The 56553-nt window shown below is 69.4% G+C and carries 53 protein-coding genes (2 of these 53 running past the window's edge); 26 read left to right on the top strand and 27 right to left on the bottom strand.

The features are described 5' to 3' along the window. A protein-coding gene (locus ACFV2O_RS29395; protein WP_379254651.1) for a RecQ family ATP-dependent DNA helicase crosses the window boundary here: on the top strand, positions 1–1580 show its 3' portion. Its footprint begins 535 nt before the window's first position; 1580 of the gene's 2115 nt are visible here — the last part of the coding sequence; its start codon lies beyond the left edge, outside the window; its stop codon occupies positions 1578–1580. A 145-nt stretch (positions 1581–1725) separates the two neighbouring features. Here the strand turns inward: ACFV2O_RS29395 and ACFV2O_RS29390 are convergent, their stop codons facing one another. From ACFV2O_RS29390 to ACFV2O_RS29380, 3 genes are all read right to left on the bottom strand, one after another. Further along, positions 1726–2463: a contact-dependent growth inhibition system immunity protein gene (locus tag ACFV2O_RS29390; protein WP_379254649.1), complete on the bottom strand. Its 738-nt coding sequence runs from the start codon at positions 2461–2463 to the stop codon at positions 1726–1728. Between the two features lie 67 nt (positions 2464–2530). Beyond that, positions 2531–2839 (bottom strand): hypothetical protein, encoded by a 309-nt coding sequence (locus ACFV2O_RS29385; protein ID WP_355072321.1) that lies wholly within the window; start codon positions 2837–2839, stop codon positions 2531–2533. After that, complete coding sequence (locus ACFV2O_RS29380) at positions 2836–3078, bottom strand: hypothetical protein (protein WP_356966471.1); 243 nt, start codon at positions 3076–3078, stop codon at positions 2836–2838. The genes ACFV2O_RS29385 and ACFV2O_RS29380 overlap by 4 nt, the downstream gene beginning before the upstream one ends. 111 nt (positions 3079–3189) lie before the next feature. On the opposite strand from ACFV2O_RS29380, the gene ligD reads away from it, so the two are divergent. Beyond that, positions 3190–4158 carry a non-homologous end-joining DNA ligase gene (ligD, locus tag ACFV2O_RS29375; protein ID WP_379254648.1) on the top strand — a complete coding sequence of 323 codons (969 nt, stop codon included), beginning with the start codon at positions 3190–3192 and terminating at the stop codon, positions 4156–4158. A 78-nt stretch (positions 4159–4236) separates the two neighbouring features. Continuing rightward, positions 4237–5187 (top strand): D-isomer specific 2-hydroxyacid dehydrogenase family protein, encoded by a 951-nt coding sequence (locus tag ACFV2O_RS29370; protein ID WP_379254646.1) that lies wholly within the window; start codon positions 4237–4239, stop codon positions 5185–5187. 35 nt (positions 5188–5222) lie between these two features. Here ACFV2O_RS29370 and ACFV2O_RS29365 read toward each other — a convergent pair whose 3' ends face one another. Beyond that, positions 5223–5804, bottom strand: a complete 582-nt coding sequence (locus ACFV2O_RS29365; protein WP_379254644.1) for a GrpB family protein — start codon at positions 5802–5804, stop codon at positions 5223–5225. Positions 5805–5886: 82 nt separating this feature from the next. On the opposite strand from ACFV2O_RS29365, the gene ACFV2O_RS29360 reads away from it, so the two are divergent. The 6 genes from ACFV2O_RS29360 (at position 5887) to ACFV2O_RS29335 (ending at position 12237) form a co-directional block, all read left to right on the top strand. Next, positions 5887–6873 carry an alpha/beta hydrolase gene (locus ACFV2O_RS29360; protein WP_379254643.1) on the top strand — a complete coding sequence of 329 codons (987 nt, stop codon included), beginning with the start codon at positions 5887–5889 and terminating at the stop codon, positions 6871–6873. A 1-nt stretch (position 6874) separates the two neighbouring features. Continuing rightward, the gene (locus ACFV2O_RS29355) at positions 6875–7777 is read left to right on the top strand and encodes an SDR family NAD(P)-dependent oxidoreductase (RefSeq protein ID WP_379254641.1); all 903 of its coding nucleotides are present in this window, start codon (positions 6875–6877) and stop codon (positions 7775–7777) included. A gap of 10 nt (positions 7778–7787) precedes the next feature. Continuing rightward, positions 7788–8708 carry a ferritin-like domain-containing protein gene (locus ACFV2O_RS29350; RefSeq protein WP_379254759.1) on the top strand — a complete coding sequence of 307 codons (921 nt, stop codon included), beginning with the start codon at positions 7788–7790 and terminating at the stop codon, positions 8706–8708. A gap of 11 nt (positions 8709–8719) precedes the next feature. After that, complete coding sequence (locus ACFV2O_RS29345) at positions 8720–10225, top strand: flavin-containing monooxygenase (RefSeq protein ID WP_379254639.1); 1506 nt, start codon at positions 8720–8722, stop codon at positions 10223–10225. A 95-nt stretch (positions 10226–10320) separates the two neighbouring features. Continuing rightward, entirely contained in the window at positions 10321–11103 is a 783-nt protein-coding gene (locus ACFV2O_RS29340; RefSeq protein WP_379254637.1) for a MerR family transcriptional regulator, read from the top strand. A gap of 39 nt (positions 11104–11142) precedes the next feature. Next, the gene (locus ACFV2O_RS29335) at positions 11143–12237 is read left to right on the top strand and encodes a methyltransferase (RefSeq protein ID WP_379254636.1); all 1095 of its coding nucleotides are present in this window, start codon (positions 11143–11145) and stop codon (positions 12235–12237) included. Between the two features lie 40 nt (positions 12238–12277). Here ACFV2O_RS29335 and ACFV2O_RS29330 read toward each other — a convergent pair whose 3' ends face one another. Beyond that, positions 12278–12628: a hypothetical protein gene (locus ACFV2O_RS29330; protein ID WP_379254635.1), complete on the bottom strand. Its 351-nt coding sequence runs from the start codon at positions 12626–12628 to the stop codon at positions 12278–12280. A 241-nt stretch (positions 12629–12869) separates the two neighbouring features. Between ACFV2O_RS29330 and ACFV2O_RS29325 the strand changes: the two genes are divergently transcribed. The 3 genes from ACFV2O_RS29325 (at position 12870) to ACFV2O_RS29315 (ending at position 15238) form a co-directional block, all read left to right on the top strand. Continuing rightward, positions 12870–13574, top strand: coding sequence for an ESX secretion-associated protein EspG (locus tag ACFV2O_RS29325; RefSeq protein ID WP_355072300.1), 705 nt, complete (start codon positions 12870–12872; stop codon positions 13572–13574). 93 nt (positions 13575–13667) lie between these two features. Further along, positions 13668–14042, top strand: a complete 375-nt coding sequence (locus ACFV2O_RS29320) for a hypothetical protein (RefSeq protein WP_355072299.1) — start codon at positions 13668–13670, stop codon at positions 14040–14042. After that, entirely contained in the window at positions 14039–15238 is a 1200-nt protein-coding gene (locus ACFV2O_RS29315; RefSeq protein WP_379254632.1) for a hypothetical protein, read from the top strand. The genes ACFV2O_RS29320 and ACFV2O_RS29315 overlap by 4 nt, the downstream gene beginning before the upstream one ends. Before the next feature lie 555 nt (positions 15239–15793). Here the strand turns inward: ACFV2O_RS29315 and proB are convergent. The 10 genes from proB to ACFV2O_RS29265 all read right to left on the bottom strand — a co-directional run bounded on the left by proB (position 15794) and on the right by ACFV2O_RS29265 (position 29697). Continuing rightward, positions 15794–16936, bottom strand: a complete 1143-nt coding sequence (proB, locus tag ACFV2O_RS29310; RefSeq protein WP_379254630.1) for a glutamate 5-kinase — start codon at positions 16934–16936, stop codon at positions 15794–15796. Between the two features lie 121 nt (positions 16937–17057). Then, positions 17058–18512, bottom strand: coding sequence for a GTPase ObgE (obgE, locus tag ACFV2O_RS29305; RefSeq protein ID WP_379254629.1), 1455 nt, complete (start codon positions 18510–18512; stop codon positions 17058–17060). 122 nt (positions 18513–18634) lie between these two features. After that, positions 18635–18901 carry a 50S ribosomal protein L27 gene (gene rpmA / locus ACFV2O_RS29300; RefSeq protein ID WP_379254628.1) on the bottom strand — a complete coding sequence of 89 codons (267 nt, stop codon included), beginning with the start codon at positions 18899–18901 and terminating at the stop codon, positions 18635–18637. Between the two features lie 22 nt (positions 18902–18923). Beyond that, the gene (gene rplU / locus ACFV2O_RS29295; RefSeq protein ID WP_039796660.1) at positions 18924–19235 is read right to left on the bottom strand and encodes a 50S ribosomal protein L21; all 312 of its coding nucleotides are present in this window, start codon (positions 19233–19235) and stop codon (positions 18924–18926) included. 332 nt (positions 19236–19567) lie between these two features. After that, positions 19568–22789: a translation initiation factor IF-2 N-terminal domain-containing protein gene (locus ACFV2O_RS29290; RefSeq protein ID WP_379254627.1), complete on the bottom strand. Its 3222-nt coding sequence runs from the start codon at positions 22787–22789 to the stop codon at positions 19568–19570. A 469-nt stretch (positions 22790–23258) separates the two neighbouring features. Beyond that, positions 23259–23675 (bottom strand): nucleoside-diphosphate kinase, encoded by a 417-nt coding sequence (gene ndk / locus ACFV2O_RS29285; protein WP_039796656.1) that lies wholly within the window; start codon positions 23673–23675, stop codon positions 23259–23261. A 130-nt stretch (positions 23676–23805) separates the two neighbouring features. Beyond that, positions 23806–24222, bottom strand: a complete 417-nt coding sequence (locus ACFV2O_RS29280; protein WP_379254626.1) for a DUF4233 domain-containing protein — start codon at positions 24220–24222, stop codon at positions 23806–23808. 106 nt (positions 24223–24328) lie between these two features. Continuing rightward, the gene (locus ACFV2O_RS29275) at positions 24329–25699 is read right to left on the bottom strand and encodes a bifunctional folylpolyglutamate synthase/dihydrofolate synthase (protein ID WP_379254757.1); all 1371 of its coding nucleotides are present in this window, start codon (positions 25697–25699) and stop codon (positions 24329–24331) included. Positions 25700–25791: 92 nt separating this feature from the next. Further along, positions 25792–28470, bottom strand: a complete 2679-nt coding sequence (locus ACFV2O_RS29270; protein WP_379254624.1) for a valine--tRNA ligase — start codon at positions 28468–28470, stop codon at positions 25792–25794. A 300-nt stretch (positions 28471–28770) separates the two neighbouring features. Beyond that, the gene (locus ACFV2O_RS29265) at positions 28771–29697 is read right to left on the bottom strand and encodes an NAD(P)/FAD-dependent oxidoreductase (protein WP_379254623.1); all 927 of its coding nucleotides are present in this window, start codon (positions 29695–29697) and stop codon (positions 28771–28773) included. 91 nt (positions 29698–29788) lie between these two features. Between ACFV2O_RS29265 and ACFV2O_RS29260 the strand changes: the two genes are divergently transcribed. Together ACFV2O_RS29260 and ACFV2O_RS29255 are read left to right on the top strand one after the other, a co-directional pair. Next, positions 29789–30382: a helix-turn-helix domain-containing protein gene (locus ACFV2O_RS29260; protein WP_379254622.1), complete on the top strand. Its 594-nt coding sequence runs from the start codon at positions 29789–29791 to the stop codon at positions 30380–30382. 122 nt (positions 30383–30504) lie between these two features. Continuing rightward, positions 30505–31203, top strand: a complete 699-nt coding sequence (locus tag ACFV2O_RS29255; RefSeq protein ID WP_379254621.1) for a hypothetical protein — start codon at positions 30505–30507, stop codon at positions 31201–31203. Positions 31204–31231: 28 nt separating this feature from the next. On the opposite strand, the gene ACFV2O_RS29250 is transcribed toward ACFV2O_RS29255, so the two are convergent. Both ACFV2O_RS29250 and ACFV2O_RS29245 read right to left on the bottom strand, forming a co-directional pair. After that, positions 31232–32176 (bottom strand): diacylglycerol kinase, encoded by a 945-nt coding sequence (locus ACFV2O_RS29250; RefSeq protein WP_379254620.1) that lies wholly within the window; start codon positions 32174–32176, stop codon positions 31232–31234. Next, positions 32173–33750 (bottom strand): FAD-binding oxidoreductase, encoded by a 1578-nt coding sequence (locus ACFV2O_RS29245; RefSeq protein WP_379254755.1) that lies wholly within the window; start codon positions 33748–33750, stop codon positions 32173–32175. The genes ACFV2O_RS29250 and ACFV2O_RS29245 overlap by 4 nt, the downstream gene beginning before the upstream one ends. A 179-nt stretch (positions 33751–33929) precedes the next feature. On the opposite strand from ACFV2O_RS29245, the gene ACFV2O_RS29240 reads away from it, so the two are divergent. Beyond that, on the top strand, positions 33930–34565 hold the full coding sequence (locus ACFV2O_RS29240) for a helix-turn-helix domain-containing protein (protein WP_356966500.1): 636 nt from the start codon (positions 33930–33932) through the stop codon (positions 34563–34565). Positions 34566–34606: 41 nt separating this feature from the next. Then, positions 34607–36148: a glycerol-3-phosphate dehydrogenase/oxidase gene (locus tag ACFV2O_RS29235; protein WP_379254617.1), complete on the top strand. Its 1542-nt coding sequence runs from the start codon at positions 34607–34609 to the stop codon at positions 36146–36148. A gap of 22 nt (positions 36149–36170) precedes the next feature. Here the strand turns inward: ACFV2O_RS29235 and ACFV2O_RS29230 are convergent, their stop codons facing one another. Both ACFV2O_RS29230 and ACFV2O_RS29225 read right to left on the bottom strand, forming a co-directional pair. Beyond that, positions 36171–36689: a GNAT family N-acetyltransferase gene (locus ACFV2O_RS29230; RefSeq protein ID WP_356966503.1), complete on the bottom strand. Its 519-nt coding sequence runs from the start codon at positions 36687–36689 to the stop codon at positions 36171–36173. A 43-nt stretch (positions 36690–36732) separates the two neighbouring features. Then, a complete protein-coding gene (locus ACFV2O_RS29225; protein WP_379254616.1) occupies positions 36733–37404 on the bottom strand; it encodes a TetR/AcrR family transcriptional regulator in 672 nt (223 codons plus the stop codon). A gap of 337 nt (positions 37405–37741) precedes the next feature. Between ACFV2O_RS29225 and ACFV2O_RS29220 the strand changes: the two genes are divergently transcribed. The 4 genes from ACFV2O_RS29220 (at position 37742) to ACFV2O_RS29205 (ending at position 43155) form a co-directional block, all read left to right on the top strand. Further along, positions 37742–38998: an FHA domain-containing protein gene (locus ACFV2O_RS29220; RefSeq protein ID WP_379254614.1), complete on the top strand. Its 1257-nt coding sequence runs from the start codon at positions 37742–37744 to the stop codon at positions 38996–38998. Between the two features lie 350 nt (positions 38999–39348). Further along, complete coding sequence (locus ACFV2O_RS29215; RefSeq protein ID WP_379254613.1) at positions 39349–41646, top strand: FdhF/YdeP family oxidoreductase; 2298 nt, start codon at positions 39349–39351, stop codon at positions 41644–41646. Positions 41647–41695: 49 nt separating this feature from the next. Beyond that, positions 41696–42535: a formate dehydrogenase accessory sulfurtransferase FdhD gene (fdhD, locus tag ACFV2O_RS29210; RefSeq protein WP_379254612.1), complete on the top strand. Its 840-nt coding sequence runs from the start codon at positions 41696–41698 to the stop codon at positions 42533–42535. Between the two features lie 80 nt (positions 42536–42615). Further along, entirely contained in the window at positions 42616–43155 is a 540-nt protein-coding gene (locus ACFV2O_RS29205) for a hypothetical protein (RefSeq protein WP_379254610.1), read from the top strand. A 104-nt stretch (positions 43156–43259) separates the two neighbouring features. Here ACFV2O_RS29205 and mihF read toward each other — a convergent pair whose 3' ends face one another. Further along, positions 43260–43574, bottom strand: a complete 315-nt coding sequence (mihF, locus tag ACFV2O_RS29200; RefSeq protein WP_039796616.1) for an integration host factor, actinobacterial type — start codon at positions 43572–43574, stop codon at positions 43260–43262. Between the two features lie 487 nt (positions 43575–44061). On the opposite strand from mihF, the gene ACFV2O_RS29195 reads away from it, so the two are divergent. From ACFV2O_RS29195 to ACFV2O_RS29180, 4 genes are all read left to right on the top strand, one after another. Then, a complete protein-coding gene (locus ACFV2O_RS29195; RefSeq protein ID WP_379254608.1) occupies positions 44062–44856 on the top strand; it encodes a helix-turn-helix domain-containing protein in 795 nt (264 codons plus the stop codon). A gap of 39 nt (positions 44857–44895) precedes the next feature. After that, positions 44896–45273, top strand: a complete 378-nt coding sequence (locus tag ACFV2O_RS29190; protein ID WP_356966518.1) for a nuclear transport factor 2 family protein — start codon at positions 44896–44898, stop codon at positions 45271–45273. A gap of 106 nt (positions 45274–45379) precedes the next feature. Next, entirely contained in the window at positions 45380–45949 is a 570-nt protein-coding gene (locus ACFV2O_RS29185) for a carboxymuconolactone decarboxylase family protein (protein ID WP_355072251.1), read from the top strand. 218 nt (positions 45950–46167) lie between these two features. Then, entirely contained in the window at positions 46168–47049 is an 882-nt protein-coding gene (locus ACFV2O_RS29180) for a hypothetical protein (RefSeq protein ID WP_355072249.1), read from the top strand. Positions 47050–47148: 99 nt separating this feature from the next. Here ACFV2O_RS29180 and ACFV2O_RS29175 read toward each other — a convergent pair whose 3' ends face one another. The 7 genes from ACFV2O_RS29175 to ACFV2O_RS29145 form a co-directional block, all read right to left on the bottom strand. Beyond that, entirely contained in the window at positions 47149–47415 is a 267-nt protein-coding gene (locus ACFV2O_RS29175; RefSeq protein ID WP_379254606.1) for a ribosomal protein L7/L12, read from the bottom strand. A gap of 27 nt (positions 47416–47442) precedes the next feature. Beyond that, positions 47443–47853, bottom strand: a complete 411-nt coding sequence (locus tag ACFV2O_RS29170; RefSeq protein ID WP_379254605.1) for an STAS domain-containing protein — start codon at positions 47851–47853, stop codon at positions 47443–47445. A gap of 147 nt (positions 47854–48000) precedes the next feature. Continuing rightward, the gene (gene clpX / locus ACFV2O_RS29165) at positions 48001–49281 is read right to left on the bottom strand and encodes an ATP-dependent Clp protease ATP-binding subunit ClpX (protein ID WP_195131826.1); all 1281 of its coding nucleotides are present in this window, start codon (positions 49279–49281) and stop codon (positions 48001–48003) included. Between the two features lie 429 nt (positions 49282–49710). Beyond that, positions 49711–50379: an ATP-dependent Clp protease proteolytic subunit gene (locus tag ACFV2O_RS29160; RefSeq protein ID WP_355072243.1), complete on the bottom strand. Its 669-nt coding sequence runs from the start codon at positions 50377–50379 to the stop codon at positions 49711–49713. 70 nt (positions 50380–50449) lie between these two features. Then, positions 50450–51037 (bottom strand): ATP-dependent Clp protease proteolytic subunit, encoded by a 588-nt coding sequence (locus ACFV2O_RS29155; protein WP_355072241.1) that lies wholly within the window; start codon positions 51035–51037, stop codon positions 50450–50452. Positions 51038–51272: 235 nt separating this feature from the next. Further along, positions 51273–52649, bottom strand: a complete 1377-nt coding sequence (gene tig / locus ACFV2O_RS29150) for a trigger factor (protein ID WP_355072239.1) — start codon at positions 52647–52649, stop codon at positions 51273–51275. A gap of 263 nt (positions 52650–52912) precedes the next feature. Next, positions 52913–53488, bottom strand: a complete 576-nt coding sequence (locus ACFV2O_RS29145; RefSeq protein WP_379254602.1) for an FKBP-type peptidyl-prolyl cis-trans isomerase — start codon at positions 53486–53488, stop codon at positions 52913–52915. A gap of 208 nt (positions 53489–53696) precedes the next feature. On the opposite strand from ACFV2O_RS29145, the gene ACFV2O_RS29140 reads away from it, so the two are divergent. Next, positions 53697–56165, top strand: coding sequence for a phosphoketolase (locus tag ACFV2O_RS29140; protein WP_379254601.1), 2469 nt, complete (start codon positions 53697–53699; stop codon positions 56163–56165). A 39-nt stretch (positions 56166–56204) separates the two neighbouring features. Then, positions 56205–56553, top strand: the 5' portion of a protein-coding gene (locus ACFV2O_RS29135; RefSeq protein ID WP_379254599.1) for a TetR/AcrR family transcriptional regulator. It continues 272 nt past the right edge of the window; 349 of the gene's 621 nt are visible here — the first part of the coding sequence; the start codon lies at positions 56205–56207; its stop codon lies off the right edge, out of view.

Genomic DNA, 56553 nt, shown 5'->3' with positions numbered 1-56553 from the left:
GGCGCATCCGGACGCTGATCGCCGACCTGGGCTCGGACGTCCCGGTGCTCGCCACCACCGCGACGGCCAACGACCGGGTGGTCACCGATGTCGCCACCCAGATCGGCACCGACACCCTGGTGCTGCGCGGCACGCTGGATCGCGAGTCGCTGCACCTGTCGGTGGTTCGCTTCGACGATGCCGTGGAGCGCACCGCCTGGCTCGGCGGGCACCTCGACCGGCTGCCCGGCTCCGGCATCGTCTACACGCTCACCGTCGCCGCCGCGCACGATCTGGCCGACGTGCTGAACTCACACGGCCACACCGTCGCCGCCTATACGGGCCAGACCGACCCGGCCGAACGCGAGGCGCTCGAAGCGGCGCTGCTGAACAACGAGGTGAAGGCGCTCATAGCCACCTCCGCGCTCGGCATGGGCTTCGACAAGCCCGATCTGGGATTCGTGGTGCACATCGGTGCGCCGTCCTCGCCCATCGCCTACTACCAGCAAGTGGGACGCGCGGGGCGCGGCACCGACCGGGCCGAGGTGATCCTGCTTCCCGGCCCCGAGGACGCGCGGATCTGGAGCTACTTCGCCTCCGTCGCCTTTCCCCGCGAGCACATCGTGCGTGCCGTTCTCGATGCGCTGGACTCCGACCGGGCGTTGTCCACCGCGGCGTTGGAACCGCTGGTGGAGTTGAACCGCTCCCGGCTGGAGATGGTGTTGAAGGTGCTCGACGTGGACGGCGCGGTGCGCCGCGTGCGCGGCGGCTGGATCGCCACGGGCCGGCCGTGGACCTATGACACCGAACGGTACGAGCGCCTGTCCATCGCCCGCGAGGCCGAGCAGCAGGCCATGATCGACTATCAATCGACCGCCGGTTGCCGCATGGAATTCCTGCGCCGCCAGCTCGACGACCCGGGTTTGTCCACGGATTCGCCCGGCTGCGGCCGCTGCGACAACTGCACCGGCCACCGCCCCGACCGCACTGTCGCCGCCGACGCGGTGGCCGCGACCAAGGCCCGGCTCGATCGTCCCGGCCTCGACCTCGCGCCGCGCAAGCAGTGGCCCACCGGTATGGCCAAGCTGGGAATCCCTTTGTCCGGCAAGATCTCCGGCGGAGCCGAGACCGGTCGCGTCCTCGGCAGGCTGACCGACCTCGGCTGGGGGCAGCGACTGCGCGCGCTGCTCGACGGCCCCGACGACCCGGTTCCCGACGCGGTCTTCGACGCCTGCGTCGCCGTTCTGCGCGAGTGGGATTGGGCCGCCCGCCCGACCTCGGTGCTCGCCCTGGAATCACCACGCCACCCCGTGCTCACCGCCACCCTCGCCGCCCGCCTCGCCGAAGTCGGCCGCCTGCACGACCTCGGCACGCTGCGCACCCGCCCGGACCGACCGCCCGTCTCGGCGGCGAACTCCGCGCATCGCGTCGCCGGACTCTTCGATTCCTGGGAGATCCCCGACCTGACCCGAGTACCGGGCCCGATCTTGCTGGTGGACGCCATCACCGACACCGGCTGGACCTTCACCGTCGCCGCCCACTCCCTCCGAGCAGCCGGCGCCGCCGCCATCCTCCCCTTCGCCTTGGCCACACCGACATAACGACGACACCCAGCGAACGCGTTCGGGTCTCCTGACCCACGAAGAAGCCGCACGCCGTCGAACACGCTCCACCGGCATCCATCGGGCACGCCCGCAACGCGGTTCGTAAGCGTCGCCTCGCTGAACGTCCAACGGGCCGTAGCGGCTAGTTGTTGCCGGGCAGATCGATCAGGAAATCTGTGATGCGGTTCCAGACCTCTTCGTGCGGTGCACCGTGTTCGGTCAAATCACCCAGGTCACGGACCTTGTCGATGACGATTCGTATGCGAGTGACCGCGACCGGGTCCCGCCGCCAATGTTCCTGGCCGACTCGCAGCGTCGCGACCAGCAGGTCACCAGGAAAAAGATCGCCTCCGGCCAGCGGATTCCATTGCAACTGGTGTAACACACGCGGCAGTAGGACATCGACGCCTTCGTTCTGCTGCAGAAGACAACGAACTTCCTCGGCGGTCAGACGCCCGATCGGCTTGCGCCGCAACTCATGCGCAGTACGCATCAGACCGCTCGCATCCGCAGGCAAGGTGGGCCACACGTCGTCCTCGAGCTGCTCCAACGACAGATCCTCATCAGCGTCCGCGCATACCGTCCATCTCCCGGTTTCGTACCGGAAAAAGAGAGTAGCGACGTTGTCCGGTGAATGAATGATTCGCGCGAAGGCGACATGTCCGAAGAGGCGGATGCCCGAAACCTCGAAAGTAAGCTCACCGATCGGCTCACCAGTAGGGTCGTCATAGTCGGGATCGGGCACATTGTCCAAGAACTGCTCGGCTTCCTCGGCGCACATCAAGGCGGCCATCTCACGAGGGCTCCCTCGCTCCACCGCCACCCAGAACTCGTTGATCAGCCTCAAGATCAGCGACTCGTCGTCACCCGAAGACCTCATCCCGGCATCCTGCCCGCACCGACGTCTCCGTGCCCACGAAAACGTCGCGACGAAGTCGCGGCCGAAGTCACAGACTCAACGTCGCCCGCAAGCGCGCGTCCAGGGATTCCGTTTCCTCCAAGGAGAGCACGCCGAGGTGTTCGGTGAGCCAGGGCCGGTAGGCGCGGTGCAGTTTCAGGGTGTCGGCCCAGCCGTGCTCGGTGTGGGTGGCCAGCACGTGGCCCGGGTCGGCGTCGCGCAGTGGAACGACTTGCAACCAGCGATAGCGCGAAGTGATCACCGCCGAATCGGACACCAGCACCACTGTCATGCGCCGCGGGAAGGGGGTGCCGTCGCTGAGGGTCGGGGCGTAGCGCCAGACCTCACCGCGTCTCATGCGGCGCCGTCGGCGTCGTCGTCGGCGGCGGCCTGGGTGATCGCCACGTCGTCGTAGGCGGCGGCCAGTTCGGCTTCCTCGTCGATGGTCAGCGCGGTCAGGCTGTCGTGCACGAGCGTGGTGCGCAGCGCGGCGTTGATCACCGCCGACAGGCTGCGGTTCTGGCGATCGGCGGCCGCTCTGGCCCACTCGGCCACCTGTGGATCCAGCGTGACGGTCACGCGCGTCGCCTTGCTCATACCCGTATGCATACCAGAGCGGTGCAGCGCCGCGGACCGGTACGGGACATCCGTCGCGGCGGCGCGCGATCGTGCGCGGATTTCCTTCGGCTCGGCCACTACAGTCGACCCGTGGCCAGCAAATCCACCGGGTCGGCGATCGAGCTAGAGGTCGGCGATCACACGCTCAAAGTCTCCAACCCCGACCGCGTCTACTTCCCGGAGTCCGGCGCGACCAAGCTCGACTTGGTGCGGTACTACCTGAGCGTCGGGGACGGCATCGTCAACGCGTTGCGCGGCAGGCCCTGCATGCTGCACCGGTTCCCCAAAGGACTCGCGGGCGAAAAGGTGCATCAGAAGCGGCTTCCCGCGGGCGCGCCGGAGTGGATTCCGACTGTGCGGGTGTACTTCCCGCGCTATGGACGGCACGCCGACGAGTTGTGCGTCGAGAAGCTCGCCGACGTCATCTGGGCGGTGCAGATGTCGACCGTCGAGTTCCATCCGTGGAATTCCCGCGCCGCCGATACCGAGCGTCCGGACGAGTGGCGCATCGACCTCGACCCGATGCCGGACTGCCCGTGGTCGCGGGTGCAGCGGGTCGCGACGGTGGTGCAAGAGATCCTCGACGAGATCGGCGCCGTCGGATGGCCGAAGACCTCCGGCGGCAAAGGCCTGCACGTGTACGTCCGGATCGCGCCGCACTGGGGTTTCCAGGAGGTGCGCCGGGCGGCGCTGGCGTTCGCCCGCGAGGTCGAGCGCCGCGCACCCGATGACGTGACCACCACGTGGTGGCGGCGCGATCGCGACCCGAAGCTGCTGTTCGTCGACTACAACCAGAACGCGCGCGATCACACCATCGCCGCCGCCTACTCGGTGCGCGGCGTCCCCGCCGCGACGGTCTCCACCCCGGTACGCTGGGACGAGATTCCCGACATCGATCCGCGCGACTTCACCATGTCCTCCGTCCCCGCTCGCTTCGCCGAACTCGGCGATCTGCACGCGGGCATGGATGACGCGGTGTTCCACCTGGATCCTCTCCTGGAGTGGGCCGAGCGGGACAAGGTGGACGTGGAGCTCGACGACGAGCAGAGCGAGGCCTAGCGCCGCGCCCGGCGGTGCTACGGTCGCAAGGTCCACCCGCTCGCGACCACGTCCTACTGCTCCGAAGGAGGTCCAACCATGAACCGGCCTGCAGTAACGATCGCGATCGCCCCCGCCGATCCTCCCCCCACGCTGGTGGAGAAGGCCGTGGTGGAGGCGGGCGCCGCCGTCTCCGATCTCGACGAGGCGCAAGGGTTGATCTGGGTCGGCGGCCCGGACGAGTTCCCGGAGCGACTGCCCGCAGGCGTGGAATGGGTGCAGCTCCCGGCCGCCGGTATCGAGGAATGGTTCACCGCGGGCGTCATCGCCAGGCATCCCGGTGTGCGATTCACCTCAGCCGCAGGCGCTTTCGCGGCGAGTGTGGCCGAGCACGCGCTCATGCTGCTGCTCGCGGGCGTCCGCTACCTGCCCGAGCACTTGCGCGCGGCGGACTGGCGGCAGCAGGACTTCTTTCCGCACGTCGGCACGCTGCGCGGCAAGACCGTCACGATCGTCGGCGCGGGCGGCATCGGCCGCGCGCTGATCCCGATGCTGGTGCCGCTCGGCGCGCACATCATCGCGGTGAACCGCAGCGGACGGCCGGTCACCGGCGCAGGCATCCCGCCGTCGGTCGAGACGATCTCCGCCGAGCATCTCGGCCGGGTCTGGCCGCACACCGATCACGTGGTGGTCGCCGCGCCCGCCACGCCCGCCACCAGGCATCTCATCGGCGCGGACGTACTCGCGCGGCTCAAACCGTCCTCCTGGATCGTCAACGTCGCGCGCGGCAGCCTCGTCGACACCGACGCACTGGTCGACGCGCTGCGCTCCGGCGCGATCGGCGGCGCCGGACTCGACGTCACCGACCCCGAGCCGCTCCCGGCGGGCCATCCGCTCTGGTCGCTGCCGAATGCCATTATCACCCCGCATGATTCGAATCCGCCCCAACTCCGCTTGGCGGCCTTCGCCGACCACGTCCAGGCGAACGTCGAGCGCTTCATCGGACGCCGCCCGCTGCTCGCACCGATCGATCCCGCGCTCGGGTACTGACGGAGGCACTTCGCGCGCAACAACATTCGAGTGTGTCAGCCGAACAACGCTCGACCGAGGATTTCCTCGATGACTCCGCTCTTGGCGTTGGCGTAGTGCTGCACGAACTTCCATTCGCGCTGCGCCAGCTCTCGTTTGGTCCGTTCGTAATACGCACGATCGTCCTCATGCGTGCGCAACCAGTCGCGGAAGGCCAGGATCCGCTTCATCTCGGGCCCTCCCGATTCCGGCGAGAGCACATGCAGATTCACGTTCCACCGCGCACCGCTGTCCACCCGACGAACGAAACAGCGATGCTGGTACCAGTCCGGTTGCCGGATACGCAGCTCATACCCGGCAGCCTCGAGGGCTGATAGATAGGCGACTTCGGCGGCGGCATCCGGAACAAGCAACAGGATGTCGATGACCGCCTTGGCCGCGAGACCGGGAACCGACGTGGACCCCGTGTGCTCTATTCGCAGCGCCACATCGCCGAGCGCCGCACGTATCGCGGCTTCTTCTTCCGCGTACCAGACCGGCCACGCCGGGTTGTACTCCTCGAGCACCACCCCGGCCGCGTAGGGCCGCAAGTCGCCGACCGTCGCCGCCGCTATGTCGTCGTCATCCAACGTCGCCATACGTCACGGTAACCGGCGCACACATCAGCCTTCTAAAAATGTGCCATTGACAACTGGCACATTCATCACTGATTCTTAGCGCATGACAAGGTCGACGAGGACCTCGGTCCCCGGTGTTCCCACCGCGCCCTCCGCACGCGCCACTGTGGCCGCGGCAGCTACCAGGCTCACCCTGCGTCCGCTGAACTGCTCGGTTCCGATGAATCCGCCGGGTGTCTGGTTCGCACGTAAGCTCATCGCCACCCTGATGGCCGTCGGCGGTCCGGTTCCGGCAGGCACTTCCGTCACTCAGGTCCGGTCGGGCGCGGTGCGCGGTGAATGGGTTCGGGCGGCGGGGGTGCCGTTCGGACCGCGGGCCGTCTACTACATCCACGGCAGCGGCTACGTGATCTGCTCGGCTCGCACCCATCGCGGGCTCGCGGCCCGGCTGTCGGCCGAGACGGGACTCCCGGTCTTCCTCTCCGACTACCGCCTGGCGCCCGAACACCGGTTCCCGGCCGCGGCCGACGACGTCGAAGCGGGCTACCGCTGGCTGCTCGGCCGTGGCATCGCCCCGGAAGACCTGGTGATCGCCTGCGACTCCGCGGGTGGGCATCTCGCACTGGACCTGCTGGTCGAGAACGGACGGCACCGACGGCCGCAGCCCGCGGCCGTGGCGATGTTCTCCCCGCTGCTCGACCTCACCCTGAGCCTGGCGGCCGAGCGGGAGCGCGTCCGGACCGATCCGCTGATCTCGGCCGCCGCCGCGAGCAAGCTGCCCGCGGCTTACACCAGCGGCCACGCCGCCGACGCGGCGCGCCTGCGGCTGGCCATCCCGCACGGTCTCGCGCTGCCGCCGATCCTGGTGCAGGTCGGCGGCACGGAGATGCTCGGCGCCGACGCACAGGCGCTGTGCGAAATGGTCCGGCGCGCGGGCGGCAGCTGCGAACTCGAGATCTGGCCGGGACAACTGCATGTCTTCCAGGCCCTTCCCATGGTGGTGCCCGAAGCCGACCAGGCTCTCGCCCGCGCCGCCGACTTCCTGCGCGCGGCGCTGGTCGCTACCTCCGGCACGGAAAAGGTGAGCTGAGATGTTCGGATTGGACAAGTTGATGGCACTGGGCCGCACCCGGCGCACGCACGGCGCGCGAGCCGTGGTCACCGGCGCGGGCAGCGGCATCGGCCGGGCGTTCGCGCTGGAGATCGCGGCCCGCGGCGGACGGGTGATCTGCGCCGACATCGATGAGGCGCGCGCCGACGAGACGGTCGCACTGATCGAACGCGATCACCCGGGCGCCGCGCACGCCTTCCGCTGCGACGTGGCGCAACGGGAAGACGTGGAGTTGCTGGCCCGCTTCGCCGAAACGATTTTCGACCGCCCGGTCAGCCTGGTGATCAACAACGCCGGCGTCGGCATCGGCGGAAAAGCCGTGGGAAACATCGGTTTCGACGACTGGCAGTGGGCCCTGGGCATCAACCTCTGGGGCGTCGTGCACGGCTGTGAAGTGTTCGCTCCGCGTCTGCGCACGGCCGGGCGCGGCGGCATTATCAACGTCGCCTCGGCCGCCGGATTCGCCGCCGCGCCCTCGATGGCCGCCTACAACGTGTCCAAGGCGGGCGTGATGTCGTTATCGGAGACCATGGCCGCCGAGCTGAGCGGCTCCGGAGTCGCGGTCACCGTCCTGTGCCCGACGTTCGTCCGCACGAACGTCGCGCGCGACGGCCGGATCACCAAGGAATCGGCGCAGCTGGCCGACTTCCTCATGCGCTGGACGGGATTCTCCCCCGAGCGCGTCGCGCGCACCGCCCTCGACGCGCACGACCGCGGGCAGCTCTACGTCCTGCCCCAGCTGGACGCGCACGTCGTCTGGCTGCTCAAGCGGTACTTCCCCGCGCAATACACCTTTGCCCTCGGGCTCCTGGAGCGGCTGCTGCCACAAGAGGACTCGACCACCACCGACCGCACGTCGGTCACCGACAAGACAGGAGTCTGACATGGCCGCCATCGCGATGGACTTCGACGACATGCTCCGCAAGATCAAGGACCGCCAGTGGGCACTGGCCGACATCGATTGGGACGCTCCGGGCGCCGAGACGATCACGCCGGAACTGCACGCCAAGCTCAAGCCGTTCATGGCCGATCTGATGTGGATCGAGAACGTCGGCGCGCGCGGCTTCGCGGCGATGACCAAGAAGGCGCCGAACGAGACGCTGCGCGAGATCTACCGCTATTTCCACGCCGAGGAGCAGAAGCACGCCAACGCCGAGCTGGCGCTGATGCGTCGGTGGGGCATGCTCGACGGCGACGAGATCCCGCAGCCGAACGTCAACGTCAAGCTGGTGATCGATTTCCTGGACAAGTACTCCGACGACATGTCGCTGTCGTTCCTCGGCACCGTCATCCCGATGCTCGAGGTCGCGCTCGACGGCGCGCTGATCAAGTTCATCATGGACGAGATCGAGGACCCGGTCTGCCAGGAGGTGTTCAAGAAGATCAACTCCGACGAATCCCGCCATCTGGCGGTCGATTTCGCCGTGATGGACCTGTTGGGTCACGCGGAGATGCGCAAGCTGTTCATCGACCTGGTCGGCGGCTGGGCCAAGCCCTCGCTGATCATCGGCGTGCTGAGCTACGTGCCGCTGCTGAACAAGATGCGCGACAACATCGTCGCGATGGGCGTGGACGAGGAGAAGCTCTACGGCGCGCTCAAGCGGTACGCGAACGTGGGCGAACGCAGTGAATTCGCCCGCAGGCTGCCGATGTACCAGATCGTGAAGACGCACGGCAGCTGGGTGATCGACCGCGGGCACCCGTACCATCTCGTGGCCGACGCGCTGGTGAAGATCACCGGGTTGGTGCCGAAGAAGCTGCTGCGCAACAACCCGACCTGGTCGAAGGAACTGACCTACGAGCCCGCGGCATGACAGGGAATTCGATGAGTACGCATACCCTCGACGTCGCCGTCATCGGCGGCGGATTCGCCGGAATCGGCACGGCCATCCGGCTGAAGCAACGCGGAATCCGTGATTTCGCGATTCTCGAGCGCGGCACCGCGATCGGCGGAACCTGGCGCGACAACACCTATCCCGGTGCGGCGTGCGATATTCCGTCGCGGCTGTACTCCTACAGTTTCGCGCCGAACCCGAACTGGTCGCGCACCTACTCCGGGAGCAACGAGATCCTCGGCTACATCGAGGCGATGGCCGCGGAGTTCCGGCTCGGTCCGCACATCCGGTTCGGCCACAACGTTTCCGGCATGGTGTTCGACGAGCAGGCCGGAGTGTGGGAGATCTCGATCGACGGCCACGCGGACCCGATCCTCGCCCGCACCGTCGTGCTGGCGTCCGGCCCGCTGGCCAATGCCAGTCTTCCGGACATCCGCGGCATCGAGACCTATCGAGGTCACAAGATCCACAGCGCCCGTTGGGATCACGATTACGACTTCACGGGCAAACGGGTCGCGGTCGTCGGCACGGGCGCCAGCGCGGTCCAGATCATCCCGGAACTGGTCGACAAGGCCGCCTCGGTGAAGGTGTTCCAGCGCACGCCCGGCTGGGTGCTGCCGCGGATCAATCGGCAGACCAACGGCTTGACCAAGGAGCTCTACCGTCGGCTGCCCGCCGCCGAGCAACTGGCGCGACGCGCCTGGTTCTACGGCCACGAGTCGGTAGCGCTGGGCGTGGTCTGGAACACGCCGCTGACCAGGGTGGTCGAGCTGGTCGGCAAGGCGCAGCTGCGCAGGCAGGTCAAGGATCCATGGCTGCGCCGCCAGCTCACTCCGGACTTCCGGGCCGGCTGCAAACGCCTGCTGATGACCGACGACTACTACCCCGCCCTGCAGCGGGACAACTGCAAGTTGATCACCTGGCCGATCGCCCGGATCTCCGAGCACGGCATCCGCACCGCGGAAGGCATCGAGCACCAAGCGGATTGCATCGTCTTCGCGACGGGATTCGACGTCTCCAAAACCGGGACGCCCGTTCCGGTGGTCGGACGCGGTGGCCGGGTTCTCGCGGACGAGTGGTCGCGCGGGGCCTACGCCTACAAGAGCGTCGCGGTTTCCGGATATCCCAACCTGTATCTCACGTTCGGCCCCAATTCCGGCCCGGGACACAACTCGGCGCTGGTCTACATGGAAGCCCAGATCGACTACCTCGTCGGCGCGATCGGCGTCATCCTGGACCGGGACCTGCGCATGCTGGACGTGCGGCGCGACCGGCAGGACCGCTACAACGCCGCCATCCAGAGCAGACTGTCGGCCACCACCTGGAACTCGGGATGCCACAGCTGGTATCTCACCGAGGATGGCTTCAACGCGACCATGTATCCGGGCTTCGCCACCCAGTACGTCCATCAATTGCGCAAGGTCGATCTGGACGACTACCTCGTGGTCGAATCGAACGCCGACCAGCGGCGACAGCGAGTGGCACGGGTTTCCTGAGTGCCGGAGGTACCGGCGGCGCGGACGATAGACTCGGTCCGCAGGGAGTTCTACAGCGCGCCGCCGGTCCTTCGGCGCCGTGGGCAGCGAGGGAGGTGAGGTCGACGCCGGAGTACCGGATCGATGACCTCGCGCGCGCCGCGGGCACCACCACCCGCAACGTGCGCGCCTACCAGGAACGCGGGCTGCTGCCGCCGCCGGTCGGCAAGGACGGCCGGGCCAGCATCTACGACGACGCGCACCTCGAGCGGCTGCGCTTGATCGACGCGCTGCTACAGCGCGGCTTCACCACCGCGCACATCGCCGACTTCATCACCAGCTGGGAGACCGGCAAGGACCTGACCGAGGTACTCGGCCTGCAACACGCCGTGACGGCGTCCTGGGCCAAGGACGAGACCTTCGAGGTGCCCCGTGAGCTGATCGGCACCATCCTCGGCGCCGACGCCGACGAGCTGGTCGACCGGCTGCGCGAGATGCGGCTGGTCCGGCTGGAGGGCGACACGGTGGTGTTCACCGAGACCCAGTTGCTCACCTCGTTCGCCGAACTGCACGAGTACGGTCTGGAACTGCGCACGCTCATCGAGATCTACGCCAAGGTGGCCGACCGGATCGATGACATCACGCACATCATGATCACCGCCGCCAAACAGCACATCATCGACGAGCACGGTCCCGGCTGGATGCCCGACACCAGCGGCGAAATCGCCGAGACCACAACGATGCTCAACAAGATGAGGGAGCTGGCGGTCGCCTCGGTGCACGCCACGCTCGCCCGCTCGCTGGACGTCACGCTGCGCCGCGAACTCGGCGACTATCTCGCCTCCGCCGCCGAGCGAGAGAAACAGCGCAGCGAATCCGGACGCGACGTACCCTCCTAGACAAGCGCAGAGTGCCGACCTTCGACGGATGGAGTCGCCGTGGCGTCCGACCGACCGAGAATTCCGCCGCTGCCGCTGGTACGGGCCGTCGAATCGGTGCGCGCCGCCCTGGCCTTCGCGTTCCGCAAGCTGGTGCCCGGGCACCTCGCGCTGATGGAGCTGATCGCCGCCGGATGGATCACGCAGGCCATCCACGCCGCCGCGGCGCTCGGCGTGGCCGACGCACTCGCGGCGGGGCCGCGGTCGGGCGCGGACCTCGCGGCGGCGGTCGGCGCCGACGAGGACGCGCTGCGGCGGTTGCTGCGCCTGCTGATCAGCCACGGCATCTTCACCCAGCGGCGCGACGGACGGTACGCGCTGACGCCGATGGCGCGAGCCCTGTGCCGCGACTCGGACGTGTCGTTGCGCGACGCGGTGCTGTTCTTCGGTTCGCCCGGCCACCGCAACCACTGGTCGCACTTGGTCGACGCCGTGCGCACCGGCGAACCGGTCGGCGTGAAGCTCGACGGGATGCCGTTCTTCGAATACGTCCAGCACGACCGGGAACTCGGCGCACTGTTCGACCGCGCGATGACCAGCATCGGCACCCTGTCGATGGAGCCGCTGTTCGCCGCCTACGATTTCGGCCGCTACGCGACCCTGGTCGACGTCGGCGGCGGCGAAGGGACGATGCTCACCGAGATCCTGCGCCGCGCACCACGATCGCGTGGCATTCTGTTCGACGTGCCCGAAGTGGTGGCCACGGCCCCCGCTCGGCTCGCCGCGCTCGGTCTCGCCGATCGCTGCGCGGTGGAGAGCGGATCCTTCTTCGACAGCGTCCCCAGGGGCGGCGACGCCTACATCCTCAAGCACATCCTGCACGACTGGGCCGAACCGGACGCCGGTCGCATCCTCCGCACCGTGCGCGCGGCCATGGAACCCGACGCCCGGTTGCTGATCGTCGAACTGGTCGTCCCCGAACACACCGCACCGCACCCGAGCAAGTACATCGACTTGGAGATGCTGGTCAACGCGGGCGGACGGGAACGCACCGAGGCCGAGTACCGCGACTTCCTCGGCAGGAACGGATTCACGCTGACCCGGCGCGTACCGACGGCTTCCCCGGACAACGTGCTCGAGGCCAGGCCGAGCTGATGAAAAACCCGCTCGTCGAAAGCGTTGCCGATCGACGGCGCTACGACGTGGCCGGTACGACGAACGCCAGCGTGGCGATCCCCACGGCGCCGTCGGCCACACAGGTGGCCCGCATCGGCTTGCCAACCGGCGTCTGCCGCGACTCGAAGCCGCTGTAGTAGCCGAACACCGGCCCGGAGCGCTCCGACGGCAGGAAGAAACCGAGGCATTCGGCTTCCAGCACCGATGCTCCCTCACCGCTGTGGCACAAGGCGGCCGCGTCCGTGACGCCACGGTCGACATAGCAGCCCGCGGGCTCCGCTCCGGCGGACCCGGCTCCGACCCAGGCGAGGCCACCCGCGAGGAACAACAGAACGGTTCCCGCGCCCACTCGCCGCATCATGGTGTGCACCGCAATACCTCCTCGGCAGATCTCAGCCCTACCCGGTCGCTGCCGTGCTCTTCCACTATTTCAGCAGAATCGAAGGGGACGGTCGAGCACGACACCGCCGCGCGAATACTGTTTCTCCAGGGCGGATACCGAACCCATCCGGCGAGGCCGTGGCGTCTCCCCGCGGGAGTTCCCCCGTCCGGCGTCGAGACCGCTAGGCTACGAACAGCATTGGCTGGTTCGGTGAGGATGTGATTCGGCCGTGGAATGGACCTTCACTCCGGACGAGTTCGCCCATATCTGGCGCGAGACCGACCTGGATCGCCACCCCTACCCGCTGCGCATCCTGGAGACGCCCAGAACCGAGGACGACGCCGAGAAGTTGCGCATCGCCCTCGCCGAACGGCTGCCGCTGGGCTCCGACCCCGACCTTTCGGCCTGCCTGCGCATTCTGGCCAGGCCGCATACCAGGATCGTTGCCATCGGTGGTACACACCAGCCGGGCGGCGAACTGCGGTTGCTGGCCGCCGCCATCTACGATCGCGCCGTGCTCGCGGTGCAGGAACCAGGCGCGATTCCGGATTTCGGTGGTCGCGTGCGCATTTCGATCGGGCACAGCGCCAAACTGGGCCGGCGGATCGCGGCCCTGCTGCCGAAGACCCCCGCGGGCCGCGAACCCGCTCGCGTCGCGTCCGGGGCCGCCGTGCGCGACCGAGAGACCGTGACCGCGCGGCAGCAAGCAGCGCCGCGGATTCGCAAGTTGCTGCTGGAGCCGCATACCGCCGAGGGCCACATCAGGATCGAATCGCGGCTCGATCGACCGACCCAGCCCCCGCCGATCCATTACACCTGGATCGATGTGCGCGACGACGGAAGATACCTGATCAAAGCGGGCGACGAGGTGCGCATCGCGCCCGCCTCCGCCGATCAGATCGCCACCCAATTGCAAAAGCGCATACCGATATAGCCCGCTTTGGTGACCGCTGCCGCCGACTATTGCTGACCCGGCGCTGGGCTTCCGGTTAGTCTGGGGCAGACCGACCGATCTCAGGGGTGAGCGATGACGATCGATACCAGCCGAGCCGATATCGCCCGATTCAAGGAGGCCGCGCAGGCCGGGACCGTCCAGTTCGATCCGGCGGCGGCTCGGCAATGCGCCGAAATGTACGAACGGCAGGCCGATCGGCTGATCCACCTACAGCAGAGTCTCGAATCCGCGGCGGATCTAGGCGGTTTCGGTGGATTCGTCTCCGCCCAGCAGTTGCAGGCGGGATTCAGCCACAAAGCGCGTGACGCGGCGGCGCTGCTCGACCACTACATCGAAGCGGCCTACCGCATGAAGGAAGCGTTCTTGATCAGCGGAGGACTGTTCGAAGAGGCCGACGCCGCGAGCGCCGCCGCCCTGCGCGCGGTCCGGACGAGGTTGCCCCGATGACCGGTTCCGATCCCACCTACATCAACTCGATGGAGCATTTCGAGTCGATGCGGCACGACGAGATCTACGCGAAGGCACAGCAGATCGATCCCGCGCAGGTGCTGCACGCGTCGACCATCTGGCTCGACGCGGCGGGCACGCTCACCACGTCGTTCCCACTCACCCACGGCGGCGTTGATCGCGTGATGGACGCGGCGGACTGGAAAGGCGCCGCCGCTGACGCCGCTCAGGCTTGCGCACGCAGCTTCGCGGCGTCGGCCGACGAGCTGGCGGCGGTGCTCGGTCAAGTGGGCGCCCGCCTCGGCGGGGTCGCCGCGGCCGCCGAGGCGGTGAAACTCGCCGTGGTGCCGCCCGGCGCTTCCGGACCGGTCGGCGCGATCGCGCAGTTGCTGGAGGCGGCACACGTCATCGACGCGCAAATGGCGCAGGAGGCGCTGCGCCAAGAGGCCGTGCTAGCGATGAACATGGTCTACAAACCCGCCTATTCCACGGCGGGATCCGCGGTGCCCGCGCTGCCGGCACCACCACCCGCCGCCACGGCGCCGTCCGCGCCGCAGGCGGTCTCACCCGGCACGCCGCGACACTCGGCGCCCGAGCAGACATCGCCGGACAACCAATGGTCGCCGGGGACAACGCAACCCGCGCCCGCCGCACCGGAATCGCCCGCGCCGTCGCATAATTCGACACCGCCCGCGCCGAAGCCGGATCCGCAGCAGACGCCTTCGGCGCCGCCCACCCAGCAGGCTCCGCCGCCGCAGCAAGCGCCGTCCACGCAGACGCCACAGCCCACGCCGACACCCGAGCCGACACAGCAGGCGCCGTCCACGACCGCGCCGCCGAGTCCCGCTCCGTCGCCACAGACCCCGGCGCCCACGCAACCGCCGAGTTCGTCGGCCCCTCCCCCGCCGACTGCCGAACCGACGCAACCGCCGAATTCATCCGCGCCACCCCCGCCGCCGAGCCCACCACCTCCGGCCCCGGAACCAACGCAGCCGCCGAGTTCGTCCGCGCCGCCACCCGCAACCCCGGCCCCAGCCCCTGTGCTGCCGCCGAGCCCGCCGCAGGCACCGGCGCCGGCTCCCGTTCCAGCCGTACCGATGCCCGACCCGAACGGCCAGCCAGGCGTCACCGGGCCGGTGGACGGCAGCCAGCAGCAGATTCCGACGACCAACCAACCTGGCGTCGTCCCGTCCTGACGGCCCGTCACCGGAGTCTCCGCAACACGAGCCACACCCCGGTACCTCGGAAACCGTCGACAGCGCTCCTTGTGGCGGTCGGGCACCTCGACCGCCACAAGGCACCACGGTTTCTCGTCCGGATCCGCCCGAGCCGCGTCCCGTCGGCGGCTACTCAGAACTGAACCCCGAGCTGCCACTCCCGAGCAGCGTGAGCCCCGACGATGCACCCAGCGGACGCCGAGTCGATACGCGTCCACGCACGACCACACGCACCGATGGCAACGCGCTCGCGCACGATCACGAACGAACCGGGATAACTTCGCAGACGTGACCGAGCTCCTCGCATTCCGCCAAGTCTGCTACGAGGTTGCTCACCGCACCGGCGGCACCGTGATCGAAAGTTCCGTCTGGCAGGGAATACGACCCCGAACTTCCACCAAGGAGTCATCGCCTACCACGACCATCACGTCGCGGTGGTCGCGCTGCGCGATTCCGCGGTGCTGGCGGTCGCCGCCCCCCTGGCTCCCGGGTCAGTCGCTCGGTCGTACCGGTGACCTGTCGAACGGTGCCTGATCAGACCTTTACGAGGTCGTCGGCGTGGATGACGGGACGCTGCATCGTGTCGGGGAGTTCGGCGGTGGAGCGGCCGAGCATGCCCGCCAGTTCGGTGCTGTCGTATTCGACGACGCCCCGGGCGACAACGCGACTGTCCGGAGCCACCAGATCGACCACGTCGCCGCCGTAGAAGCGGCCACGGACGCCCACGATCCCGGCCGCGAGCAGCGACCTGCGGCGGTGCGCCACCGCTTGGACCGCGCCGTCATCGATGAGCAGCGTGCCGCGGCTGTCCGCGGCGTGCCGGACCCAGAACTTGCGGGCGGACAACCGCACCGGCCGCGCGGCGAACGCGGTGCCGACGGTGCCGGTGGACAACGCGGTATCCGCCGAAGAAGCGGCGGCGAGCAGAACCGGTACGCCCGCGTCCGCGGCCAGGCGCGCCGCCGACAACTTGGACGCCATGCCGCCGGTGCCGAGCGCGCCGCCGCTGCCCGCGATGACGCCGTCCAGGTCGGCACTGCTGCGCACCTCGGGAATCAGCGTGGCCGCACCCTTGCGCGGGTCACCGTCGTAGAGGCCCGCCACGTCCGAGAGCAGCACAAGTGCGTCGGCGCCGACGAGGTGGGCGACCAGCGCGGCGAGCCGGTCGTTGTCGCCGAAGCGGATCTCCTCCGTCGCGACCGTGTCGTTCTCGTTCACCACCGCCACCGCCCCCAGCGAGCGCAGGCGATCGAGGGTGCGCTGCGCGTTGCGGTGGTGCTCACGCCGGGAAAAGTCGTCGGCGCTCAGGAGCACCTGCCCGACCGTACGGTCGTAACGGGCGAACGACGTGCCCCAGGCGTGCGCTAGGGCCAGCTGCCCGACGCTCGCCGCGGCCTGCTTGGTCGCCAAGTCACGCGGACGGCTGGTCAAGCCCAGCGGCGCGATGCCGGCGCCGATGGCGCCCGAGGATACGACCACCACATCGGATCCGGCGCGCATCCGCGCCTCCACCGCGTCGGCCAGCCGATCCAGCCGCGCGGTATCAAGGCCGCCTTTCAAGCTGGTCAGCGCGGACGAACCGATCTTCACCACGACCCGGCGCGCCGCCGCGATCGCCAACCGCGCCTCGCTCAGGCCCGAGGAATCCGCCTCGGCGCTGATAGACCTCACCTGCATCCCCACCGAACTCCCTGCACCACAATCGAATCCACGGTAGTCGGGACCCAGCCGCGAACGATCGAGTCCGCCGGACACGGCGCCCACCGAGGGCGCACGGCGACTCGACCGTGGTCCACGTCTACTCCTCGTCTTCCTGTACCAGACCGCGTCGCACCCGGGACGCGTGCTTGCGCTCGGCCGCGCTGACCCGGTCGGTCTGTTCCAGCCGGATGTCGGTGCCGCGCCCGGTGGGCACCATGTCGATGCCCGCCGAGATCTGCGGCTCCCAGTCGAACGTCACGTCGCCGATGGTCACCGGCGCTCCCGGCTCCGCGCCCAGCCGCACCAGTTCGTCTTCCACGCCCAGGCGCGCCAGACGGTCGGCCAGGTAGCCGACGGCCTCGTCGTTGTCGAATTGGGTCTGCCGCACCCAGCGCTCCGGCCGGGTACCGCGCACGATGAAGCCGCCCGGCTCCTCCGGGTCGGCGAGCACGCTGAATCCGGTCTCGTCGACCGCGATCGGGCGGATGACCGGGCGCTTCGGCGCTGCCTGCGGATGCTCCTCGCGGTACCGGCGCACCAGATCCGCGAGGGCGAAGGTCAACGGACGCAGGCCCACGTGGCTCACGGCGGAGATCTCGAACACCGGCCAGCCGCGTTCGGTGAACTCCGCGGTCACCATCTCGGCCAGTTCGGCCGCGTCGGGTACATCGATCTTGTTCAAGATCACCACGCGTGGGCGGTCGGCCAGATCGCCGAGCCCGGCGTCCGCGCTCAGCGCCGGCTGGTAGGCGGCGAGTTCGGCTTCGAGCGCGTCGACATCGGACACGGGGTCGCGGCCCGGCTCCAGCGTGGCGCAGTCCACCACATGGGCGAGCACCGCGCAGCGCTCCAGGTGCCGTAGGAAGTCCAGCCCGAGTCCGCGGCCCTCGCTCGCGCCCGGGATCAGTCCGGGCACATCGGCGATCGTGAAGGTGGTCTCACCGCTGGCGACGACGCCGAGATTGGGTACCAGCGTGGTGAACGGATAGTCGGCGATCTTCGGCTTGGCCGCCGAGAGCACCGAGACCAGCGAGGACTTGCCCGCCGAAGGGAAGCCGACGAGCCCGACGTCGGCGACCGACTTCAGTTCGAGCACCAAGTCGAGTTCTTCGCCGTCCTCGCCGAGCAGCGCGAAACCCGGCGCTTTGCGGGCCTTCGACGCCAGCGAGGCGTTGCCGAGTCCGCCGCGGCCGCCGCGGGCGACGATGAAGCGGTTGCCAGCTCCGACCAGGTCGACGAGCACTTTGCCGTCGTCGTCGAGCACCACGGTGCCGTCGGGCACCTTCAGCACCAAGTCGACGCCCTGCTTGCCGTCGCGGTTGCCGCCTTCGCCCGGCTTGCCGTTGCCCGCCTTCGCGTGCGGGTGGAAGTGGAAGTCCAGCAGGGTGTGCACGTTGGAGTCGACCTCGAGGATGACGTCTCCGCCGTTGCCGCCGTTACCGCCGTCCGGCCCGCCGAGCGGCTTGAACTTCTCGCGGTGCACCGAGGCGCATCCGTGGCCGCCTTTACCCGCACGCACATGCAGTACGACACGGTCGATGAACTTGGACATACGCCGAATCATCCTCCTTCGGGACTGGTCGTACTGAGGGCTGTTCGTTCGCGAACACGAAAAACGGGCCAGGGTTCCGAGACCCTGACCCGCTCGCTGTATATCCGGAGGTGGTTCGGCGGTCAGGCCTGAACCGGCTCCGGGGTCACGATGTTGACGGTCTTGCGTCCACGCTTGCTGCCGAACTCCACCGCGCCCGCCGCCAGGGCGAACAGGGTGTCGTCACCGCCACGGCCGACGTTCACGCCGGGGTGGAAGTGGGTGCCGCGCTGACGCACCAGGATCTCGCCCGCCTTGACCGACTGGCCGCCGAAGCGCTTGACGCCGAGTCGCTGGGCGTTGGAATCGCGTCCGTTCCGGGAGCTGGACGCACCCTTCTTGTGTGCCATAGCTGGTTCTCCTCGGGATGTCTTACTTGATGCCGGTGACCTTCAGGACCGTCAGCGGCTGACGGTGTCCCTGGCGCTTGTGGTAGCCGGTCTTGTTCTTGAACTTGTGGATGCGGATCTTCGGGCCCTTGGTCTGCTCGACCACCTCGGCGGCCACGGAAACCTTGGCCAGCTTGTCGGCGTCGGTGGTCAGCTCGGCGCCATCGACGACGAGAACCGGATCCAGCGCCACGGCGGTACCCGGCGCACCCTCGATCTTCTCGACCTTCACCAGGTCACCGACCGCGACCTTGTACTGCTTTCCGCCGGTCTTGACGATCGCGTACGTTGCCATCGGTCGGCTGCCCTTCTTCCTATAGTGCTCGGCACTCGTTCACGCGGCGACACCTCCGGTCTGAATCCACCGGAAACCGCCACACGACTGGTCTGGTAATCGCCACCGCCTCGGCACCTGGTGGCTCTCGGTATCGAACTGTCGAGAACCGGGCCACGAAGACAAAACATGTTGTCACCGGGCAGCGACTGTCCAAGATTACAGGACGGCTACCGCGACGACCAAACCGGCGTTCACCCGCGCACCGCGGCCCTGCCGCGCGTTCGCTGCCGGAACGCCTGTGGCCCCCGACCGGAAGGACCGGCGGGGGCCACAGTGGTGTCGGCGAGAACTCAGTTCGCGGCGTCCGGCGCGCCTGCCGGGCGGCCGACCGACCGCCTGCGCGGCCGGTTGCGCTGCGGCACCTCGACCGGCTCGGGCTGGGAGTAGTCGACCGCGGGTGCGGGCGCCTGGTCTCCGGTGGGCAGCACGAACACCGCTCCGGAGCTGTCCGCGGCGGGCGCGGCGGCCGAACGGGCAACCCGCCGGCGACGAGCCGGACGGCTCGGGCCCGGCTCGGCGACCCCGTTGGCGGCGGCACCGTTCTCGGTCGTCGCGACGGGCTCGGCAGCCGCGACGGTGTCGGCGACCGGCTGCGGCGCGGCATCCGAGACGGACGCACCGACGGGCTCGGAGACCGGCTCTTCCGCCGGTACCGACTCGACCTTTTCGACTTGCTCGACGACCTCGACCACTTCGGCGGGCTCGGTCTCCGGCTCCTCGGCGGGCACCGCGACCGCGGCCTCGACGGTCTCCGTGCCGACGCGCTCTTCGGCGGCCTCGTCCGTGTCCGCGACCTGCGGCTCGGCGAACGTGTCCGCAGTCGCTTCCGGGCCCTCCTCGGACTGGTGCGCGGCCATCGCCAACGCCACCGGATGCGCCCGTTTGACGGCCGCGTCGTCCTCGGTGGGTTCGGCCACGGGACCGGACCCGTTGGCAGGCTGGGGAGCCGCCGCGGCACCCTTGTCCCGGCCTCGACGCCTGCGCGAACCGCTCTCGCGGGTGCGCGCGGCGGGCTCTTCACCGGAGCCGGGCTCCACCGGGTAGCTGTGCACGAGGATGCCGCGTCCGTGGCAGTGCTCGCAGGTGGTGGAGAACGCCTCGACCAGGCCGGTGCCCAGCTTCTTGCGGGTCATCTGGACCAGGCCCAGCGAGGTGACCTCGGAGACCTGGTGGCGGGTGCGGTCCCGGCCCAGCGCCTCGGTCAGGCGGCGCAGCACCAGATCGCGGTTGGACTCCAGCACCATGTCGATGAAGTCGACGACGATCATGCCGCCGATGTCACGCAGCCGCATCTGGCGCACGATCTCCTCGGCCGCCTCCAGGTTGTTCCTGGTGACCGTCTCCTCCAGGTTGCTGCCGCCCGCGCCGGTGAACTTGCCGGTGTTCACGTCGATCACCGTCATGGCCTCGGTGCGGTCGATCACCAGGGTGCCGCCCGACGGCAGCCACACCTTGCGATCGAGCGCCTTGGACAGCTGTTCGTCGATCCGGTAGGTCTCGAACACGTCGACGCCGTTGTTCTCGTGCCGGGAGACCCTGGCGAGCAGGTCCGGCGCGACGGTGCCGATGTACTTCTCCACCGTGCTCCAGGCCCGGTCACCCTCGATGACCAGCTTGGAGAAGTCCTCGTTGAACAGGTCGCGGATGACCTTGACCAACAGGTCGGGCTCTTCGTAGAGCGTCTTGGGCGCGTTGCCGTCCTTGCCGGTCTGCTCCTGGATGGTGCGCCAGGTCGCCTGCAGCCGCTCCACGTCGCGGGCCAGTTCGGTCTCGCTGACGCCTTCGGAGGCGGTGCGGATGATGACACCGGCGTCGGCGGGCACGATGTCGCGCAGGATCTCCTTGAGGCGCTTGCGCTCGGTGTCCGGCAGCTTGCGGCTGATCCCGGTGGAGGTGCCGCCGGGCACGTACACCAGGAAGCGCCCGGCCAGGCTGATCTGCGTGGTCAGCCGGGCGCCCTTGTGGCCGACCGGGTCCTTGCTCACCTGGACCAGCACCTGGTCGCCCGGCTTGAGCGCCTGCTCGATCTTGCGTTCCTTGCCGCCGAGCCCGGCGGCCTCCCAGTTGACCTCACCGGCGTACAGCACGCCGTTGCGGCCGCGGCCGATGTCGACGAACGCGGCCTCCATGCTGGGCAGCACGTTCTGCACCTTGCCCAGGTAGACGTTGCCCACCATGGACGCGGAACCTGTGCTCGTCACGAAGTGCTCGACCAGGACGTTGTCCTCGAGCACGGCCACCTGCGTCGCGGTGGGGTGATCCGGGAAGGACTTCTCGCGCACGACCATCACGCGGTCCACCGCTTCGCGCCGGGCCAGGAACTCCGACTCGGTCAGGATCGGCGGGCGGCGACGGCCCGCCTCGCGCCCGTCGCGACGGCGCTGCCGTTTGGCTTCCAGCCGGGTGGAGCCGGTGATGCCCTGGACCTCGTCGACCGCGACGCGGCCGCGGCTCTTGTTGCGCGGCTCGCGCTCGTGCACGACCGTGTTCGGCGGATCGTCGTCGGCGGGCTCGTTCTCGCCCGACTCACCGGCCACCTTGCGACGACGGCGGCGACGGCGACGGCGGCTCGAGCCTTCCGGCACGCCGTCCTCGTCCTCACCCTCGCCCTCGGCGGTCTCGGGGGATTCCGCCGCGTCGGTGGCTTCGGCGGACTCGGCGGTTGCGGGAGCCGACTCGTCGTCGGTCTCGGTGTCCTCGCCCTCGCCGTCGCCATCGGACTGCTGCTCGCCCCGGCCGCGACCGCGCCCCCGGCGGCCACGGCGACGGCGCCGCGGCTGGCCCTCGGCGTCGCCGTGCTGATCGGACGACTCGCGCTCGTCCTCGGTGACCTCGGTCTCGTCCTCGACGGGCTCAGGTGCCTGCTCGTCGGTGCGGCGGCCCGCACGCTCGGCGCGGCGCTGCTTGCGCGCCTCCTCGGCGGCCGCGGCGTCCGGCGACAGGAACAGCGGCGCCTGCACGACGGCGGCCGACTCGAACACCGCGGGAGCCACCGGCTCCGGTTCCGGCCGCACCGAGTGCGTGAACAGCTGCGTGTGGTTGGCCGGGGCGGTGAGCGGCGGCTGCGCGGTGGACACCGTGTCCGGCGCGGAGAAGATGACGCCCGCACCGGAGAACGGAACGTCACCGGCGGGTGCCGGTGGTTCCGTGGCAGGCGCGGGTCGTTCGGCCGCGGGCGCCGGCTGTTCCGGCGCCGGTTGCTCGGCCACGGGCGCCCGCGTGGGCGCGCCTTCCTCCGGCTGCGCCGGTACGGGGGCGTCTCCCGGCCCGGCGGCGGGCTGCTCGGCCGCGGCGTCCGCCTCGACCGTCACCAAGGCGTCGCGCACGGACTCCGCGACGGCTCGGTCGACGTTCGACTGGGCGCTGCGCGCGTCCGCCCCCATCTCGGTGAGCTTGGCCAGGATGCGCTTGCTCGTTACCCCCAGCAGCTTGGCGAGTGCGTGAACTCGGATTCGCTCCGGCAATTGTTCGGCATCCTGTGATGTTGTTTCCAGCGGCTCTTGATCGGCCACGAAGTCTCCTCGGGCCCCCGGGCGCGTCCCTCCCGGCGGGAGTGACGCGGCCGACGCGGGGGCGCTGTCCGTTCGACTCGCACCCTGTGGGCGCGAGATCAAGTGGTCTCGCCCCGCGTGCCCGGTTATCTCCTCGGTTGTGCGTCGGTCGGGCTAACTGGTCACGCGGCGCCTGGCTGTATGGCTGAACTCCGCGGCGCGAGCGCTCATCCAGCGTGCCTACACGAACAGCGGACCTGTGACCAGGCCGTTTGTCCATGGCAGCGATGATCGGCATCGAACCGTGGTGTCATCCGGCTGCCCTCGTCACGTTTCGTTCGCGCACCTGCACGAACAGTCGGCGTCGAAAGCAGCCGATGCCAGTATCCCATACCGCGCGCCGGGCGTTCGCCATCGGCGCTCGACTCGGTCCCGCCCGCGGCGCGAACGCGGGTGTCGCGGCGGCGCGGGCACGACGATCGAGACTCGGTCAGGCGGGCAGTTCGGGGAACCAGAGGGCGATCTCCCGCTTGGCCGATTCGGGTGAATCGGAGCCGTGGACCAGGTTCTCCTGGGTCTCCAGAGCGAAGTCTCCGCGAATGCTGCCGGGCACGGCCTTTTCGACCGGGTCGGTGCCGCCCGCGATCTGGCGGAACGCGGCGATGGCGCGCGGGCCCTCCAAGATGGCCGCGACGACCGGGCCCGAGGTGATGAACTCGATCAGGGACCCGAAGAACGGCTTCTCGGCGTGCTCGGCGTAGTGGCCCTTGGCCAGTTCCTCGGACACGTGCTTCAGCTCCAGGGCGGCGATCTTCAGGCCCTTGCGCTCGATCCGTGCCAGCACCTCGCCGACAAGGCCACGGGCCACACCGTCCGGCTTGATGAGTACCAACGTCTGCTCAGTCACGGCGCACAGCCTATCCGGCATACTTCCGGGCACCGCATCAGCGGTCGGGCTGATCGGCTTCCCGTGCACTCGGCAAGGGAGACCTCCGCCGGAAAAAGTGCGACCGGCAGCGTCCTGGGCGGCCCTGCGGCTACGACCGCTGGATGCGCTGGCTCGGCAGCAGCCCTTTCTCCATCCGGCCGCGCACGTCGGCGCGCAGCACCAGGATGAAGCCCCAGACCACGGCGAACACCACACCGATGACGCCGATGGACACATGGATGAACGCGCCGAGCAGCACCAGGACCTGCAACCCGAGGTTGAACGGCAGCGCCCAGGACCGCCGCTGCAACCCGGCCCCGAGGAACATCACCACCGCGAGCGCCACGAGATAGGTGCCGGACAACCAGGTCACGCCGCCGCCGACGTCGGCAACCACCGGCAACGCGAGCAACACCACGATCGCCTCGAGCACCAGCGTGCCCGCCATCACCCCGCGGAAGCCCTTCCACGGGTCGGTCGCGGGCGCGGGCACCGACTGCTCGTCTCGTTCGGCCGGTTCGCTCATGCTGTGCCCTCCTCGGCATCCGCCGGGCTCGTGCGGTGACCGGCGCTAATGCGGTGGTTCCCGGTCCCGCGATGGTCGAGGGGGCCGCGGTGCACGCACCCGGCGCTCACGCCGGGTCCTTTCCGAACAGCGCGCGAGCCGCGCCCGCCGTGACGACCGATCCCGTGATGATCACTCCCGCGCCGGACACCATCTCGCCCGCGTCGCCCACTTCCTCGGCGATCGCGATCGCGGTCTCCAGCGCGTCGGGCAGGGTGGCGGCGGAAACCACGCGCTCGTCGCCGAACCGCTGGACCGCGAGGTCGGCGAGGGTCTCCACGTCCAGCGCGCGGGGCGACCCGTTGCTGGTGACGACGATCTCGTCGAACACCGGCTCCAGCGCGGTGAGGATGCCGTCGGCGTCCTTGTCACCGAGCACCGCGACCACGCCGACCAACTTGCGGAAGTCGAATTCGTCGGTCACCGTCGCGGCCAGCGCCCGCGCGCCCGCCGGATTGTGCGCGGCGTCGATGAAGATGGTGGGCGCGCTGCGCATCCGCTCCATCCGCCCGGGACTGGTGACGCTCGCGAAGCCCGCGCGGACGGCGTCGATGTCGAGCCTGCGCTGCGCGCCGGCACCGAAGAAAGCCTCCACCGCCGCGAGCGCGAGCACCGCGTTGCGCGCTTGATGCTCGCCGTGCAACGGCAGGAAGATCTCGTCGTACACCCCGCCCAGGCCCTGCAACTCGAGTTGCTGCCCGCCCACCGCGATCTGCCGCGCGAGCACGCGGAACTCCGAGCCCTCGCGCGCGACCGCGGCGTCCACCTCGACGGCGCGGCGCAGCAGCACCTCCATCGCCTCGGGTTCCTGCTGCGCGATCACCGCGACGTTGTCGCGCGGCACCAGGCTCTCCGGGGCGCGCTTGATGATCCCCGCCTTCTCCCCCGCGATCGAGGCCAGGTCCGGACCCAGGTAATCGGTGTGGTCCAGGCCGATCGGCGTGATCACCGCCACCTGCCCGTCGATGACGTTGGTGGCGTCCCAGGTGCCGCCCATTCCCGTCTCGACGACCGCGACATCGACCGGCGCCTCGGCGAATGCGGCGTAGGCCATGCCGGTGAGCACCTCGAACTTGCTCATCGCGGGCCCGCCCGCGGCCGCCGACTGCTTGTCGATCATCTCGACGAAGGGCAGCAGTTCGCGATAGATCTCCACATACTTCGCCGGGGTGATCGGCGCGTTGTCGATGCTGATCCGCTCGGTGGCCAGCTGCAGATGCGGACTGGTGATCCGGCCGGTGCGCCGATGCAGTGCGGTGAGCAGCGCGTCGATTATCCTGGTCACCGAGGTCTTGCCGTTGGTGCCCGCGATGTGGATCGCCGGGTAGTTCTGCTGCGGCGAGCCGAGCAGGTCCATCAGCGTGGCGATCCTGGTGAGCGACGGCTCGATCTTGGTCTCCGGCCAGCGCTGGTCGAGTTCCGCCTCGACCAGCGCCATCTCGGCCAGTTCCACCGGCGAGGGACCGGAGCCGAGCCGCGCTCCGCCGCCACGGCCCTCGTCGTCGCCGTATTGCGGTTCCGGCTCGTGGTTCACTTGCCGCTCAACTCCGCCAGTCGGGCCCCGATGCGCGCGACCTCGTCCGCGGCGACCTGCTGCCTGCCGCGGATCTTCTCGACCACGTGGTCGGGCGCCTTGGCCAGGAACGCCTCGTTGCCGAGCTTGGCGGCGGTGCCATGGAGTTCCTTCTGCGCGGCGGCCAGATCCTTCTCCAGCCTGCGGCGCTCGGCGTCCAGGTCGACCGCGCCCGAGGTGTCCAACTCCACGGTGACCGTCCCGGCGCTCAGGCGGACCTCCACCGACGCGGTCGCGGCGAAGCCCGCGTCCGGCTCGGTGAGCCGCGCCAGGTTGGCGACCGACGCCGCCTGCTCGCCGAGCCCCGCCTCGCCGACCCCGATCAGTTTGGCCGCGACCTTCTGCTTGTCCGCCAAGCCCTGGTCGCTGCGGAACCGCCGGATCTCCGTGATCAACCGCTGGGTGTCGGAGATGCGTTGCGCCGCCTCCTGGTCCACGGGCACCCCGGAGGCCTGCGGCCACGCCGCGATCACGATCGACTCGCCGCCGGTCAGCGCCTGCCACAACGCCTCGGTGACGAACGGCACGACCGGGTGCAGCAGGCGCAGCACCGCGTCGAGCACGGTACCGAGCACCAACCGGGTCGCTTCCGCGCGCGCGCCGTCGGCGGCGAACTGCACCTTGGCCAGCTCGAGGTACCAGTCGCACAGCTCGTCCCAGGCGAAGTGGTAGAGCGCTTCACACGCCTTGCCGAACTCGTAGGCGTCGAACGCGGCGTCCGCTTCGGCGCGCACCGCGTCCAGCCGGTCCAGGATCCAGCGATCGGCGTCGGTGAGCTGTGCGCGATCAGGCAGGTCGCCCACCCGCGCGCCGTTCATCAGCGCGAACTTGGTCGCGTTGAACACCTTCGTCACGAAACTGCGCGAGGCGAGCACGTGCGGCTCGCCGACCGAGAGGTCGCCGCCGGGCTGCGCGCCGCGCGCGAGGGTGAAGCGCGTGGCGTCGGCGCCGAAGGCGTTGATCCAGTCCAGCGGGTCGATGCCGTTGCCACGCGACTTGGACATCTTCTTGCCGAACTGGTCGCGGATCAGGCCGTGCAGGAACACGTCCTTGAACGGCACCTGCCGCGCGCCGCCCTTGCCCGTGGTCAGCACGGCGTCCTCGGCGACGTAGGTGCCGAACATCATCATCCGCGCCACCCAGAAGAACAGGATGTCGTAGCCGGTGACGAGCACGCTTGTGGGATAGAACTTCTCGAGTTCGGCGGTGGCGTGCGGCCAGCCCATCGTGGAGAACGGCCACAGGCCGGAGGAGAACCAGGTGTCGAGGACGTCCGGGTCCTGCACCCAGCCCTCGGGCGCCTGCTCGTCGGGCCCGACGCACACCACTTCGCCCTCGGGGCCGTACCAGATCGGGATGCGGTGGCCCCACCACAGCTGACGCGAGATGCACCAGTCGTGCATGTCGTCGACCCAGCCGAACCAGCGCGGTTCCTGGCTCTTGGGGTGGATCACGGTGTCGCCGCTGCGCACGGCGTCGCCTGCGGCCTTGGCCAGCGACTCGACCTTCACCCACCACTGCATGGACAGGCGCGGCTCGATCGGCTCGCCGGTGCGCTCGGAGTGCCCCACGGAGTGCAGGTACGGCCGCTTCTCGGCGACCACGCGGCCTTCTCGCGCGAGCCGCTCGCGCACCTTGACGCGGGCCTCGAAGCGGTCCATGCCGTCGAATTCGGTTCCGGTGCCGGTGATCCGGCCGCGCTCGTCCATGATCGTCGGCATCGGCAACCCGTGCCGCAGACCCATCTCGAAGTCGTTGGGGTCGTGCGCCGGTGTGATCTTCACCGCGCCGGAGCCGAATTCGGGATCGACGTAGTCGTCGGCGATGATCGGGATCTGCCGTCCGGTGATCGGATGCTCCAGGGTCGTGCCGATCAGCGCCCGGTAGCGCGGGTCCTCCGGATGCACGGCCACCGCCGTGTCGCCGAGCATGGTCTCCACCCGGGTGGTGGCGACGACGACGTGCGGTTCGTCGTCGCGGAGCGAGCCGTAGCGCAGCGAGACCAGCTCGCCTTCCACGTCCTCGTACTTGACCTCGATGTCGGAGATCGCGGTGCGCAGTTCGGGCGACCAGTTCACCAGCCGCTCGGCGCGGTAGATCAGGCCCGCGTCGTAGAGCCGCTTGAACATCGTCTGCACGGCGCGCGACAGGCCTTCGTCCATCGTGAAGCGGTCCCGGCTCCAGTCGACGCCGTCACCGAGCGCGCGCATCTGCCACTGGATGGCGCCGCCGGATTCCCGCTTCCAATCCCAGACCTTCTGCACGAACAGTTCGCGGCCGAAGTCTTCCTTCGTCTTGCCGTCCACCGCGAGTTGCTTCTCCACCACGGTCTGGGTGGCGATGCCCGCGTGGTCCATGCCGGGCAGCCAGAGCACCTCGTACCCCTGCATCCGCTTGCGGCGCGACAGCGTGTCCATCAGGGTGTGGTCGAGCGCGTGGCCCATGTGCAGCGTGCCGGTGACGTTCGGCGGCGGCAGCACGATCGAGTAGGGCGGTTTGCCGCTGCCGGTGTCGGCGGTGAAATAGCCAGCGGCTACCCAGCGCTCGTACATCTCGGCCTCCACCTCGCTGGGAGTCCAGCTCTTGGGGAGGGCATCGGCACGATTACGCGTGTTGTCAGGGGCTGCGCTGGTCACCCCGCGATTCTAGAGCGCGTCGCCGCGCCGACTTCGGGTCGGTCGACCCGGCCCGCCGCTACCCGCGGATCCGCCGGGCGGCAGCGCTGTGGAAATCGGGCGGGATATCGGCCCGCGGGCGCTCCGGACGAATCGCGCGGAGCGGTATTTCACGACGGAGACAAAGAAAGGCGGAGTCTTCGGTGGATGAGGGACACCGAACACTCCGCCTATGCCAGTAGCTTACCGGCGATCCGAGGCCGGACTCGGAATCCATAAGCAATTCTCAGCTTCCGGCATTTTCTACCCCGGATATTCCCCTTATCGGGCCGGCACGGTGACGTCGGCCGACACCAAGTCGCCGTTGATCGCGATCGCGGCGGTCGAGCCCGCGCCCGCCGCGGAGATCACCTGCGCAGCCGGATCGCTCACATTACCGGCGGCCCATACGCCCGCCACGCTGGTGCGCCCGGTGGCGTCCGTCACCACCCAGCCGCTGTCGTCGAACGCACAGCCGAGCGCCACCAGTACGTCGTCGTTGGCGCGGAAGGTCGGCGCGACGAACATCGCCGTCCTCGGCACCGCTCGCCCGTCGGCCAGCTCCACACCGCACAGCCGGTCCTGCACCACGAACCGGGCGACCTCGCCGTCGAGCACCCGCACGCCGCGCGCGTCCAAGCGAGCGCGGTCGTCGTCGGACAGGGGCATCGTGTTCGGGAAGAAGATGACGTCGTCCGACCACTGCGGCAGCAGCAGGGCCAAGTGCACCGCCCGCGCCGATGCGCCGGGTTCCCGCCCACCGAGCACGCCGAGCGGCTGGTCACGCACCTCGTAGCCATGGCAATAAGGGCAGTGCAGCACGTCGCGCCCCCATCGTTCGCGCACTCCGGGCAGCCGCGGTAGTTCGTCGCGCAGCCCGGTCGCGACCAGCAGGCGGCGCGCCCGCAGCGTCGCACCGCCGCGCAGCCGCAGCACGAACTCCGACTCACCCACCCGTTCCGCGCCGACGACGACGTCGGAGATCACCTCCGCGCCGTAGCCCGCCGCCTCCTCGGCTCCGGCCGCCAGCAACTGCGCGGGCGGCATCCCGTCGCGGGACAGGAACCCGTGCATGTGCTCGGCGGGCGCGTTGCGCGGCGCGCCGCCGCCGACCACCGCGACCCGCCGCCGCGCCCGGGCCAGGACCAACGCCGCGGACAACCCCGCCGCACCGTCACCCACGATCACCACGTCATATGTCTCGCTCATCCGCGATCACCTCCACCGACACAGTGCCGCCGCTCGGCGCGTATCGGCAACTATTGTTGCCAAATCCGGGACGACGCGGTGCACTGGTGACATGTCCACACCACCGGGCGTCGCCCAAGCCCTCGCCGACATCGGTCCGCGACTCAAAGCGCTGCGGACTCGACGCAACGTCACGCTCACCGCGCTGGCGGAAAGCACCGGGATCTCCAAGAGCACGCTGTCGCGGCTCGAGTCCGGCCAGCGAAAAGCCAGCCTGGAGCTGCTGCTGCCGATCGCGATGGCCCACCAGGTGCCGTTGGACGAACTGGTGGCCGCACCGCGGATCGCCGACCCCCGGGTCCACACGACGGCACGGAAGATGAACGGGCTCAGCATTCTTCCGCTGACCCGGCAGCCGGGGCCGCTGCAAGCGTTCAAGATCATCATCCCGCCCGATCGTGGCGAGCCCGACCCCAAGGTGCACGAGGGTTTCGAGTGGCTCTACGTCCTGTCCGGACGGCTCCGGCTGGTGCTGGGTGAACACGATCTGGTGCTCGGCCCCGGCGAGGCCGCGGAATTCGACACCCGCCAACCGCATTGGTTCGGTAGCGCGGGCCGGGGACCGGTGGAAATTCTCAGCCTTTTCGGGTCCCAGGGTGAACGAATGCATCTTCGCGCGCGGTCGGCGGGCCGGAAACCCACATGAACCGATAATGTCCGAAATGTCCAGTATTGCCGAAAAGGCGAAACCTCGGGACTCTGGGAAGGGTGAACACTCCAGGCGCACCCCACTCGGCGAATCACCAAGAAAAACGGGGGTTTTCCCGGATGCCGAAGCCTTCTCGGCTGCGGACGCTGGGAGAGGTGAACCCCCCGCTGGAAGTCGCGCCTGGGCACGCCCCCGAACCGCGACCGCCGATCCTGGTCCCGGACGCGCTGCACGATCTACGCGGTCGCGTGGTCGCGGAGATTCGATACCCCGCCGCGGCGGCGCTGATCGTCGCGGGCGTCCCCGGCGCGGGTAAGAGCACCGCCTTGCGCAAATTCTTCGACGCCGACGCGGCGGCCACCGCACCATCGCACAGTCCCGCCGGGGTGCTGGTGCTCGACTCGATGCAGGCGCGCAATCGCTGGCGGCCCAAACTCTGGTGGCTGCCCTACCTGCTGTGGCGTCCGGTGGTGCACGTGGCGCACTTCGTCGCTGTTCGCGCCGCGTTGCGTGAGGTCGACGGCCCGGTCGTCATCCACGACTGCGCCACCTTCCGATGGGCGCGCGTTCTGATCGCGCGCTGGGCGGCGGGACGCGAATTGCACCTGCTCCTGCTCGATGTGCCCGCGCCGGTGGCCAGGGCGGGCCAGCACAGCCGCGGACGGCGGATCAATCACCTGGCCTTCCGGCTACACGTGCGCGGCTGGCGGCGATTGATGAGCGTGGTGGCGACGGAACCCACGGCCCGCGGTTCCCGGTCGGTCGTCATCGTCGACCGCGCGGCCGTCGACCGCCTTGGGTGCGTGACCTTCGCCTGACCGGTGAAAACCGCCGCCTCGGTGCGCCTCAGGGCACCAGAACGGTCAGTGCCGCCGGGACGGCCCTGATGGTGAGCGGCAGGGTGCCCGCCGGTTCGCCGTCGGCCGTGGCGGGCGCGCCCGCGGCGGTCAACGTGACGGCCGCGGCGCGGAACTGCTTGACCTCCGGGTGATTCTGGCGTTTCCCCGCCGACAGCGCGGGCAGCAAGCGCAGCATCTCCCGCCGCGACAGCGCGCCGACCACGGTCAAGTCGAGCAGTCCGTCGTCCATGATCGCGTCCGGGCAGATCAACATGCCGCCGCCGTAGGTGCGGGTGTTGCCGACCGCGACCATGACCGCCTCGGTCTCCAGCAGCGAGCCCGTGCCGGGGTTGGTGAGCCCGTCGGTCACCGCGTCCACCAACTCGACGCGGTAGGGAACGGTGAAGCGCCCGGAGATCTCGGCCAGCGCGGCGACGGTATAGCGCAGCCTGCCTTTCGGCCAGCGCATCTCATTGGCGCGCAGCGTGACTCGCGCGTCGAATCCGGTGCCGGTCACCGTGGCGAACCACATCGGCGCGCCGGGCGACTCGATCCGGCCGAGATCGATCGTCCTGGTCCGCCCGCGCAGCACGAGCGCGGCGGCGGCGAGCGGGTCGTCGGTCGGCACACCGAGTTCCCTGGCCAGGTCGTTGCCGGTGCCCGCGGGAACCATGCCGAGCGGGACGCCGGTCTCCGCCACGGCCTGAAGGGTCAGGTTGATCAGGCCGTCGCCGCCGACGCAGACCACGGCGTCGGGCGGCGCGTCGCCCGCGATGACATCTCGCACCTGCCGAACCGTTTCGACGGCCGAGGGCGCGCACACCTCGGCGACCTCGGCGCCGCCCGCGCGGAGACGGGCGACCGCGGCGCTCGCCGCCGCGCCGCTCTTGCCGTGCCCGGACCGCGGGTTGGTCACCACGGTGACCTTGCGTACCGGCGAATATTCGGTCACGGCACCAACTTTCCCGGATTGAGGATGCCGGCCGGATCGAGTTCGGCCTTCACCGCGCGCAGGACGCGCACGCCGAGGTCACCCACTTCGTCCGGCACCCAGGGGCGGTGGTCGATGCCCACCGCGTGGTGGTGGGTGATGGTGCCGCCCGCCGCGACGATGGCGTCGCCCGCGGCGCGTTTGGCGGCCTGCCACTGCGCCAGCGGGTCGTCCAACTGCTTGGCGACGACGGTGAAGTACAGCGACGCACCGGTCGGGTAGGTGTGCGAGATGTGGCACATGACCAGCGGGGGCGTCCCCTGCGCACTGAGCGAATCGGTCAGCGCCCCGGTCACCTTCTCCTTCAGCGCGCTCAGATTCGACCAAGTGGTGGCGGTTTCCAGCGTTTCACAGAGCACCCCGACATCCAGGAGCGCGTCGCGCAGGTACGGCGCGGCGAAACGACCGTGCTCCCATTCCCTGGCCGCTGCCTCGCCCAGGGCCGAGCCGCCCGCCGCGGCCAGCAGCGCACCCGCTTCGGCGCTGCGCGCGGCGACGTGCGCGGCACTGCCCTCGTAGGTGGTGACGGCCAGACATCCGGCCACCGGGTTGCCGCCGATATCGCCGGAGCGGGCGAGGTTGATCCCGGTCTCCGCCTCGTCGGACAGCCGGAGCACGGTCGGCGCCGCACCCTCCTGCACCACCGCGCGCAACGCTGCGGCGCCGGTCGCGAAATCGGGAAACGACCACGCCTGGTAGGCGACGGTTTCCGGGACCGGGTGCACGCGCAAGGTGACCGCGGTGATCACGCCGAGCGTGCCCTCCGATCCGACGAACAGCTCACGCAGATCCGGCCCCGCCGCCGAGGCGGGGGCGCGCCCGAGGACGAGCGTGCCACTGGGCGTCGCGATCTTCAGCCGCTGCACCATGTCGTCGAAACGGCCATAGCCCGCCGAAGCCTGGCCAGAGGATCGCGTCGCCGCGAAGCCGCCGATGGTGGCGAACTCGAAGCTCTGCGGGAAGTGCCCGAGGGACAAGCCGTGCCCGCCGAGCAGTTCCTCCGCGCGCGGGCCGGTGAGTCCCCCGCCCAGTGTGGCGGTGCCGCTGATCGGATCGATCGCGGTGATCGTGTCCAGCCTGCGCAGATCGAGGGCGATCACGGCGTCGAAGCGACCGCGCACGGGTTCGACGCCGCCGACCACGCTGGTGCCGCCGCCGAACGGCACCACCGCGACGGCGTTCGCCGCGCAGTAGGCGAGCACGGCGAGCACCTCGTCGTGGTCGGCGGGGAAGACGACGGCGTCCGGCGCGTCCTGCGGGCCCTCGGCCCGGCGGCGCAGCAGATCGGGTGTGCTCTTCCCCCCTGCGTGCCGCAACCGATCGCGGTGGTCGGCCGACACGTTCCCGGAACCGACCACCTCGACCAACCCGGCTCGCCGCGCGGGCGTCAACGCCGATTCGCGCAGTGGCACGTCGCCCTCATCGCGGCGCGCCACCGGATCGCCGGACACCCCGAACACCTGCGTCAGCAGACCACGGATTCGCTCCGAAAGTGGCTGGTGCCCAGCCGGGATTCCCCAGGCATCCCAGACCATACTCGCCGCCGACCCGCTCACGCCGGTCTTTGCCGCGGAAGCCGAATCGCCCTCGGCGTGCTGCCGTGTCTCCACCATGCGTTACAGTTTGACATAGACTGTCAAGCAGTAACGAAGGTTCGGACCATTCCCCTTGGTCGACGCCGGCCGTCGGCCGATCAACCCCCGGTGGTGACACCTTGACCGCTCCTGACGACTCCGCCGAGCGCCTCTCGGCGACCGACCTGGCGATCCTCGACGCCGCTCGCGCGTGCGTGGAGGAATTCGGCGTGCGCCGCACCACCCTCACCGAAGTGGCGCGGCGAGCGGGCGTCAGCAGGCCGACCGTCTACCGCCGCTGGCCGGACACCGGCGCGCTGGTGGCCGAGCTGCTGGTCCGCGAGCTGCGCGGGATCGTGGCGGCGACCATGCCGTCGGCGGGCAGCGCGCGCGTCAGGCTGGTCGAGGGCGTGGTCGCGGGAGCGGCGACGGTCCGGTCGAATCCTCTGTTCGGCAAGATCTTCCGTACCGACACCGATCTGATGCTCACCTACGTCTTCGGCAGGCTGGGACGCAACCAGCGCGCTCTGATCGAGCTGTTCGCGGCGGGTATCCGCGACGGCCACCGGGACGGCTCCATTCGCGGGGGCGACCCGGAACGGATGGCCACGATGCTGCTACTGATCGCCCAATCCGCGGTGCAGTCGGCGGGCACCGTCGCGCCGCTGCTGGCGGGCGAGCATCTCGACGCCGAACTCCGTCGCGCGATCGACGGGTACCTGGACGACCACGCCCGGGAGACCACTGAGGACACCGACCGGAGACAAGCGCGATGAGCCGTCTTCGACCCCTCTCGCCGTAACCGAAAGGCATTGTGATGAGCACTGATCCGGGGCACACCGGGGACTCCGCGTTGAACGCCGCCCGCCGTGCGGCGGATCTGTCGCGGCTCGGCGACGGCGCCGAGGTCGACGTGCTGGTGATCGGCGGTGGCGTCACCGGCGCGGGCGCGGCGCTGGACGCCGCGGCCCGCGGGCTGCGCACCGTGCTGGTGGAACGCCACGACCTGGCCTTCGGCACCAGCCGCTGGAGTTCCAAGCTGGTGCACGGCGGCCTGCGCTATCTCGCGAGCGGCCGCGTCGGCATCGCCCACGAAAGCGCCTCGGAGCGAGGCATTCTCATGCGCACCACGGCACCACATCTGGTGCGCCCGCTGCCCCAACTGGTCCCGCTGCTGCCGAATATCGGCACGACGCAAGCCGCACTGGTGCGCGCCGGTTTCCTGGCGGGTGATCTGTTGCGGCGTGGTGCGGGCACCCCCGCGGCGCTGCTGCCCCGGTCCAGGCACGTCGCCGCCGCGGAGGCGGTACGGCTCGCACCGACCGTGCGCCGCGCGGACCTGCGCGGCGGCCTGCAGGCATGGGACGGACAGCTGGTCGACGACGCGCGCTTGGTCGTCGCACTGGCGCGCACCGCGGCGGCCAACGGCGCGCGCATTCTGACCCGCGTCGAAGCGCTCGACGTGACCGGGAATTCGGCGACCCTGCGTGACACGCGCACCGGCGAGACCTTGGCGGTGCGGCCGCGCGCCGTGGTGAACGCCACCGGAGTCTGGGCCGATCAGGTGGATCCGAGTATCCGGCTGCGCCCGAGCCGCGGCACCCACCTGGTGTTCTCCGCCGCGTCCTTCGGCGGCCTGTCCGCGGCGCTCACCGTACCGGTGCCCGGCAGCATCGGCCGCTTCGTCTTCGCCTTCCCCGCCGCGCACGGCCGGGTCTACCTGGGGTTGACCGACGAGGACGCGCCGGGCCCGGTTCCCGACGAGCCGAAGGCCACCGACGGCGAGATCGATTTCCTGCTCGACACCATCAATCCCGCCCTGCGCGAGCCGCTGACCCGCGCCGATATTCGCGGCTCTTACGCCGGGTTGCGCCCACTGCTGGAGACCGCCGACGACAGCACCGCCGACATCTCGCGCAAACACGCGGTGCTGCGTTCCCCGAGCGGGATCGTCACCATCGTGGGAGGCAAACTCACCACCTACCGCAAGATGGCCGAGGACGTGATCGACGCCGCCGTCACGCACAACGGTCTCGCCGCGGCACCGTGCCGCACCCGGCGGCTACCACTGGTAGGCGCGGTCTCCGGAGCGGCGCGCGACCGCATCGACGCGCCGCCGGTGCTGATCGAACGTTACGGCGGTGAGGCGGACGCCGTGCTGGCCGCGGCGCGCCGTGATCCTGCCCTCGCCGAGCCGGTCGCGCCCGGAATCGACGTACTCGGAGCCGAATTCGCGTTCGCGGTGTCCCACGAGGGCGCGCTGGAGGCCGACGACCTGCTCGATCGGCGCACGCGCATCGGCCTGATCGCCGAAGATCGGGCCGCCGCGGCGCCCGCGGCCGTACGCGCCCTCGCCTGACGGCACGACGCGTCCGGGCGGCTCAGTCCATCGACCATGCGGACAGTTCCGCGCGCATGCACGCGCGCGGCCAGCGGTCGAGGCCGTGGGCCTGCTCGGCGGCGCGCAGCGCGACCAACCCCGGCGTCTCCTCCCCCGCCGACAGGTACCGGAAGCCGAGCCGCTCGTAATACGGCCCGTTCCACGGCACCTCGGTGAACGTCGTCAGCGTCATCGCGGGTAGGCCCGCGACGGCGGCCCATCGGGCGGCCTGGTCGAGCAAGCGCTTGCCGATCCGGCGCCGGGCATGATCCGGGCGCACCGAGACCTGCTCGATGTGGGCGTTCCCGTCGACCACTGCCGCGACGAGGTAGCCGATCGGCAGGTCGTCGTCGGTCCACACCCAGGCCCGCCCGGCCTGCTGGAACTGTCGCAGAGTCGCCAGCGAGGGCGGTTCGTCGTCGGCCACGGTCGTCATCCCGATTCGCGCGAACGGCTCACCCGCCGCGCGCTCGATGTCCTGGAGCACGGGGAGGTCTCGGGATGTCGCGGGTCGGATCACCGGCCCATTGTCAGTCCGCCCCCACGACATGAGCCAGCGAATTTCACTGCGCCCGCGTGGCGAGGATGCCGTTGAGCAGCACTTGCACGGCCCAGGCCGCGCGCGCCGCACCGCCGCCCGCCAGCAGAGCCTCTCGCATGGCCACGACGGTCGGATAGCGGTCGGCGGGCAGTTCGGCGAAGCGCCGCTCGATCGTGGCGAGGTACTCCTGCTCGCTGCCGCCCCCGACGCGGTGCGCACTCTGTTCGGACGCCGACGCGGTGATGTGCAGGAACAGCAGGTCCACCGCCCACGACGCGGTCAGCTCGTCCAGTCCCGCCTCGGTGAGCGCACCGAGCATCAGCTCCACCAGCCGCAGGGCGTTCGGACTGCTCGGAATCACACCGAGCGCGACGAGCGCCAGCCCTTCGTGCCTGCTCATCGCCGCCACCGTGGCATCGACCAGCTCGGTGAGCCGCTCCCGCCAGCTCGCCCCGGCGGGCTCGGGGACGGAACCGAGGACATGGTCGAGCATGGCGGCCATCAGATCGTCGCGATTGGCGACGTATACGTACAGCGACGCGGCGCCGGTGTCCAAGTCCTGTGCGACCCGGCGCATGGTCAGCGCCGCCGCTCCATCCCGGTCCAGGATGCGCAGGCCGGTCTCGACGATCACCTCGCGGCTCAGCGGAGCTTTGGCCGGGCGGGCCCTGCGGCTGACGGCTGCTGCGCTCATGAGCCGAGCATAACGAGGGACGAACGCCGTTCGGGTGAGCGGCGCAAGTCCATGCTCGTCCGGAGCTGCCGCGAAGAGGCCGATCCGGCGGGACGGAGCAGGCCGCCGAACGCCGCTTGTTGCGGAAAACACCACAACATGCAGCTCACAGCCTTTGCGAAGGTTGGCGGCGACCGCTCACGAGAACCCGCCCGACAGAGCGTGATTCGAGAATCCGATGACACGGCGAGACGTTCGCACTGTCCGCTTCGCGATGCGCGCAGACCCCGGTTCGGTGGTCGCCGACGCTCTATGCTGGCTTCGGTATGCCGGTAGTGCGCCGGGAAGGAGGGCGCGGGTGCGCAGAAAACCGTCCACCGTGGGTGTCGCACCGGGCGACGGACTCGTCGCCCGTTTCGGTGCGGTCGTCGCCTACCTCGGGGCCGAAACGACCTCCACGGACCGAATACTCGGCACCATCGAAGCCGTGGCCGAAGGCGAGCATCCCGGCGCCGCGCTGGCGCAACGCTTGGCCGCGGTGATCTTCGGCAGCACCGTTCAACCGCCGCCGTTCGGTGTGGTCGCCCCCACCGCGGACGGCGTGCTGATCCTGTTGCGCGGACCGGTGATCGCGGAGATCCAAGGCGCGGAGGGCACCCGCCGCCTCGACGGCGGGCGTGCGTTCACTTGGGTGGACGAGATCGTGCGCGAACCGGTGCGCCGCATCACGATCGGCGCGGACACCGGCGAGCCGCCGACCGCCCTGCCCCGCACCGACCTGCGCGCCGGCGTGGTCCCCGGCGGCGGCTTCGTGCTGCACGCCGCGGTACGACGCACCGGAAAAGCCGCCGAACCACGCACGTCCGAGCCTTCCGCGCAGGCCGAGCCCGAGGCGACGGCGGCGGCCGGTTTCGCGGCGATGCCGGAACCGACCGGCGCGTCCGACGCCGTCGCGCAAGCATCGCCCGCTCCGCGACCGACCGGCGCGTCCGACGCCGTCGCACAGGCAACGCCGATCCCTCGGCAGACCAGCGCCGCCGACGCCCTCGCACCAGCGACACCCAGGCCGACCGAGTCGGTCCGCCCCTTCGCCAAACCGCGTCCGCCCCGGCCGGTCCCGGACCGGCCGCCGGCGTGGTCCCAGGTGCAGCCCGCGCGCGAACCGGTCGCCCTGCGCAAAGCGCCCGAGAACGGCGGAACGCGAGCCGTGAGCCCGGCGGCGCTGTCCGGAGACGCCGTCGGTGCGCTGGTCACCGAAGAAGGGGCGGCCTACCCGTTGGACCGCGCCTACGTCATCGGGCGCGGACCGCAGGTGGACGAGGCGGTCCGCACCGCCGCCGCCACGCCGATCGTCATCCAGCGCGATCGGCATGTCTCGCGGGTCCACGCATATGTGTCGGTGGACGGCGGCAAGGTGTACATCCGGGACGCCGCCGCTACCTCCGGCACCTTCATCGCCGGTCCCGGCACCGACCAGTGGACCAGGATCAGCACGTCCCCGACCGAGCTCCCGCCCGGCTGGCGGGTCCGCATCAGCGAGCGGGTCCTCACCTACCGAGGCGACGAGCAGCGCACGGGCACGGCGGATATCGCGGGAGCGCGCCGCCGTTCGTAGCCGCCGAGGGCGCCTGGCAAAGTGGCCGCGGTGACGAGCTCGCCTGCCAGCACCGGCGCCCGCGTACTCGAACAGCGTCCCCGCGCCCGCACACGCCACGGCATCGGGCGCCCGGACCGGCGCCGACCACCGAGCCGCAGTGCGAGGTGGACTCCGTTCGAGCATGTCATGACGCTGGGCGCTCGCGGCTGCCTCGCACCAGGGCGCCGCACAGCGTGAACGGCTCGCCGAGCCGCCGCACCATGGCCGTGTACCGGACGGCTTCGCGCCCGGCTCACCGGCCTCGCGCCGGGGACGGCCGATCAACCGGTCGAGTCGAGCCCGGATCGCGCGGGGAGCACAATGGCGGCATGCACCGAAACGGACCGAGCCGCGACATCGACGAGTCCGAGCTGACGGTGACCCCGCCCGAAGAGCAGGCCGCGGGCGTCACCGCCGTGGCGGTGGCGTTGAAACGCTCGATCGAGGAGATGGGCGTCATCCGCACGGCGCGCACCCTGGCCCGGGTCAATCAGGTGCACGGCTTCGACTGCCCGGGCTGCGCCTGGCCGGAGCCGAGCAGCCATCGCAGGCCCGCCGAGTTCTGCGAGAACGGCGCGAAGGCCGTCGCCGAGGAAGCCACGCTGCGCACGGTTACTCCCGAGTTCTTCGCCACCCACTCGGTGGCGGACCTGAGCGACAAATCCGGCTATTGGCTCGGCCAGCAGGGCAGGCTGACCCACCCGATGGTGCTGCGTCCCGGAGACACCCACTACCGGCCGATCGCCTGGGACGACGCCTACCGTCTGATCGCCGACACGCTACGCGGGCTGGACTCCCCGGACGAGGCGGTGTTCTACACCTCCGGCCGCACCAGCAACGAGACCGCGTTCCTCTATCAGCTGCTGGTGCGCAGCTACGGCACCAACAATCTGCCGGACTGCTCCAACATGTGCCACGAGTCCTCCGGCGCGGCGCTGTCGAGCTCGATCGGGATCGGCAAGGGCTCGGTCTCCATCGATGACTTCGCCAAGGCCGACCTGATCATCGTCGCGGGACAGAATCCGGGCACCAATCATCCCCGGATGCTCAGCGCGCTGGCCGCGGCCAAGGCGAACGGCACCCGGATCGTCGCGGTGAACCCCCTGCCCGAGACCGGGCTGCTCGGCTTCCGCGACCCGCAGACGATCAAGGGCGTCACCACCGGCGTGCCGATCGCCGACGACTTCCTGCAGATCCGCCTCGGCGGTGACCTGGCCCTGTTCCAGGCGCTCGGCCGTCTGCTGCTGGAAGCGGAGGACCGCGCACCGGGCGCGGTGGTCGACCGGGCGTTCGTCGACGCCCACTGCGCGGGCTACGCCGAATACGAAAAGCACGCGCGCACGGTCGATCTCGACACCGTACTGGAAGCGACGGGTCTCACCGCGGCCGAACTCGAGCACACCGCCGAGCTGTTCGCCCGCTCGCGCAACATCATCCTGTGCTGGGCGATGGGCCTGACCCAGCAGGCCCATGCCGTGGCCACCATCGAGGAGGCCACCAATCTGCTGCTGTTGCGCGGCATGATCGGCAAACCGGGCGCGGGTGTGTGCCCCGTGCGCGGTCACTCGAATGTGCAGGGCGACCGCACCATGGGCATCTGGGAGAAGATGCCCGACGCCTTCCTCGACGCCCTCGACCGCGAATTCGGCATCAGCAGCCCGCGCGAGCACGGCCTCGACACCGTCGCCGCCATCCGCGCCATGCGCGACGGACAGGCGAAAGTCTTCATCGGCATGGGCGGCAACTTCGTCTCCGCCACCCCCGACACCGCCGTGACCGAAGCCGCGCTGCGCGACTGCGCGCTCACGGTGCAGGTCTCCACCAAACTCAACCGCAGCCACGTCGTGCACGGCCGTACCGCGCTCATCCTGCCGACGCTCGGGCGCACCGACCTCGACCTGGCCCCGGACGGCGCCAAGAATCAAGTCTCCGTGGAGGACTCGATGTCGATGGTGCACCTGTCCACCGGACGGTTGCGGCCGGTCAGCGACCAGCTGCGCAGTGAAGTCACCATCGTCTGCGAACTCGCCCAGGCAGTCCTTGGCCCCGACCACCCGGTGCCGTGGGCCCGCTTCGCCCGTGACTACGACAGCATCCGCGACGCCATCGCCCGCGTCGTGCCCGGCTGCGCGGACTACAACGCGAAAGTTCGCGGCCGGGGCGGCTTCCAGCTACCGCATCCGCCGCGCGACGCCCGCGAATTCCGCACCGCCACCGGCAAGGCCAACTTCGCGGTCAACGAGCTGACCTGGCTGCCGGTCCCCGCGGGCAGACTGATCCTGCAAACCCTGCGCAGTCACGACCAGTACAACACCACCATCTACGGCCTGGACGACCGCTACCGCGGCATCCACAACGGCCGCAAAGTGGTGCTGGTCCATCCCGAGGACATCACGGCGTTCGGTTTCCGCGACGGCGATCTGGTCGACATCGTCTCCGAGTGGACCGACGGCACCGAACGCCGCGTCGAAGGCTTCCGCCTGGTCTCCTACCCCACACCGCGCGGCAACGCCGCCGCCTACTACCCCGAGACCAATCCCCTGGTGCCACTGGACCACGTCGCGAAACGATCGAACACGCCAGTCTCCAAAGCGGTCACCATTCGTTTCGAGGCGAGCAAGGCATGACCAGCCGGGTCCGGCCGCAGGACAGTGCTCGCGCCGAAGGGAACACGGCATGAGCCGCGTCACCGCTCGCCGCCGGATGCGCCGGATCTCGCCCAGCGGGCAGATCCAGCGCCCGGACACCTTGGCCGTCGAAGAACCGCTCGAGATCCGCATCGACGGGCAGTCGCTGACGGTCACCATGCGCACCCCCGGCAGCGACATCGACCTGGTGCACGGATTCTTGCTGAGCGAAGACGTCATCGGTTCCGCCGAGGACATCGTGGCGGCCCGCTACTGCGCGGGCACCGACGACCAGGGCCGCAACACCTATAACGTCCTCGACGTCACCCTGCGCACCCCCGTGCCGGTATCGACCCGCTCGTTCCTCACCACCGGAGCCTGCGGACTGTGCGGAAAGACCGCCCTGGACGAGGTCCGCAAGCGCACCCGATTCCCCCTGTCCGCCGCAGGCCCGGTGGTGGACACCCGGGTACTGGCCGCGATGCCCGGCATGCTGCGCGACCGCCAATCGGTGTTCGAAGCCACCGGCGGCTTGCATGCGGCGGGCCTGTTCACCACCGACGGGCAGGCGCTGGCGGTGCGCGAGGACATCGGCAGGCACAACGCGGTGGACAAGGTGATCGGCTGGGCACTGCGCGAATCCAGGGTGCCTGCCCATGATCTGGTGCTGATCGTGAGCGGGCGCGCGTCGTTCGAACTGGTGCAGAAGGCCGTCATGGCCGGAATACCGATGCTCGGCGCGGTCTCGGCGCCGAGTTCGCTGGCGGTCGATCTCGCCGCCGACGCCGGACTGAGTCTGATCGGCTTCCTCCGCGGCGACACGATGAACGTCTACACCGTCCCCGAGCGGCTGCGCACCGATCCGGGCGCCGACTCGTTGTTGGCCTGACTCACTATTGCCCGCGCCGGACGCCCGTTCTACCGTGACTGCACGGAGCCGGAACGGATTCGGCGAGAACGGAGCGGCCGATGCGGATATCGGTGGAGGGGAACTCCGAGGGCCTGCGGGTGCGGATGCGGTTCGAGCAGTACCGCCGCCTGCTGCTGACGCGGATCGTGCTGGCCGTCTTGGCGGTACAAGGAGCGATCGTCGGCCTTTGGGCCACGTTCGCGCCGCACTCCTGGTACACCAGTTTTCCGGGGTTCGGCGCCCAGTGGGTGGCGGCGGACGGCCCGTACAACCACCATCTGGCGGCCGACGTGGGTGCCTTCTTCCTGGCGCTGACAGCGGTGACGATCGCCGCGCTCGTGGTCAACCGAACCACGGCGGCCCGGATCGCGGGCGTCGGCTGGCTCACCTTCGGTGTCCCCCATTCCCTTTACCACCTCTTCCACAAGCCCGCGGAGATGGGCGCGGCGAGCTTCACTGCCAGCCTGATCGCGGCGTTGCTGCTCGTGATCGGCGGAGCGGCCTGCCTCTTCCTGCCGCCGCGAGGCGAGTTGCCCCTCTCGGACCCGCAACCGGTGACGCTGCGTTTCCCGCGCCGCCGTCCGCGCGCCGTCCGCTGATCGGCGAACCCGGCAGCAGAGTCCGGGACGCCCGTGGGAGATCACCACGGGCGTGATCCGGTGGATCCGCGGATGACGCCGCGACTTGGCGAATTCCCCGACCGTCAGTCCTTCAGCGCTTCGAGCAGTGCCGCGCGCTGACGCGCACCGAGCCCGCCGATCCGGCGATCCTCCGGGATCTCCGCCTGGTCCATCAACTTCGCGGCCTTCACCGGCCCGACACCGGGCAGGGCCTTGATCACCGCGGCCACCTTGGTCTTCTTCACCAGCTCGTCGGAGTCTGCCTTCTTCAGCAGATCCGCGACCGAAACCTTGCCCGCCTTCACCTTGCCGATCAGTTCGGAGCGTGCCTTGCGGACCGCAGCCGCCTTGGCCAAGGCCTCGGTGCGCTGCTCTGCGGTCATGGTAGGCAGTGCCATGTCTCCTCCGCTTCCACTCGTCACTCGAACATCTGGTTGACCGGACCGAGTAAACAGCACGGCACCGGGAGCGCAAGCTCGACACACCGGGGCACGAACTGCGGAAATGACGATGAATTTCCCTGGTCCGCGCCGTCGGAATCAGTGGACGGCCGACGGGCTACAGACGAAAAGGACGAAAGGAACACCACGTCACGAAGCTGTCCCTCGCCCGGATCGTCGCGTCGGACGACGCGTACCGAGAACCCCGGAGCAGAAGCGGTGCGCCGCGACGGCGACTACTCCGAAGCGGCCGTCGCCGCGCGGTAACGCGGGATGAGCCGTTACCGACAGAGTCAGCAAATACCGAACGCGGGTCTGGTTCAACGGCGAACCAAGGGGGATCAACGGCGATCCCCCGAGCCCGCTCGGGTCACACCGAGCGGAGCCTTCACCCCCGGACAACAGAAAATATCGCGGTTCGCACGGCCCGTGACAGCATGACGGCATGGAGCCGAGCACTCCGCCGGGGACGACTGCGTCCGCGATTCTGTGGCTGTGGCCCGGGCAGGCGATCTATCGCGGACCGTCCCTGCGTCCGGACGCGCATTCCACCGCGGTGAACTGCCTGGCCGTCGGGTTGGACGCGCCGTTCACACTCGCGACCGATGCCGTCACGCACACCGTGCGCAGCGCGCTGATCCCGCCGCGCCGGGTGCACCGCGTCGTCGCGGGCGGCGACCAGATGATGTTCTGTTATCTGGATCCGGGGTCGCGGGGCGCCCGAGCCTGCCGGGACCGGATGATCCGGTGGCACGCCGAATTCGGACTCGGCCATCGGGCGGAAGCCGCCCTCGCCACGGCTGCGAGCGGCACGTGCCCCGATCCGCGCTCGCTGGCCGAACTCGTCGGCGCCAGGCCGGTCCCCACGCCGGACGACCGGGTAGCCGAGGCGATGGCGACCCTCCTCGCCCATCCCGCGCGGGAGTTCACCGCCGCCCGGTTCGCCGCGGCCGCGCACCTGTCGGAGTCGCGCTTCCTGCATCTGTTCGCCGCCCAGGCGGGCACCTCGTTCCGGCGGTACCGCCTGTGGGCCAGGATGCTCGGCGTCGGCCGCGCGCTCGCCGAGGGCGCGAACCTCACCGCCGCGTCGGCCGACGCGGGCTTCGCCAGCCCCTCACACTTCAGCGACGCTTTCCGCACCCTGTTCGGCTTGTCGGCCACAACACTGCTCGCCACCGGAGTACGGATCGTCGTGCTGGACGAAGCGGAAGGGATCGAATCGGGCGACCGAACGCGCTAGGCTACAAACTAGAACACGTTTCATTTCGGAGGAGGCTCGATGGCCAAACAGATTCGCGACGTGGTGGAGCAATACGTCAAGCTGGTCGGCTCGGGGCCGACCGAGGACATCGTCGCCCTGTACGCGCCCGACGCGATCGTGGAGGATCCCGTCGGCACTCCACCCAAGCGCGGCCACGAGGCCATCCGCGAGTTCTACGAGGTGATCGCCGCACTGGATCGGGAGACCGAGCTGCGGCCGGAGGACGTGAGAATCGCGGGCAATCAGGCCGCGTTCCCGTTCACCATCGTCACCAAGGTCGGCGGGCAGCGCTTCGTCCTGTCACCGATCGATGTGATGGAGTTCGACGAAGAAGGCCGGATCACCGGGATGCGCGCCTACTGGAGCCAGGAGGACATGCGGGTCGAGCCCGAGTAGAGCGCGGCGGCCGGGTGCGCCAGGTCACATCGCGGCCCCATCACATTCCGGCACGGTCTCTCGTCCGAGAAGTAGGAACCACATCCGCTGATCGAAGGAGATCGACATGAGCGCCACCCGTATCGCCGCCGTCACCCCGCAACACGCGGGACCGACGACCAAGCTGCTCTACCGGCTGGCCAAGCGCCGCTTCCGCGAAGTGCCGGAGCCCTTCGCCGTCACCGCCAACCATCCGAAATTGCTGAGGGCCAGCGCGGTCCACGAGACCATGGTCGGCAAGGCCAGCACCGCCCTGCCCGCCGTCATCCGCGAGATCGCGGTGTATCGCACGGCGTGGACGATCGGCTGTTCGTGGTGCGTCGACTTCGGCGCCATGCTCATGCGCCTGGGCGAGCTGGACGTCGCGCGGCTGGAACACATCGCCGACTACGCGACCTCGCCGCTGTACTCCGACGACGAGCGCGCCGCCATCGCCTACGCCGACGCGATGACCGCAACGCCGACCACGGTCACCGACGAACAGGTCGCCGACCTGGAGCGGCGCTTCGGCCGAGCGGGTGTGGTGGAGCTCAGCTATCAGATCGCGCTGGAAAACTCACGCGCCCGGTTCAATTCGGCGCTCGGGATCACGGCGCAGGGTTTCAGCACCGATTCGTGCCGGGTGCCCTGGTCGTGAAAAGGGCCGCGGCGCTGCGGGAATGGCTCGATCCGACCTGGTACTTCGGCGCCGCGTTCACCCGGGACTGTCGTTACGGCCCGGAATGCACTAAGAATAAGAGGTGTTGACGTCGCCTGGCCGTGCCGCGGCCGGCGGGCTACCTTCGCGAGTTTCGGTGCGGGGTAACGGCGTCTTCGGTTTCTCGAGTTCCCCTCCGCCCGACCGTTTGGAGCCGCATGCTCGACGAACAGACCCCGGACGACGACGTCGCACGGCTGGCGAGACGAGTCGAGAAGGCCCGCGGCCGTCTCGCCTACCAGTTCGACCCGGCTCTGACCGGCGCGCTGTCGGAGGAGGAACTGCTCGCTGAACGCGAACTGGCCGAACGGATCCGGACCCAGGACCGCGAACAGCGCTGGAAGCACGCCGAGGCGGGCGCCGCGGCCTCCGACCGGGCGCGGCACACCGCGGAGGCCATCGAGAAGGCCGAGATCAGGGACCTGCTGTTGGCGCGCAAGGCGATTGCCGCGCAGCGGCGCGCGTCCAGCCCGCACGCCAGGTTGGCGTCGCTGTACCGGCACCGTTCCTGGTCGCTCGGCGCGCTGGCCGGCGTGGTCGCCGCCGGAATGCTGTGGTCGGCGGTCAACGTTCAGCACAACATCGCGCCGGGTGGCCCGGACGACCCGCTGTACTGGTTCAGCTACCTGCTCGAGGCGATGATCAGCGTGTCGCTGATCATCATCATGATCGGCACGAACAAGGTCACCGAATGGGGCGTGCTGGACAACCGGAGCCAAGTGGCGGCGGCGGAAATGGCCCTGCTCGCGCTCACCGTCGGACTGAACACCTATCCGTACGTGAGCGCCGGGCGATGGTTCGACGCCGCCGTGCACGGTGTCGCCCCGGTGATGATCGGCGTCGCCCTGCTCATCCACGATGCCGCGAGCGCGCGATACGGACGCGCGATCGGCTATGCCACCGAGCAGGTGCGGAGCTTGCCCGACCCGACCGGGCACGACCCCTTGCCGGAACGCTCCGCGGCGGACAGCCTGTCCAGCGCGGACGCTGACTTCCCAGTGGATCTGCACACCCCCGTGGTGCAGGGCGCACACAGCTAGACCTATCAGCCTGCGGTGCGGGGCAAGTCGTCGAAGAATGCCCGCTCCAGGTCCGCGCCGGCGCGTGAGCCGTCGAGCCCTGTGCTCGCGCCCCGGTGATCAGTACGGATACCGGCGTTCGACCGCTTCCTTGGCCTCTTTCAGGCCGCACCCGGTGAGTTCGCGATACCGCTTGATCGCGTGAATCTTCTTGCCCTGCGCCAGAAGCGCATCGATCTCGGCCATGCCGTCGCCGCGCGGGACCGCAGGCACGGCACGCGGCGACACGGCCGCTGCGTGCGCCTCGATGCCCAGATGGGTCATGATCAGGTCGAGCTTGGCGTGCAGGGCGTCGACCTTGCGCTCCAAGCGCCGGTTGGCGAACATGCCCCGATGGTATCGACCCCGGCCGCGTCAGGCCGCGTCGAGCACGGCGTCGGCGAGACTCGACATCGTCTCGAAGCGCGCCAGATCTCCCGCCAGCTCCAGCAGCCGGTCCACACACCGGGGTCCGGTCACCAGGCGCATCCTACGGCCGGTCTGGACCAGCATGGACCGCGCGTCGACCAGAACGTGCAACCCGGCGACGCCGAAAAACGTAACCTTCGACAGATCTACGACCACCAAAGGCGCCGCCGTGCCCAGCGAGCCGATCAGCCTGCGTCGAAACACTTCGACGGTGTAATGATCGACTTCGCCCGCGAGCGCGCACAGCGTGACCGAGTCGCTCGGCACTGTGACGGAGATCTTGAGCCGCTCGGCGGGGTGATCGGCATTGCGAGCGGCGGTGAGAACGTACGTGGGGTTGGCCAAGCCTGTCGACATGAGGACCTCGGTCCAGTCGCCCGCGAGCAATCTCGGAAACGGGCTTGCTCGCGGGTAATGATGCGCCCCGGAGAAAAGCGCCGGAACTAGGCTGTCTGCTCAACCCTCACGGAGGAGTACCCCTTACGACGGGTCGCCACACCCGAATTACGCCGACTTCTCCCGGCGCTCCGGCCGCTGCGCCTTGCGCGGCACGATGGTGGGCAGGACGTTGTCGTTGACCGTATCCGCGTTGACGACGACCTTGGCGACGTCGTCGCGGCTGGGGATGTCGTACATCGCGGGCTGCAGGACTTCCTCCATGATCGCCCGCAGGCCACGCGCGCCGGTGCCGCGCAGAATCGCCTGGTCGGCGACCGCCTCCAGCGCGTCGTCGGTGAACTCGAGGTCGACCCCGTCCATCTCGAACAGCCGGACGTACTGCTTGACCAGCGCGTTCTTCGGTTCGGAGAGGATCTTGACCAGCGATTCCTTGTCCAGGTTCGTCACCGAGGCGACCACGGGCAGGCGGCCGATGAACTCGGGGATCAGGCCGAACTTGATCAAGTCCTCTGGCATGACCTCCGCGAAGTGATCGGTGGTGTCGATCTCGGCCTTCGACCGCACCTCGGCGCCGAAACCGATGCCGCGGTGGCCGGTGCGGTCGGAGATGATCTTCTCCAGACCGGCGAAGGCGCCCGCCACGATGAACAGCACGTTGGTGGTGTCGATCTGGATGAACTCCTGGTGCGGGTGCTTGCGCCCGCCCTGCGGCGGCACGCTCGCCTGAGTGCCCTCCAGGATCTTCAGCAGGGCCTGCTGCACGCCCTCGCCGGACACGTCACGGGTGATCGACGGGTTCTCGCTCTTGCGGGCGATCTTGTCGACCTCGTCGATGTAGATGATGCCGGTCTCGGCGCGCTTGACGTCGTAGTCGGCCGCCTGGATCAGCTTCAGCAGGATGTTCTCGACGTCCTCGCCGACGTACCCGGCCTCGGTCAGCGCGGTGGCGTCGGCGATGGCGAACGGGACGTTCAGCATCTTCGCCAGGGTCTGGGCGAGGTAGGTCTTGCCGCAACCGGTAGGACCGAGCATCAGGATGTTGGACTTGGCCAGCTCGACGGTCTCGCCGCGGCTGTCCCGACCCTTGTCACCGGCCTGGATGCGCTTGTAGTGGTTGTAGACGGCCACCGCGAGAGTGCGCTTGGCGGTGTCCTGGCCGATCACGTAGTTCTCCAGGAAATCCCGGATCTCGGCGGGCTTGGGCAGCTCATCGAGCTTGACCTCGCTGGACTCGGCGAGTTCCTCCTCGATGATCTCGTTGCAGAGATCGATGCACTCGTCGCAGATGTACACCCCTGGTCCCGCAATGAGCTTCTTGACCTGCTTCTGGCTCTTTCCGCAGAACGAGCACTTCAGCAGATCGCCGCCATCTCCGATGCGCGCCATCTCGTGGGTCCCTACTTCCTTGTCCGCGTGCAACCGTCCGTCCAGGTTGCCAGCTGTCCACCACTTTCGCAGCCGCAAACGCATCGGCTGATTTCGTGGCCGGTGGGGCAGTGCCGTCAACCGGGAGCAAAGGTCCCTAGGTTGACCGTACCCGGTGTTCGGGATGGAGGTCGACAACTCGCGCATGTTTCTCGCGCGGGTTGTGCGAGTCGTCACGAGCCATACCTCCGCACCGCCCGCCGCGCGGCGCCGTCGGTTCGAACAAATTCTCGAACCGCGGCGGCGCGAGGGCGGCCCGGCCGGGCGGTATGCCCCATTGCGTACTTCCCGGCCGGAATTCCCTGTCACGAAGCAATTTAGAGCGAACAGCCCCGGGATCGGCAATTCGCCCCGCCGTCCCGGCCCCGGCCGGAAACGACGATTCGCGCCCTATTTCTGCGCGCTCAGCTTCCGGTAGTCGAACACCGTGTCGATGATCCCGTACTCCTTGGCCTCCTCGGCCGTCAGGATCTTGTCGCGGTCGGTGTCCTTGCGGATGGTGTCGGCGTCCTTGCCGGTGTGCCGCGCGAGCGTGCTCTCCATCAGGCGACGCATGCGCTCGATCTCGGCGGCCTGGATCTCCAGATCCGACACCTGGCCCTGGATGCCGCCCTCCAGCGAGGGCTGGTGGATCAGCACGCGCGCGTTGGGCAGGCAGGCGCGCTTGCCCGGGGTGCCCGCGGCCAGCAGCACGGCGGCGGCCGAGGCGGCCTGGCCCAGGCAGACGGTGGCGACGTCGGCGCGCACGTACTGCATGGTGTCGTAGATGGCCATCAGCGAGGTGAACGAGCCACCCGGCGAGTTGATGTACATGGTGATGTCGCGGTCGGGGTCCAGCGACTCCAGCACCAGCAGCTGCGCCATGATGTCGTTCGCCGAGGCGTCGTCCACCTGCACGCCGAGGAAGATGATGCGCTCTTCGAACAGCTTGTTGTACGGGTTGGACTCCTTGACGCCGAAGCTCGAGTGCTCGATGAACGACGGCAGGATGTAGCGCGCCTGCGGGCTCTGCGGTGCCATGCCGGACAGGCCGGCGCGCGGGTCGATCGAATTGGCCATCTTCGTCTCCAAAGTCGGTGCGGCGGCCGGACGTTCGAGGTGTCCGGGGGCCTGTGGGTGATCCGGTGCGTTACTTCTTGGCGCCGTTGGCCTGATTCGCGTGGCTGATCACGTGGTCGATGAAGCCGTATTCCAGGGCTTCGGCCGCGGTGAACCAGCGGTCGCGGTCGGCATCGGCGGTGACCTGCTCGACCGACTTGCCGGTGTGCTGCGCCTGCAGTTCGTTCAGCTCACGCTTCGTGTGCGCGAACTGCTCGGCCATGATCGCGATGTCGGCCGCCGAGCCGCCGATCCCCGCGGAGGGCTGGTGCATCATGATCCGCGCGTGCGGCAGCGCGTAGCGCTTGCCCTTGGTGCCCGCGGTGAGCAGGAACTGCCCCATGGACGCGGCCAGGCCCATGCCGTAGGTGGCGATGTCGCACTCGGCGAACTGCATCGTGTCGTAGATGGCCATGCCCGCGGTCACCGAGCCGCCCGGCGAGTTGATGTAGAGCGAGATGTCCTTGGTGGGATCCTCCGCCGAGAGCAGCAGGATCTGCGCGCACAGCTTGTTCGCGATGTCGTCGTCGACCTGTGTGCCGAGGAAGATGATGCGCTCACGCAGCAGGCGCTCGTACACCGAATCACTGAGGTTGAGACCAGCAGTCGCGGTTGTCATGACCCCTGCCTGGTTGATTGTCACGGATACCTGCCTTCTCTCGCCGGCTCGTTGCGGATTGCCGCATAGCCATCACTGGTTGGATATGCCGCACCCGGTCGGACATGGCCATCCAACTTGTCGTCACAAACATTAACGAAGCAGGGCGGCACCGAACTCCCGGTACCGCCCTTTCTTCGCTCACAGCGCAATCAGCGCACCTCGCGGGCGTCGATCACGCCGACATTCCATGGAATTATTCGGCGTCCGCCGGGGCCGTCTCGACGGCCGCGTCCTCGTCGGCGGAATCGGCGGGGGCACCGAACATTTCGGTGGTGTCCACCGAGTTGCCCGCGGAGTCGGTGACGGTCACCTGGCCGACCACGCCCGCCAGCGCCTTGCCGCGCCGCACGTCGGCGAAGATCGCGCCCAGCTGGCCCGCCTGCTGCACCTGCTGGATGAACTGCTCCGGCGACAGGCCGTAGCGCTGCGACTGGAACAGGATCCGCTCGGTGAGCTCCTCCTGGCCGACCTGGGTGCCCTCCGCCTCCGCGATCGCGTCCAGCAGCAGCTGGGTCTTGACCGACTTCTCCGCGGCCTGCTTGGTGTCGGCGTCGAACTCCTCGCGGGTGCTGCCCTGCGCCTCGAGCGCCTCGGCGAACTTGGCCTCGTCGTGGTCGAAGCCGTGCACCGCGTCGTGGGTCACCGCGTCGATCTCGGCCTTCACCACGGCCTCGGGCAGCGGCACCTCGACCTGCTCGAGCAGGGTGTCCAGCACCTTGTCGCGGATCTCGCCCGCCTGCTGCACCTTCTTGACCCGCTCGACGCGGCCGCGCAGATCGTCCTTCAGCTCCTCCAGCGTGTCGAATTCGCTGGCCAGCTGCGCGAACTCGTCGTCGGCCTCGGGCAGCTCACGTTCCTTGACGGTCTGCACGGTCACGGTGATGACCGCGTCCTTGCCCGCGTGCTCGCCCGCGACCAGCTTCGAGGTGAACTCCTTCGACTCGCCCGCCGACAATCCGACCAGCGCCTCGTCCAGGCCCTCGATGAGCTGACCGGAACCGACCTCATGGGACAGGCCGGTCGTGGCGGCCTCGGCCACCTCCTGGCCGTCCACGGTCGCCGACAGGTCGATCGAGACGAAGTCGCCGTCCTGCACCGGACGCTCCACCCCGGTCAGGGTGCCGAAGCGCTGGCGCAGCGACTGCAACTGCTCCTCGATGTCCTCGTCGCCGACGGTGAACGCGTCGACGGTGACCGCGATGCTCGCGTAGTCCGGCAGCGTGATCTCCGGCCGCACGTCGACCTCGGCGGTGAAGGCCAGCTCCTGGCCGTCCTCGATCTTGGTGATCTCGATCTCGGGCTGACCGATGACCTTCACCTCGGAGGTGGTGACGGCCTCGCTGTAGCGACCGGGCAGCGCGTCGTTGACGACCTGCTCCAGGATCGCGCCACGGCCGAGACGGGCCTCGAGCAGCTTCGCTGGCGCCTTACCGGGACGGAAGCCGGGGATGCGGACCTGCTTGGCCAGTGCCTTGTACGCGCGGTCGAAATCCGGCTTCAGCTCCTCGAAGGGCACCTCGACGTTGATCCGGACCCGGGTCGGGCTCAGCTGCTCGACGGTGCTCTTCACGGACATGCTCCTTGTTCGTTGTTCGTACTGGTTGACGTTCGTCTTGCGGCGCCCCGCCCCCGGCATTCCGGGATCGGAACGGCGGGCGAGGCGGCCCTACGCCGGCTGCCGCATTCCCCCACCGGCGCCGATCCGAACCGGAGTCCCGGCCTCGGCCGAGACGACGAGGGGTGCGGCGTACGCCACGCATCCCGACCAGGTTAGTTGACCGGCCGAGCGGACCTGCATCCGGCGGTGCCCGGCGGGCGACGCGAGCGGCCGGGCTACTTCCCCACCGAGACCGCGTCGGTGACGAAGACCAGCGTCTCGTACGGGGCGATGCCACGCCCGCCCGCGCCGTAGCCCAGCTCCGGCGGCACGATCAGCAAGCGGCGCGCGCCCTCCTTGACGCCGACGAGTCCCTGATCCCAGCCGGGGATGACCTGTCCCCCGCCGAGGGTGAGCTGGAACGGCTTGCCGCGCTGGAACGAGCTGTCCAGCGTCTTCTTGTCCGACCAGGTGACCAGCGCGTAATTCATGGTCAGCTGCTGGCCGGGCGCGGCGCCGGGCCCGCTGCCCTCCTTCAGATCCTTGACGATCAGCTGCTTGGGCGGGTCGCAGTCGTCGGGGAGGGTGATCTTCGGCGCGGCGCCGAAATCTCCGGTGACGCGGATGTCGTCGGCGGTGCACTCGCGGCCCTTGCTCTGGGTAGCCGGGCGCTGCGCGGAAGGTCCCGCCGCCGCGGTGGTCCGCGTCGTCGAGACGGCGGGAGCGGACTCGTCGTCCGAGCCGCAGGCCGCCAGCGCGATGGTGGTCGCGGCGACGGCGCCGATACCGATGATCCTGCCGAGAATGTGCATGCCGCGGACCCTAGACCACGAACGGGCCCCGGGTGGGACGAGCTTCTCGCGACACGCTCGGACCGCCGCGCGGCCCGCTGCGGCTAGGCTGGCGGTGAATTCTCCATCCGGCGTTGTCGATTCCGATCGGCAACCTTCGCAGGACCTCGACGGCGGCCGGTCGTGGCGCCGCCGTCCCCGATGCCATGAGCGTGAGGAGAGTCGGCACATGACCCACATGGCGAGTGCGGGTGGCGATACTTCGGCGGACAACGTCGGCAGCACCGGCGGCCGGACCGTCGCACCGCGTCCCTACCGGCTGGCGGACGTGCCGGGGCCACTGGCACGCGACGAGCTGGCGGCGATCGACGCGTGGTGGCGCGCCGCGAACTATCTCGCGGTCGGCCAGATCTACCTGACGGCTAATCCGCTGCTGCGCGAACCGCTGCGCGCCGAGCACGTCAAACCCAGGCTGCTCGGGCACTTCGGCACGGTGCCCGGCCTGAATCTCGTGTGGGTGCATGCCAATCGCGCGATCCGGCAACGCGGCCTGAACGCCGTCTTCGTCGCGGGCCCCGGGCACGGCGGTCCGGGCCCGAACGCGTGCGGCTGGCTGGAGGGGACGTACTCCGAGGTCTACAGCCACATTCCGCAGGACGCCGCGGGCATGGGCGCGCTGTTCCGCCAGTTCTCCTTTCCCGGCGGGGTGCCGAGTCACTGCGCACCGGAGACGCCGGGCTCCTTCCACGAGGGCGGCGAACTCGGTTATTCGCTGCTGCACGCGTTCGGCGCCGCCCTGGACAACCCCGATCTCACCGTGTTCTGCGTGGTCGGCGACGGCGAGGCGGAAACGGGTCCGCTGGCCACGAGCTGGCATGCGAACAAGTTCCTCAATCCGGCGCGCGACGGCGCGGTGCTGCCGATCCTGGCCCTGAACGAGTACAAGATCGCCAATCCGACCATCCTGGCGCGCATCCCGGAGCCGGAGTTGCTGTCGCTGCTGCGTGGCTACGGCTACGAGCCGATCGTCGTCGCCGGCGACGATCCCGCGACCGTCCACCAGGCGATGGCCACGGCGGTGGACACGAGCATGGAACGCATCGGGCGGATCCAGGGCGCCGCACGCGACGGCGCCGATGGGTCACGGCCCAGCTGGCCGATGATCGTGCTGCGCACCCCCAAGGGCTGGACCTGTCCGCCGGTGGTGGACGGCGACCAGGTCGAGGGCACCTTCCGCGCGCACCAGGTGCCGTTGCCGGGCGCGCGCACCGACGCCGACCACCGCGCGGTGCTGGAACAGTGGCTGCGTTCCTACCGTCCGGAGGAACTGTTCGACGACGACGGCAAGCCGGTGCCGGAGCTGACCGCTCAGGTACCCGTCGGCGAACGGCGGATGAGCGCCAACCCGGTCGCCAACGGCGGTACGCTGCTGCGCGACCTGGACCTGCCGGACTGGCGCGACTTCGGCGTCGAGGTCACCGCGCCGGGCGCGACCCGGCACGAGGCCACCAGGGTGCTCGGTGGCTGGCTGCGTGAGGTCACCAGGCGCAATCCGGACAACTTCCTCACCTTCGCGCCGGACGAACTGGCCAGCAACCGCTTGCAGGACATCCTCGAGGTCACCGGCCGCAACTGGCAGGCGGAGATCGACCGCCGCGACCAGAAACTCGACCGCGGCGGCCGGGTGATCGAGGTGCTGTCCGAGCACATGTGCCAGGGACTGCTGGAGGGCTATCTGCTGACCGGCAGGCACGGCGTGTTCACCTGCTACGAGGCGTTCATCCACATCGTGGACGCCATGTTCAACCAGCACGCCAAATGGCTCGACGCCAGTTCGGCGGTGCCGTGGCGGCGTCCGATCCCCAGCCTGAACTACCTGTTGTCCTCGCACGTGTGGCGCCAGGACCACAACGGCTTCACCCACCAGGACCCCGGATTCCTGGACGTGGTGCTGAACAAGAAGGCCTCGATCGTGCGGGTGTACCTGCCGCCGGACGCGAACACGCTGCTGTCCACCTACGACCACTGCCTGCGCTCCCGCCACTACGTGAACGTGGTGGTCGCGGGCAAGCAGCCGCAGGCCGACTGGTTGTCGGTGACCGAGGCCGCCGAGCACTGCGCACGCGGGATCGGGATCTGGCCGTGGGCGGGCCACGGCGACGAGGTGGGCGCCATGCCGGACGTGGTGCTCGCCTGCGCGGGCGACATACCGACGCTGGAGACCCTCGCCGCGGCCGCGATCCTGCGCGAACGTCTGCCCGACCTGCGCGTCCGGGTGGTGAACGTAGTCGACCTGATGCGGCTGCAAACGCAGGACGAGCACCCGCACGGCCTGCCGGACAGTGAGTTCGACACGCTCTTCACCCAGGACCGGCCGGTGATCTTCGCTTTCCACGGCTATCCGTGGCTGATCCACCGGCTGACCTATCGGCGCACCAACCACGACGAACTGCACGTCCGCGGCTATCGGGAGCGCGGCACCACGACCACGCCGTTCGACATGGTGATGCTGAACGATCTGGACCGCTACCACTTGGTGATGGACGTGATCGATCGGGTGCCGTCCCTGCGCGAGCGGGCCGCGGGGCTGCGGCAAGAGATGGTCGACGCGCGGTGGACGGCCCGTGCGTGGACCAGGGAACACGGCGAGGACCTCCCCGAGGTCGCCGACTGGAACTGGCCTTACCAGCGGAGCTGAGCCCCCACGAACTCGGCGGCAGAAAGTACGATCGACCGTATGGAAAGTGGTCAGCGAACCGCCGAGATCACCGACAAGCGCCTGCTGCGCGGTGCGAAGACGCGTGCCACGGTGCTGCGGCATGCGGTCGACATCGCCTCGCTCGACGGATTGGACGGCCTGAGTTTCGGCAGGCTGGCCGAAGACACCGGTCTGAGCAAGGCCGGAATCCAGACCCTCTTCCGCACCAAGGAAGCACTCCAACTGGCCACCATCGATCACGCACGCGACCGCTTCGTGGAAGCGGTCGTCGACCCCGCACGGTCCGCGCCGCACGGCGTCGCCCGTCTGCGGGCCTTGGTGGAGCACTGGATGGTCTATGCCACGACGCCGCTGTTCGCGGGCGGAT

This window comes from Nocardia sp. NPDC059691 (assembly GCF_042733915.1).
GTDB classification, from domain to species: domain Bacteria; phylum Actinomycetota; class Actinomycetes; order Mycobacteriales; family Mycobacteriaceae; genus Nocardia; species Nocardia sichangensis.
The sequence above is the reverse complement of the archived record's forward strand: the minus strand, read 5'-3'. Positions and strand labels throughout refer to the sequence as shown.

What these genes read in the sequence shown, in the direction of transcription:
- ACFV2O_RS29390 (WP_379254649.1), bottom strand. Translation starts at nt 2,463, where the DNA reads ATGAGGTCTTCGGGTGACGACGAGTCGCTGATCTTGAGGCTGATCAAC.
- ACFV2O_RS29385 (WP_355072321.1), bottom strand. Translation starts at nt 2,839, where the DNA reads ATGAGACGCGGTGAGGTCTGGCGCTACGCCCCGACCCTCAGCGACGGC.
- ACFV2O_RS29380 (WP_356966471.1), bottom strand. Translation starts at nt 3,078, where the DNA reads ATGAGCAAGGCGACGCGCGTGACCGTCACGCTGGATCCACAGGTGGCC.
- ACFV2O_RS29370 (WP_379254646.1), top strand. Translation starts at nt 4,237, where the DNA reads ATGAACCGGCCTGCAGTAACGATCGCGATCGCCCCCGCCGATCCTCCC.
- ACFV2O_RS29365 (WP_379254644.1), bottom strand. Translation starts at nt 5,804, where the DNA reads ATGGCGACGTTGGATGACGACGACATAGCGGCGGCGACGGTCGGCGAC.
- ACFV2O_RS29360 (WP_379254643.1), top strand. Translation starts at nt 5,887, where the DNA reads ATGACAAGGTCGACGAGGACCTCGGTCCCCGGTGTTCCCACCGCGCCC.
- ACFV2O_RS29355 (WP_379254641.1), top strand. Translation starts at nt 6,875, where the DNA reads ATGTTCGGATTGGACAAGTTGATGGCACTGGGCCGCACCCGGCGCACG.
- ACFV2O_RS29345 (WP_379254639.1), top strand. Translation starts at nt 8,720, where the DNA reads ATGAGTACGCATACCCTCGACGTCGCCGTCATCGGCGGCGGATTCGCC.
- ACFV2O_RS29320 (WP_355072299.1), top strand. Translation starts at nt 13,668, where the DNA reads ATGACGATCGATACCAGCCGAGCCGATATCGCCCGATTCAAGGAGGCC.
- ACFV2O_RS29315 (WP_379254632.1), top strand. Translation starts at nt 14,039, where the DNA reads ATGACCGGTTCCGATCCCACCTACATCAACTCGATGGAGCATTTCGAG.
- proB (WP_379254630.1), bottom strand. Translation starts at nt 16,936, where the DNA reads ATGCAGGTGAGGTCTATCAGCGCCGAGGCGGATTCCTCGGGCCTGAGC.
- obgE (WP_379254629.1), bottom strand. Translation starts at nt 18,512, where the DNA reads ATGTCCAAGTTCATCGACCGTGTCGTACTGCATGTGCGTGCGGGTAAA.
- rpmA (WP_379254628.1), bottom strand. Translation starts at nt 18,901, where the DNA reads ATGGCACACAAGAAGGGTGCGTCCAGCTCCCGGAACGGACGCGATTCC.
- rplU (WP_039796660.1), bottom strand. Translation starts at nt 19,235, where the DNA reads ATGGCAACGTACGCGATCGTCAAGACCGGCGGAAAGCAGTACAAGGTC.
- ACFV2O_RS29280 (WP_379254626.1), bottom strand. Translation starts at nt 24,222, where the DNA reads ATGAGCGAACCGGCCGAACGAGACGAGCAGTCGGTGCCCGCGCCCGCG.
- ACFV2O_RS29275 (WP_379254757.1), bottom strand. Translation starts at nt 25,699, where the DNA reads ATGGCGCTGGTCGAGGCGGAACTCGACCAGCGCTGGCCGGAGACCAAG.
- ACFV2O_RS29265 (WP_379254623.1), bottom strand. Translation starts at nt 29,697, where the DNA reads ATGAGCGAGACATATGACGTGGTGATCGTGGGTGACGGTGCGGCGGGG.
- ACFV2O_RS29260 (WP_379254622.1), top strand. Translation starts at nt 29,789, where the DNA reads ATGTCCACACCACCGGGCGTCGCCCAAGCCCTCGCCGACATCGGTCCG.
- ACFV2O_RS29255 (WP_379254621.1), top strand. Translation starts at nt 30,505, where the DNA reads ATGCCGAAGCCTTCTCGGCTGCGGACGCTGGGAGAGGTGAACCCCCCG.
- ACFV2O_RS29245 (WP_379254755.1), bottom strand. Translation starts at nt 33,750, where the DNA reads ATGGTCTGGGATGCCTGGGGAATCCCGGCTGGGCACCAGCCACTTTCG.
- ACFV2O_RS29235 (WP_379254617.1), top strand. Translation starts at nt 34,607, where the DNA reads ATGAGCACTGATCCGGGGCACACCGGGGACTCCGCGTTGAACGCCGCC.
- ACFV2O_RS29225 (WP_379254616.1), bottom strand. Translation starts at nt 37,404, where the DNA reads ATGAGCGCAGCAGCCGTCAGCCGCAGGGCCCGCCCGGCCAAAGCTCCG.
- ACFV2O_RS29215 (WP_379254613.1), top strand. Translation starts at nt 39,349, where the DNA reads ATGCACCGAAACGGACCGAGCCGCGACATCGACGAGTCCGAGCTGACG.
- fdhD (WP_379254612.1), top strand. Translation starts at nt 41,696, where the DNA reads ATGAGCCGCGTCACCGCTCGCCGCCGGATGCGCCGGATCTCGCCCAGC.
- ACFV2O_RS29205 (WP_379254610.1), top strand. Translation starts at nt 42,616, where the DNA reads ATGCGGATATCGGTGGAGGGGAACTCCGAGGGCCTGCGGGTGCGGATG.
- mihF (WP_039796616.1), bottom strand. Translation starts at nt 43,574, where the DNA reads ATGGCACTGCCTACCATGACCGCAGAGCAGCGCACCGAGGCCTTGGCC.
- ACFV2O_RS29195 (WP_379254608.1), top strand. Translation starts at nt 44,062, where the DNA reads ATGGAGCCGAGCACTCCGCCGGGGACGACTGCGTCCGCGATTCTGTGG.
- ACFV2O_RS29190 (WP_356966518.1), top strand. Translation starts at nt 44,896, where the DNA reads ATGGCCAAACAGATTCGCGACGTGGTGGAGCAATACGTCAAGCTGGTC.
- ACFV2O_RS29185 (WP_355072251.1), top strand. Translation starts at nt 45,380, where the DNA reads ATGAGCGCCACCCGTATCGCCGCCGTCACCCCGCAACACGCGGGACCG.
- ACFV2O_RS29180 (WP_355072249.1), top strand. Translation starts at nt 46,168, where the DNA reads ATGCTCGACGAACAGACCCCGGACGACGACGTCGCACGGCTGGCGAGA.
- ACFV2O_RS29175 (WP_379254606.1), bottom strand. Translation starts at nt 47,415, where the DNA reads ATGTTCGCCAACCGGCGCTTGGAGCGCAAGGTCGACGCCCTGCACGCC.
- ACFV2O_RS29170 (WP_379254605.1), bottom strand. Translation starts at nt 47,853, where the DNA reads ATGTCGACAGGCTTGGCCAACCCCACGTACGTTCTCACCGCCGCTCGC.
- clpX (WP_195131826.1), bottom strand. Translation starts at nt 49,281, where the DNA reads ATGGCGCGCATCGGAGATGGCGGCGATCTGCTGAAGTGCTCGTTCTGC.
- ACFV2O_RS29160 (WP_355072243.1), bottom strand. Translation starts at nt 50,379, where the DNA reads ATGGCCAATTCGATCGACCCGCGCGCCGGCCTGTCCGGCATGGCACCG.
- ACFV2O_RS29155 (WP_355072241.1), bottom strand. Translation starts at nt 51,037, where the DNA reads ATGACAACCGCGACTGCTGGTCTCAACCTCAGTGATTCGGTGTACGAG.
- ACFV2O_RS29145 (WP_379254602.1), bottom strand. Translation starts at nt 53,488, where the DNA reads ATGCACATTCTCGGCAGGATCATCGGTATCGGCGCCGTCGCCGCGACC.
- ACFV2O_RS29140 (WP_379254601.1), top strand. Translation starts at nt 53,697, where the DNA reads ATGACCCACATGGCGAGTGCGGGTGGCGATACTTCGGCGGACAACGTC.